Source organism: Bradyrhizobium sp. WSM1253 (assembly GCF_000244935.1).
Taxonomy (GTDB): domain Bacteria; phylum Pseudomonadota; class Alphaproteobacteria; order Rhizobiales; family Xanthobacteraceae; genus Bradyrhizobium; species Bradyrhizobium canariense.
This window is the reverse complement of record NZ_JH600073.1, coordinates 1,174,983-1,219,241: the sequence shown is the minus strand read 5'-3', so window position 1 is coordinate 1,219,241 and position 44,259 is coordinate 1,174,983. Positions and strand designations below refer to the sequence as shown.

Genomic DNA, 44,259 nt, shown 5'->3' with positions numbered 1-44,259 from the left:
GTCCAATCCCATCCCAAACCTCCGTCCAAGCCGGAGGCTTCTTTCGCACGTTCATTCGAATTCTGAAGCAAGGGTATCGGCTTCGCGCTTACTGTTGACCGTCGGTGATTTTGGCTTCGACGGGGCTGCCTCGGTTCACGCCTATGCGCAGGACCCGGCAGCCTCGTATGGCAAAACACTGGCCATTAACATTACGGATGGAAACACTACAATTTTTACGATTGGTCACCGAAATGCGGAAGGCCTCTATATCGATCGGTCTGGAACGATTTGGTCGACCGAGCATGGCCCGCAGGGCGGCGACGAACTCAATCAGTTGGTCCGGGGCGCAAATTATGGTTGGCCATTTGCGACCTATGGAACAGACTATGGTTCGTTCTCGTGGCCGCTGAATAAACCTGATGCGGAGCAGAAGGGCTATGAAGCTCCAGTGTTCGCTTGGGTCCCCTCGATCGCAGTTTCTAATTTGATCGGGGTGGAGCGCGGATTGTTTGCGCAGTGGCAAGGTGATCTCCTGATCGCCACACTCAAGGCGGCGTCGCTGTTTCGCGCGCGTGTGCGGGACGGTCAGGTCAAATACCTCGAGCCGATCGCGATCGGGAGTCGCATCCGCGACCTCATCGAGGGTAATGATGGCAGTCTCTTGCTATGGACGGATGAACAGAAATTGATCTCCCTTCGTCCCAAGGAAGGTGCCACGGGTGAAAACTCTTTTCGCGGAGAAGTGTAGCGGCTGCCATCAGCCGAACTTGATGAGTGGCAATCGGATCGGACCAGATTTGCTCGGCATTGTTGGTCGTCAAGTCGCGTCGGTCACGAGCTATCCGGATTACTCATCAAGCTTACGCGGTTTGGGGGGCACATGGACCGAAGAGCGCCTTAACGAGTTCCTCAAAGCACCAAGCGCCTTCTGTCCTGGAACGAGAATGGATTTCCCCGGTGATGTCAGCGCGACAGAACGCCGAGCCATCCTCAGTTATCTACGTACGCTTTGACGGAGCACGGCGTGCCGGCTTTGTAATTTTGCCATGCCTGTGAGCTGTGTCCGATATTCGCAGGCGCGCGAGCTCTTGGTCCTGTTCGAGGGCTTACTCAATGCGCCCCAACGTTTAGTCGTGAACGAGAAGATCTTTGGTCCAGAACAAATCCGCCTCTGTCATCGTGGACTCTAACGCAAGATGTGTGCGCGGGTGGATACAGAAAATCGGCAGCACATTGCGGCAAGATGGATTGTCTTGGTCGTGTGACGGCCTTCGATGGCCACAAGCCGGAGCTAATTGTGCCCGATTTCAAGCGCTCCGTGAGCGGCATGGCGACGCCCCCCGACGCATCGGCCCGCTTACGAGTTTCCGGATCGTGGAGCAGCAACATGCGCTTTGTCTGCGCGGCACGTAGACTTCCGTGTTGATGGCGTCGCATCGAATCCATAGGACGCAAGACGCGCGTTGATCTCGACCGTAGCGATTGGATCGATCCGATCACGACCACGCCGATGCGGCGGAGCGTGGCCTCAATCGCCTTTTGGCTATAAGTCTCAAGAAGCTTGTGGCGCAGTACGCGGTAGCGCTGAATCTCCCAGGAGAGTTCGGCGACTGAACCCCGCCGGCAGCGCGGGCGCGCCGTTTGGAAGGCCCCGTTCATAGCGGTGAGGCCTCCTCCCCGGTGCGTGAGGGCACGGCCGCGCTCAGGACGGCGGCACTGGACGGGCTGTGGACTGGGCTCGCCACCCACAAGTCCTGCGCCACCGGCAGCGGCGCGATCTGCATATTGGCCCACCAGGCCCGTTCGTTGCCATGCCGGTGCAGCTCCTGGTGATGGGCGCGACACAGGGGGACGGTGAACTCGTCACTGACCTTGCGGCCGAGCGCCCTAGGTTGGGCGAATTTCAGATGGTGGGCATCGCACGGGGCTCGCTGGCAGACGAGGCAGGGCTGCTTGCGGACGAACAGCAGGTGGGCCTTGCTGCGCTTGCGGGGAGGCTCTTTGGGATGAGCGAGCCCCGTTTCGGGCGCCGCTGGCAGGGCCGGCTGCGGCGCGGTCTCGGTGCCCGCAACTGCTGCCGGCAGCGGTTCTTCTGCCAGGCTTGGCTCGCGATCTAAGGCGTGCGCTTGTTCGACCCTGCTGGCTGCGGGAGGGATGGCGTCCTCGAGCTTGCTCTGATAGGCGGCCTCGACCAAGCGGGCGTCCGCCTCCAGCAGGCTGTTCTTGAGAGGAAGGCTGGCCTTGGCCCAGGCAAGCAGGTCGGTGCTGCCAGACAGCTCTGCGAGCTGGCGCAACAGCTGCTCGCGGAGCTCGGCGGACCTTGGCGGCCCCAGCACCGGCGCGCGGTTGAGCACGCCCTTGGCGGGCTTGGCGATCGCGCCAACGGCTGGTTGCGACGCCGCAGCGGGCGGGCCGGCTAACGCATCGGGGGCGTCCAGATCGTCTTCGCCGGCAATGCCGACCAGCGCGAACAACGCATAGCGCCGGGCATAGGTCAGGGCGGCGCCCATCCGGTGCGGGGCGGCGGTGTCGGCGACCGGGCACACCGGCCAGTCGGAGGCAATCCATTCGCCCGAGGCGTGGAGCAGGGTGGTCGTGAGCCTGATCAGTCCGGTGTCGACATCGATCGCGGTGGCCTGCACGGTCGCGATCTCGTGCTTGGTGAGGCACTTGCGCACGATCTGAAGCCCGCTGGCGAGGGAGGCATAGCGGAAGGTGCGGCTCTCCTCCCGCGGGAACGGTGATACGATCGTCGCGGTCAATACCTTTTCCGGATTTTCAAGTTCACTTTGCGCCCGCGCAAGCGCGCCGGCGATTTGGCTGATGGTCACGCTGCAGCGCTGCATTGGCTGTCTCCACTGCTCGAGGTTATCGGTCCTTCAGGAGGTCCAGCTGGATCGCCAGGATGAGGCCGGCGACGATCAACTGGTGCTCCAGGTCACGGATCAGGGCGACAAGGACGTGGTCCTGCGCGCAGCGCGCCTCAAAGCCACGCAGTTTGGCCGAGAGTTCAGCGAACAGCTCGAATGCCGATTCGTACGGCTCCGGGGGGTCAGAGAAGGGATCGAGATGGACAAAGTCAAAGGACGGCTGCATCGGCAGACCCTCTGAACCGGGAGCTCAGGCCCGGCAAGTTGCCCGCCCCGTGGCTGAGCTCGGCGGGAGGTTTAAGCGACGTCGACCACCTCGAAGCTGATTGCGCCGGCCTTGGAGCGCTTGGCGCGCAAGCCGTGGCCGCTCGCCTCCTTGGCGTCTTCCGGCACCAGCGCCTTTAGCTCTGTTTTTGCCCGCTCGTGCTCGAGCGCCGCGCCGCGAGTTTGGCGGTAGAGCGTGCCCAATTCCGCCCAGGCGTTTGAGCCGCTCATGTCGACCACCCGGATCGCCGCCAGCCGCGGCCGCGGCGGTTCGATGCCAAACAGCTGCGGCGCCTCACCGTTTTGCACACAGCGCCAGAACTTCTTCTCGGCGGTGAGCAGCAGATGTTGATAAAGCGGATCGGCATGGATCCTGATTTCCACCCATCGGCCACCACCGGTGATGATCGACAGCACCGCGGCGCGGGCGGCGACCACCCACATGTTGTGCTGCAGTTGGGCCATATGCTTGTCCGCGGCCGCGTCCTCGGAGAAATTCCAGGGCAGCGCGAATTTGCTTTCGAATACGTCTCCGGTTTGGTGCACCCGCCCATCGAGAGTCGCGGCCATCCACTTGTGCACGGGGTGGAAAACCCGGCGCTGAACGTGCGTGACTGCAAGGCCCGTTTGGCGTTCGTACCACGCCCGGTTGAGGTGCTGGGTCGCGGTGCCAAGCTGGACCACCAGGTTGCCAGAGAGGTCTTCTGGCTCGACTTCGCCGCGCTTTTCCTGCCAGAGCCGCAGCAGCGCCACCGCGTCGTCGCCCATGACGGTCGGGGCGTCACTGCCGCCGATGAAAGTGCGGCGGTCAAAATGAGAGATCTTTTGCTGTGAACTGATTGAGCGGTGCATGAATGCCATCCTGATGATTGTGCTAGCCTTCCTTGTGATTCTGACACATGTGACAAAAGCACAATACCATGGCTGTGACAAGTGCACAAGTTCGTATGGCTCGTGCAGCCTTAAATTGGACTGTCCGGGACCTCGCGGACGCAACCGGTCTCCACCGGAACACTATCAACAATATCGAGGTGGGCCGTTATGCGGGTGATCCGAAGACCCTTGACCTTATCCAGCGAGCGCTAAAAGCCGCTGGCGTCGAGTTCATCGACGAGAACGGTGGAGGTCCGGGCGTTCGACTCGGAAAAGCAGCCAGCGACAGATCCCGCAAATAGTCACATCTCGGGAGCAGTGTTTGCAGCTGCCGCGTGTATGAGGGTGGGATGGTAAATGCTATATGGTAAGAGGTGGCGAGGATGGGCGTGAATCTCAAAAACCCGAAGACACATCGGTCGACCGCAGATTCAGGCCGCGTACCGGTGAGTGATGGCGACGGCAGTTACGATCGCTGTTCGCGAGCGCCTTGAGCGGGTCCGCCGGGAACAGGGGCGCGCGTCTCGGACCATCGTCCACAGATTGGCCAGAACTACGCCAAACGCTCGAAGAAACCTTATCGATCGACCGATCGCGGACTGCCGCGATGATCACCAATTACCTCCGCACCGGTCGCCATCTTGCGCGACGAACCCGAAGCGAAAGGCTGCGCACTCGCGATCGAGGAACATTCTACACCTCGACGGCGAGTTTCGTGGAAGCCGCGCTCGTGATCGACGGAAACGGCGGATTCAATCGCAAGCCGGTGTTCGATGATCCAATTAATCCAATTAAGAAGGCGCGCGTTGCCGGGGGCACGTGACGTCGTAGCGTCCGCGTTGCGGCACGCTCAGATACATTCATCACCCGCGCCGCCAGACTAGAGTTCGAAACCCATTCGCGCATTCTCAGCTCAGCCACTCTCAGCGACAGCTCTCTCGTTAAATCCAATTTTAACGTATCGCACGATAGCCTGGCGCTGAGGCCGATTGCTTTGATTCGCATTGGCGCTCGTTTCCCCGCGGCGGAGTTTTTTTGGGAAGCAACTCGTCAGACCATCTGGTCGGACGCGCCTCAAACCTCGTGCGAGAAGCAGGGAAAATGCCGCCACATCCAAACATCAAAATTCAATTGCCTGCATATTTTTTCGGGACGACCTCGCAGGTCGTGGTAGCGCCCACAATTCGACCTGCGCGCGGCCGCCCTGATCAAGCATCGATGGTCTGATCTAAGCGAATTGCTCGGCCACTCCAGCAACTGTGGCGTTCGACAATCTGCAGCAGCGCATCTCAGTGACGGGTGAGAGCCCAAGCCTGCAATATCAGTCAGGAGATGGAACATGCCTATCTTGCTTCTGGACGGCGAAGATCCGGTCGATTTTGAGCGCATCGTTGAAGAGCTGACAAGTAAATACGTGCCGTGCGGGGTGGATCAAGAGGACTGTGTGCTGACAATGGCAAAGTGTCTCTGGCGCAAGCAGCGCTACCAGCGTTTTCTCTGCGTTCGCATAACGGGCGCGCGGTTCAATCCGCGGCACGAAGGGTATGACCGCTTTCATGCGCTGTCGGCCTTTCTCCAGCTGCTCGCCAAGATCACGACCGAGGATGAGCTAGAGCGGGCGCTTCACTTGATCGACGCTCCTAGCGCGCATCACCTCAGAGACCGCTGCCCGAGAGCGAAGTTCAAGACCGCCAAAGGCCGGAGCAAGGCAATTCGGGCTGAATTGCTGGCCATGCTTGCGACGGGAGCCCTGGGGCTAAGTGCACCTTGCGAGGAACTTCGGATCATGATGGCGGGTGCGGTTCTCACAGATGATGTCCTCGCTCGCGAGCTTGACCTCGAACGTGAATGTGATGCGATGTTCGATCGGGCGCTCGATCGATTGATTAAATTGAAGGCCGCCGAACGGAGCATCACTCTGGAAGAGCGGAGCCGCTTCCATCGGGCGAAGGCTCCACGAGCCCGTGCAAAGTAACTCAACATTTTGTGCTTTGGGGAGCAACGATGACACGACGGGCTCGCGAAACAAACTTTGAAATCTCTGGAGCGCCGCTGCGGCGCGATGAGTTCGACAGGAACCATCGCCAGATCAAGGCCGCCATCAGGCCGCGCGATCGCGTTGAAGACATGTACGCCGAAGATCTCACCGATGGCAGCCTGCAGATGCCAAGGTTGCGCCGAGCGGCGTCCCATTTCCTCGCGACGCGCCAGCGGGAGGTACTCTATGCGCAGCTTGTGCAGCACCAGCCCGCGATGTGCGACGCCGATCACGTGACCCTGGTGGAGCGCTGGTCACGTGGGGAGCCGGACGCCAAGGCCGAAGTTGCTGTCATCCTCCAGCAAGCCGGCCTGACCGAATTCGACATTGAATCTGAAGCGGTGCTCAATTCCTTGCCGACCTTGATCCAGCTCGAGCAATTGCAAGCACCGAAGGCCGCGCGCCGCGACAAGGCGCTGTTGGCCATCGCGTTACATCGCCGGATGCAGGCGCAGGATCAAGTGCTTCGGCTGGCACGGGACAATAATTGTAACACAGGAACCCTCGAAGGTTCGAGTTTGGAGCAGCCGCCAAGTGATGACCAGTGAACGTCAACGCGCCGCCAATCGCGCCAATGCGAAACTCAGCACCGGCCCGAGATCCCCGTCGGGAAAGGCGCGCGCGAGCCGGAATGCACGCCGCCATGGCCTCGCCGCGCAAGTGGCGCTCGATGCTGATCGGCTCGCGCGCGCCGAGCAACTCGCCCGGGCGATCATGGAGGCAACCTTCGGCCGGATCGATTTGCTGCAAGCGCGATCGATCGCGCAGGCCGAACTTGCGGTCAGGCGAGGGCGTGCGGTGGCCAATGCACTGCTGGCTCAACTGTGCGCAACCGCGTGCGGCTCTGATCCAGCTTCAGGCCCGGTGGCGTCAGGGCGAGGAGACGCCTGTGCCGGTCTTGTTCACGACCTCAAAATGGTCGAGCGCTATCTGCGGCGTGCGCAGGCACGGCGCGACAGGTTGCTGCGACGTCGTCTCTCCGACGCAAGCCGGTAGGGGGCTGTGCAATGCCGCCCCGCTGGACGCGGGCCAAGACCGCGCAAGTCGGCCGAGGCGGTTGGTCACGCGGAACAGGCCCAGTGATCGGCGTCCGGACCGGTTTTCATGCCGATCGGTTCGCGCCAATGCGCGCGTGCGCGCAATGCCACGGCCGCCGCGCCTTGTTCAGCCGCTGCACGAGGTCCTGCACCGCCGCGCGCTTGGTGGCGATGGCGCTGTCGGAGGCGACGATAAAGGTGATGGTCGGCGTCAGGCCCCCGGGTGTTTGTGCGCTCCGGCATCAGGAGGGGAGCTCGAAATGCGCAGAACGAACCCAATTAACGTGAAGGATTACAACGTAGTCTTGTTCGTTGCCAACGCCGAGATGTTAGAGCTGAGGCCGGTTTGGCGCAGCCACGGCGGCGACCGCTTCGAGCCGCGACCTTGGGGCTTCGATATTGAACAGGCAGGTTCGCCGGTCTGGACGGAAGGGCGTTCGCGAATGGCAAAATGCCAAGGCTGTGTCAACTGCGGACAGCGGATCTCACTGTCCATTCGTCGCGGTTGTGCAAGTGTGGCGGGAGCGAAGAAGTGTAGGCCATTGAAATGGTTGAAATAATGTCGGCCTGACGACAAACGTCGTGCCGAAGCTAATATCGCCCTCCGATACCTGCATTTGGCGCGGCGCATCGGGAGGAAGTTGTAATTGCATTCCAAAGTCGCTTATCAAATTAGCCGTACGTCAGGATTGCCGATGTTAGGCAGTTGGCAATTCAAACCAAGTGGTGCTTCCGATGCTACGCGATCCCAGAATGTCCGATGACCGTGTGGATCAATGGCTCGCATTTGCGCGCCAGTTTTTGCGGGCTCTCGCAGTTCGCAAGAGGAAGCAATTCGATCGGAGGGTGCCGATCGGAGACCTTCTCACCGAGCGCGACGATAACGCCGCAGCGTATGGGTTCGGCGAGGGCACCACGATGTACGACAACGCGCTCGTTCTGGGGTCTGTCAAGGTCGGACGAAATACCTGGATTGGACCAGGATGTATCCTGGATGGCTCGGGGGGAGATTTGCAGATAGGGGACTGGTGCTCCATCTCCGCTGGCGTCCAGATCTACACACATAACACCGTAAATCGTTCTATTTCGCTCGGCAGGGACCCGATCGATTACGCACCCACCTGGATCGGCAATGGAGTATATGTCGGCCCTAATTCCGTGATCCAAATGGGTGTAACGATCGGCGACCGCGCGATCATAGGTGCAAATTCACTGGTCAACAGGGATATTCCTACAGGTGCCAAGGCGTTTGGCTGTCCTGCGCGCCTTCAGCAGCCCTCAACGTCGAAATAAATGCAATCCGCGGCCGGCCCAAGTTTCCATTTTCGCCGCAACTCCGGTCGCCGCCGATTTAATGGCAAGTATCAACGAGCAAGCTGAGGAATAAATTACTGCATTAACAAATTTAAGTTGCTCTTTCGCTAGTTTGACGTACCATTTAATTGAGGGCTGGCTGTTGCAGGATGATCCCCATGACCCATCTTGATACCGACGGCGAAGATCGTCGTGAGTTCTTGAAGAGCTGCGGAAAATTTGCCGCCGTCACCCCTCCTGCCATGACGCTGTTGCTGTCCACCTCTCTTACTTCAGCCGCGATAGCCAGTTCAGGCGGTCATATTGTGCACGGCAACAATGGCTACGGCAACGGCGGCGGTGACGGCAGTCCGAACAATAAAGAGGATCGCGATCGCTAGATGTTGCTGTGGACAGCCGCGCCATAGCGGTGTCTACGGCGTCGCGACCGTCGCGGGGCTCAACCGGTGCGGCGGCGCTTGCGGCTGGATGAACGGTTGATCAACAAATCGTCCAGCTTCTTGCCGGCTCGGAGCTGCGCCTTCAACCAGCGGGGTTGCTTGCCACGACCGGACCAGGTCTCGGACGGGTTTTTCGGATTTTGATACTTCGGCAGCACTGGCGGGTAGGGGCGGCGCGCACGTTCGCCGTTGGGGGCCCCGGAAGTTCCCTCGATCCTGCGAAGCCGCTCTTCGAGCTTGGCTTTTTCCGCAATCATTCTCCGACTAAGAACAGTCGTCACTTCATCGTAAAGCCGCCACAGCTCGGCTGTGGCCGCGGATGCCCACTCGTCGTTCCCCATGGAAGCCGTCCCCACTACTTCCGATTTGAAATAGGAGGGGGGCTTATCAGGTCGAAGCCCCGTCGGGCAAGCCTGATCGGCCTGCCCACAGAACTCTAGTGTGCAGTGCGGTACTTCTTGGGGCTACCAGCCGGGCCTGTGCCTTCGACCGGCCGGTCGCCTCCCAGCCGGTCTCCGCCGGCGGACCCTTCGCATCGGGCCGAGCAAGCGCTGCTCGGCCATCGACACACGACTACGTAAATTCTGCAATTCAGTGAATTGAACGATCAGAGATTCATGCGTTTGCCGCAAAACAGCCGAAGAATACATGTGACCACCTACTCATTACCAGCGATGACCCGTGACCGCAGATTGAAGTTTGCCGGGTTAACGAAAATGTCGGCCGAACTTTGCTGACCAGGTTTTCATCGGTGCCCCTGCCGAAGCAGCCGTTATCGTTCGAGACGTCTGATTAATGGTTAGAAAATTTCCACTCCTCATATTGATGTTGGATGAATAGTCTTACTTTTTGAGCCTCCTCCGTGTTATGGGTCGAGGCTTTTCAGCCGCCTCGCTCCGGTCAAGTTTGTCGAATGTTAGATTTGAATCATGAATGTGACTATATATCGTTCGTAATAAGTGGTCGGTGATGAGCTTGATGGCGGTTAACCAATCCTGACAAGGCAGCCACATACTGGACCGCCAGATCTGCGGGAGAGTTTTGCAGATCATGGCCAGCCGAGAAGGCGCTGTTTTGTAGATGAATCGGCTGCTTCGGATTTTCCGTGGAGGACCGCAATCCTACGGTGCTGCATGCATTCTCAAAGCGAGTTACAGTGGTGTGGCCATCATGCGTTGCCGATACGCGCCGCGACGAATCGACAGTGCGGCGTTTTGGCAGAACGGATTGGTTGTGCTTCCCGCGCGTCTTGAGGTGAATGCAGGAATAAAAACTGCCGCGCGGGGTATCAGGGATAGGCAGGGGAAGCATGCGCCGCATCAGAGTCGTCATCGCGGATCGGCACCCGATCGTCTTGCAGGGAATCAGCAGCGTCCTTGCGGCGCAGCGTGATTTTGCGATCGTGGCCGCCTGCGGCGATACTGCAAGCTGCATTGGGGCCATCCGACTTCTGGTGCCCGATATTGCACTGGTCGATATTGCAATGCCCAGTATCAGTCGACCGGACATTCTGGCTATCGCAAACACCGCTGGCCAAGGTACCCGGGTCATTTTCTTCGCTGAAAAGGCCGGCGATCAAAGGTTGCAGACGCTGGCCGCGGGCCGCGCCTGCCTCGTCCTCACGAGGGATGCTGAGCCGGAGATGCTGGTCGCGACCCTGAGGAAGGTTGCGGAACGCCAGGGACCGGCATCGCGGTCGCCGTGCACAGGTGGCGAGGTCCGTGGGGAGTCTCACACCGGCGAGGAAAAGGCTCCGACGCAGCTGACCGACCGGGAGCGGCAGATCATGAGACTTGTATCGGAGGGGCTATCGAACAAGGAGATTGGGCGTTTCCTGAGCATTACCGATGGTACGATCAAAGTCCACCTTCACCACATCTTCCAGAAGCTCGATATCAGCAATCGAACAGTTCTCGCGGCATTTGCAATTTCGCAAAACGGGAAACATGCGGCCGCACGTGAACTCGCCTCTTCCGGCCTACTACAGCAGGATTCGGCGGTTCGAAACGACGAGGACGTTAAGCGAAGCAATGTCCTTCCGGAAGGTACGCGTTAGCTGGACACCGCATCATGCTGGGCGGTGAGCATCGGTTGCGGCGCGCAGATGCTCGGCCATGTTTCGGCAGGCTCCTTCGGCCTCAGCCAATGTTCGGAAGGGCGACCCGCTGATCTTGATCGCGCCATTGTTCTCGTAGAGTGGTCGCCAACTCGCCAGGTATCCGGAGCGTCCGTGAAAGCCTGGACCGGTAGGGCTCTCCAGGCTGATCACAAACGAGAAGCCATCGCCGCTCGCGCTCCAGATCTCCATGTTTTCGATGGGCCGGTGAAATTGCAGTGGCGTGGCAATCATCCGTCGTGCGGCGCCCTTAATCAAGCGAATCAGATATATGCATATTAAATATTAGTTTGACACTCCAGATTGGGGTTTCCCGGCGCCGGGGCGAGCAAGCCCGAGGCCATGGAAATGCTGGCAATCTGCTGGCGGCGCACGCTTCGTAATCTCCATCTTTCAAACAAAATTCTGGTTGAAAGTCTATTTAATATATAATAGGAATAAAGCAAATTTAAATCAAGGGGAGCGCATCGTGAGCCAAAGTGGCAATGAAGATGACGACCGGCGGGCGTTCCTAAAAACCTGCGGAAGATTCGCGGCCGTGACACCCCCCGTCATGACGCTGCTGCTGTCGACCTCGCTGACCTCGACGGCCATCGCGCGTTCAGGCGGACAGAACGGAGCAACGCATGGCGACGACAGGGGCCAGTCGTTCCTCGACAACGACCGCCCGTCCTCTGCAGCGTCGGGGTCCTCTGGCGGCGGGGCACCTGGAGGCGGTGGCGGACCTGGGGGGCGGCGTGGAGGGGCATCTGCTGCTGGAGGGCCATCCGGCAGTGGCGGCGGATCCGGCGGAGCGGCCGGTGGCAAAGGACCTTTCGCGACGGGAGGGAACTCCGGAGATCCGACCGCATATGGAGGGGTCGATTGTGCAGATGAAGAAGACGACGAGCGGAGGCACAAGCCCGAGTGCGAGCGAGCCGCCACTCGACTTTCGAGCGCAACCCGCTCCGAGCATTAACAACGGTTCGACCCGCTGTTGTTGCATGCTGAGCAGCCTGGCCCAATGGAGCGTGCCGCGCCTGGGCACATGAGTACTCTATTAACGCGCCGCCGCATCGTTATCGGCAACGCAGCATCCGAATGTTAGTCGCGTTTTTCTCTGATTGCATATTTTTTTGCCCACCATCGAAGCTGGCGGAATTCTCGCGGACATATTGCCAGGAGACCTCACATGAAAATCTGCGCTCGAGTGGACAACCCCGCTGCTGTTCTTCGCCAGCGTCTCGAAGCGCTTGCCTCCCAACTCGCGGAACTTGAGAGTCTCAGGGACCGAGTGGATCGAGAAGAGAACCATCAGCGCGAGCTGCGCCGGTCGGGCTATCTCGGACGGCGCGCGAGCTCAGAGCGCCACCCTGCAACGTCGCAGATTTAAAGCTTATGCCTGCTCCGCCTGGTCGCAACCCATCAAATTATTCAGCGAGAGTCCGAAAGCGAACGGATGGTTCGAATTTAATCGATCATATTTGGCTCGGCGGGGGGCGAGCGGTTCATCCGCAGCAGCATCCCGTCACGCCGAGAACAGGGGCGCTAGTTTTCTGGCGCAGTACGTGCGGGGAGCGGGGGGTCTTCAATCTACTAACTAGTTTCGCTTGAAAGGATGAAAGCTCGTGAATGATGCCAATGTGAAAGTCGAAACGCAGGCCGATCCGGTGAATGAGAACGCGAATGGTGCAAAACCAAGGTTCGATTTGCCGCTTTTGAATTTCCAGGAACTCCTCCGTGGCTTCGCCGAGCAGGGCGCCGCACAGACCAAGAAAAATATCGCGAGCATGAAAGCGACTTCCGAGGAGATCAGCGACATTCTCCGTGAAGCCTGCTCTATGAACGCCAGAGGGGCCGTTGATTACGGCGCCAAGGTCATCGAGATTTCCAAAGACAATACCAGCGCCACCCTGGAGTTTTTATCCCGGCTCGCTGAGACCAGGTCGCTGCTGGATATCGTGCATCTTTCGACCGCCCGAAGCCGCGAGGCTTTCGAAGTTGTCTCCGCACAGAATCGGGAGCTTTGGGAGCTCGCGCAGAAAGTTGCGATCGAGACGACCGAGCCCATCAAGACTAGCTTCAACAGAGTGCTGCACAAGACCGTCTGAACCGAGGCTACCGGCCGCGCGGATCGACTGGACAGGCGTTTCCGCGACGAGGGGACGCTCGGTCCAGTCGATGGCGGGCCAGCGTGCTCAGGGTCCGCAACAGATTGCAGGAAACGAAGATGGGTGTGGTAATGATCAAATGCCCGGAAACGGGCGACGCTATTTCGACGGGTATCGAGACTGATCGCGAAAGGTTTCGCTGCAGCGCGGTATTCTTCTCGCGCACCTATTGTCGGGTCTGCGCGGCTACACACGAGTGGTTCGCGCGAGAGGCCTGGGTCTACGAGCCTGCCCTGGATAGTCGGTCGCCGGGCGGCTGGCGGGCGTCTCGCGCCGGCGCGGCTTGAATAAGTCCTGCTCCGCCACGCGAAATTATCCGATCGATCCTGCGGCTCATCACCTTGTAGCACTCGCATGCCACGGCTTCGAGCCGCGGCCGGTCAATCTCGAGCTGACCGCGGCGGTTGGATTTCAACGCTCTTGACGCGCGCAACGCCCTCACAACATGCGTGACCGTGGTGCGTCGGACGCCCAGTAGCTCCGACATAGTCTCCTGGGTCAAGGGGAGGAGATTGCTGCCATTCGCCCGGTCGTGAATTTGAAGCAGCCAGCAGGCCATCCGGGCTTCGACGGAATGCAGTGCATTGCAAGCCGCGACGTGCTGAACCTGCGTCAGCAGCGATCTCGTGAAAATCTGCACCATGGATGCGATCGCGGCGCTGCGCCCCAGAGCTGACAAAAATTGCGCCGCCGGAATCTGCAGCACGGGCCCCGGTACGCGGACGACTACCGTCACGGATGAGTGGGATGTACCAAGCGCCAACGTTAGACCGATCGCACCTTCACGACCGATCACCGCTATGGCGGCAGTCTGCCCGTTCGGCAAGTCCACGATGTAGGAAATCGCGCCGCCACAGGGGAAGAGAAGGTGCTCGATTCGATCTCCCGATCGGACCAGTACGGCGTCGCGCTTGAGTACGACTTTCCGCAGGTGAGGCGCAAGCAAAGCGAAATCCGCCGCCGGCAACGCTGCTAACAATCGATTACCAACTCTTGTCGCGTGGTCCATCATGGGATTCGTCCCCCACGGAGGTCCGGCGCTAGGTCTCCTGCCGGCTGGTGCCGGCTGGTCTGCACTACTCAACAGCGCTCCAATCGGTCACCGGAGATATGGTTCCAATTGGGAGTCGTGCGTGTGCGACGGCACCGCCACGCACGATCCCGCTAGATCCTGCGATTGGCTCCAACTGGAGACCGGCAGGCTCGCGGGGATTGCAGTTGATGTCGGCCAAGCCTATCGCTCGTCCGCCTTCTCGGGAACCGGAAAGAGTGTCATCGAAGCGGACGCTCTATGCCTGTGCGACGGATGCCAATTTTCGGCCGAATATGCTCAGGCGGCGACCGCCTAATCATTGAACGTTCTTAACTCGTGGCTGACTCTTAATCAGCGGGTCCCAGGTTTGGGCCCCGCCCACCGCACCTCGCAAAGCCTTAGGCCGATCCACGGTTTGAGAAGACCGAACTAAAACGGTTTTTCAAACGGTGCTTTTTGGATCCCACCGGACGGTTGCTCCCGACAACGTGATCGGCGGTGCCGGTGACAAAGCGGCTCGCCGAGCGGCTTCCCCACTTAGTCACCATTTGCCGAACGAGTGTGCCGCAAGTTCGAACGACCCTGCTATTGAGCAGATCGGCCCTTGGTGCGGCTTCCTATTTTAGGCGAATTGCTTGTGACGTTCACGGAGGGAATCCATCCACAGGGTGAGATCCTGCACGTGCTTGAACATATCTTCGGGAGGCGGCGAAGCGGCATTTCGCCCGCGGGAAAGATCGTGAGCGTCCGTGATATCGCAACAAAGTTTGAATCCTGCCTCCCAAGCGGTGACGTCAGCGGCTTTCGGGTGCGGCGCTTCAGCGCCTGCTGGAGACGCGCGACGCGCTGGCGCGTCAATCTCGTCGCCAAGGCCTTGCGAGAAAGCAACCAGATCAACGACGAAATCAGCCGCGCTCTTGGTTGTGACTCCGCATCCTCGTTTTCGCAGGCTTTCACCCGTCACATAGCTGGGCGCCTGGCCCGTGTCGCAAAGGCTTTCACCTGTCAGACGTGGTCCAATGATTGCCTGTCGCGTATGCTTCTGACACAAATTTACAGGCCGAATCTACCGAATGCGCAACGTCTGGAACAGTCTGACGATCCGTCCCATCGGTATGAATTGCCGGCGGTTCGTCTCAAAGTATTTGATTAGCTCGTCGAGTTCGTCTTGCGTGGGCTGTCGGTTACGCTCTTTGCTCTTTCCAACCAAATTGAGGTGACTTAACGCGACGCGTGCGAGGCGGGCTTCCTCGGCTGAAACCTCGACACCGTGCACGGCGGCGGCGTTCGTTATGATTGTACGGAGAAGGACAAATCGATTGCCAGTGTCGCGGGGGCCAGCGCCCAGCTTGGCGCGCTTTCTTCCGAACTCGATCAGCGACTCTCTGTTCAGAGCGGGCAGCTTCACACTGCCGAGTTCGGTCTTGAGCTAGGCCATCACAGCAGCTTTTGATCGGCGAGGGGGCTTACCGACCTCGCGCATGTCTTGGTCGTGCAAGTCAATCAGATCGCCAAACGTGCGAACGTTCCGGACCACGCGTGGCTTCGACGATCCATTACGGTCAATGTTGCGCTCCATTTCGAGCGCCCATTCTTCCTTCGCCATCCTTGCGTCTTCGGAACGTCTCGGCCACATAACGGGTCTTGCGCCGGACTTGGACGCGCCGGTTTCCGGATGCAATTTGTGTAGGTCGCCACGCGTGTGCACTCCGGCTTTCGTGTGCACGACGTGTGCACCGGGAGATCCAGAAAAATCCATTAGGCGCAAGCCTGCAGGGCCCGCCCTTTCATGCCAATGAATCAGCCTTGACGTTCGGAAGCTTTTGACGCGAAGCAGGCCTGCGAACGATGCTACTTGCCTTCGTTCCAGATATCGGTGGCGAGCTTCCAATCATTTCCGACCTTTTCCCAAACCACGACATATTTTCCAGTCACTTCCTGTGGTGTCGGTCCCTTGGTCTTCAGCACGAAGGTGCCGATCTCGCGTGCCGCCATAGGGCCAAGCGGCTTAACGTCAACGGTGGTAAGTTTCGGATCGCCAACTTGCTCCGCCATGCCTTTCCACATTGTCTCGATGGCTGCTCGGCCCTGCACCATCGCAGAGCCGGGCGGGAATGCAGTCGCATCCGTGCTGTAGAGTGACCCAATTCCAGAGAAGTCGCCCTTGTTGAACATTTCAATCCATTTGGCGTTGATCACTTCAATTTCGGCCTTCTGAGCCGATGCTAGGCCGGTCAACGAAATCACGAATGCGATCACCAGTGCTATGCTGCGCATGATCATCTCCAATCCTGATGTAGATACGAATGCGAGCGGCAATTGTCCTGACGTCGAGTGGATGCGCTGAACGCCGCATCCCAGACCGCGTTTGGCGCAACAGCAACTCCGGAGGACTACCGTCAACAACATTGACAGGTAAGAACAAGGCCGCACCGGGTGCGATCGAGCGACGAGGTTGATTGCTCGTTATCGAAGGTTCACCGATAGAGTGACAGGCCGCAAGCCACCGGTCCAACAAAGAGCGTTCCCATGTTGCTGAACGTCGTACTTCGACTGAGAAGGGAGAAGTGCCACTCTTGATGTGCCTGATCGCATTCTGCCCTTGAGGCGCGGTCGATACTCCGACAAGGGATCGCTTTGTAGCGATGTCATGGAAGCCCGCGCCTCACCTCGTGGAGATTAGTAGCCGAGCATCAAGCGGCCACCCCGGCGCGTCTTGTGGCGGGCAGTCTTACAGGCGGACACCGGTTGTAGCAAACGCTTGGGCAACTGGTTTCTGCACCTGATCCAAGAGCGCCATTGCTGCAATTGCGATCACAACGGCAGCAGCGCAACCGAGCAGAAAAGCCTTCATGCGCGAACTCCATCATTTACAAGCCGTACTCATCTTACGATGCCGCTTCCTGTGAGTAACTGTGGCGAACGATCTCAAGCTCGCCCGCAGTTGCTGCCGGGTCTAGGGGCTCTTAAAAACCGGGTCGATCGAAAATGCATCGCTCATCAACCCCAGCGATTGAAGGTCGGCGCTTTGCAAGTCCACTTCCAATATGAGGAGGAGCAGCATGAGCACGACAACCGTAAAAGCGAGCAGAGGCGAGGCTTTTCGGGTAGCTGGCTCTGGAGCGATCAAGAACACGCGCATGGCGCGTAGCCATGAGATCATCCGCAGCAATGGCCTCGATTGCCCCAGCATGCCTTCTTCCTTGACATGACGAGCAAAAACCAAGGCTAGGACTCGCGCTGCCGCGATTCAAGGGAAGATTGCGGGCGGCGGGCGAACTGACGCAGTGCGCGTCGAGGAACGGATACCGATCCTTCCTCGTTGAAGCTTGCGCCCCAGAAGGAGGATCTGGCCGTGAAGGCACTGACATCCATACTATGCCTGGCAGCGGTCGTGGCCTTCGATAGTGCGCTCGCCCAAGCCCGTCAGACGGGGGCGCCTGCGCCACAGACGGTTCCCGAAGAGAGGGGCCAGCCGCAGCCACAGGGCTGGACCGGCCCGGTTAATACGGGTTCGGGCGGCGCGCCCGCCGAGAGTCCGCAGGGCCAGAGCCCGCCCGGGATGCAGGCGGCGCCCGAGGGCTCGTCCAAGAAAGTCGTGGCGCCGAAGAAGTAAGTGCGGTGCCGCGGACACTTATTTCGGGCATTCTTGACGGCATAGAGTGACCATGGCTGGCAGTGATTGATGCGATGGGCTTCGTGCGCCCGGGTTGCCGCAACCCTCCTGGAGATTGTTGCTGCGTCAGCGGCGCACGCGCAGCTTGCGGGTCACGGCGGCCCCGTCCGTGCGCTCGCCGTTTCGGCTGATGGCGACAGCCTGTTGTCGGGCAGCTTCGACACTTCCGTCATCCGCTGGTCGCTTAAGACCAACGCGGCGGGCGAGGTGCTAAGGTATCATGCGGACGCCGTTAACGCCGTTGCTTTCCTGCAGGACGGCCGCATGGTCACCGCGGGGTCCGACGCCCGGCTGGCGGTATGGACAGCCGGCCGCCAACAGCCTGATCAAGTCCTCGAGGGGCATACCGCTCCCGTCGTGGCAATCGCCGTGGCGTCGGACGGATCGAGCCTCGCCTCGGCCTCTTGGGACCATAGCGTGCGCCTTTGGTCGTTGGCTGATGGCGCCGCCCGGGTGTTCGAAGGTCACGCGCAGAATGTGAACGGTGTGGCCTTCGCTCCAGACGGCATGTCGCTCGTTAGCGTCGGCTATGATCGTGCGTTGCGCATCTGGCGCTTGCCCGAGGGCCGGCCTGAGACGGTGGAATTGCCAGCGCCATTGAACGCCGTCGCCATCGCGCCCGATGGCGAGATCGTCGCGGCAGGGGCTGACGGCAAGCTGCGCATGTTGACGAGGGACGGGGAGCTGGAGGGCCAGGTGGCCGCGGGCTTGGCACCGATCGTCGCTTTGGCGCTTTCCGATGATGGGATGCTGATCGCCGCCGCAGGCATCGACGGCACGGTTGCCATTGTGCAGCGCAAGCCGCGGAGAGTGTTGCGGACGCTCGTGGGCCCCGTTTTCCCGATCTGGTCGGTCGTGTTTCTGCATGATGCAGCAACGCTCGTGACCGGAGGTGCGGACGGAAAGATCCGGCGCTGGAACGTGTATACCGGTGAGCCCGTCGATTCGAACCTGTTCGGGACATCAGCGGATCCGCTGGCCGCTTATGCGGGCGATCATGGTGCCGATATTTTTCGCGCTTGCGTTGCCTGCCACACGCTGTCGGACAAGGAGCCGCAACGTGCAGGGCCAACGCTTGCCGGATTGTTCGGACGGAAAATCGCCTCGCTCTCGGGCTATCGGTTTTCCGAGGCGCTCAAGACGATGGATATCGTCTGGAGCCCCGAGACCGTCGCAAAGCTGTTTGAAGTCGGGCCCAACGCCTACACGCCGGGAACGAAGATGCCGGAGCAGCGCATCGGATCGGCCGAAGACCGCCGCGCGTTGACCGACTTCCTGGCCCGGGCGACCTCGCAATAGGCGAGGCCCTACCTGGACGAGGGACGTCGCGCCTACGTCTTGCTGTCCGGCCGGCGCAAATAATCCTCGGTGGTTCGGGGCGGCGCGCGTTCTGGCACGCCCTCAAACGGATTGAACCGCTGTTCGCTCATCACGATCACGCGGCAATCCGCGCACATCCTGATGGCGTCGAGGCGCTGGTCGCCCGCCGGATACATCCAATGATTGCCCTCGAGCTTGACCGCGATGCGATCAATCGTGCTCTTCACGCCGAATGCCGTGCCGCAGCGGATGCAAAGGGCAGGCTCTTCCTCTTTGATCACAATCGCGGGCGCGCGGCCTGCGCGGAAATCGATCTGCGGCTTCAGCGTTATGACCTTCTCGGGACAGGTGCTCTGGCAGAGACCGCATTGCACGCAGGCATCCTCGACGAATTTGAGCACTGGACGGTCGGGATCGTCGCGGAGCGCGCCCGTCGGGCAAACGGAAACGCAGGACAGGCACAGCGTGCATCCACCGGTATCAACACTCACCGCGCCAATCGGAGCGCCCTGAGGCAAGGCAATGACGTCGACCTGCTTCGGTGCGAGCCGATGCAGTTCGCTCAACGCGAAGCGAAGCAGGTCGCGCCGCTTGCCGACGGTCTTGAAGGTCGCAGGCGTGTTCACCGCGGCAAGTCGCTCGATGCCCCTCAGGTGCTCCAGCATTGACTCCGGATCGTCAGTTTCGATCACAGTGACCCGGCGCCCTTCAAATCCGAGGCCCGCAAGGATGGTCTCTGCCATGTTGGTCGTTTGGGTCAGTCCAGCCACGTCATGCCGCGGCTTGCCGCGGAGCAAAAGCCGGAACGCGGTCGCTCCGTAGGCAAATGCGCCGATGACAGCCTCAATCCCGATCTGCGTCACCTCGTTGACGGCCAGAGGGATGACGTGGGCAGGCAGGCCATCGCCGTGCCGCGCCAGCGCGTCGATCAACGGCGTGCCGTGTTGGCGGTCGTGTAGCAACAGGACGGGGTTCGATCCGCCCGCCTGATGATAAGCGAGCAGCATGGCGCGGATGGTCTGAAGCTGGGTGTCCGCGGGCGGCAACGCGTAGGACGCGGCGCCCGTCGGACAGGCGGCGGCACATTGGCCGCAGCCGGCGCAAATCTCGGCATCGATAGCAACATGATTGCCGGCTGGCGTGATCGCATTCGTGGGGCATAGATCAAGACAGCGATGACAGCCGGTCAGATTCGAGCGCGAATGGGCGCAAAGATCGGGCGTGAACTCGACATATTTAGGCTTATCGAAACGCCCGACAAGTTCACGCGCGCTCAGGACGGCGCGCAGCATGGCGCCCGGCTCCTTGGGATCGGCCCGCAGGTAACCGTCGCGCAGATCATGCGCCTGAAACAGCGGTCTCTCTCCCGATAGGTCAATGACGATGTCGCAACGCGAGGTGGCGCCGTTGCGTGGAGTTTCAAAGACGTAGTGGTCGCGCGAGGAGGGGCGCGGGGGAGCGTAGTCGTTGACGGTGAGCTCGAAAGCGCCAAAATGTCCTCTGGCGTTACGGATGGTTCCTTTAACGACCGGGAAGGGCGTTGCCACAGGCGAGATGATCGCGTCCGGCTCCCTCAGCATCACGGTCACATCGAGGTGATCCGAAAGGAGCAGCCCGGCTTCGATCGCCGCCTCGTCCCGGCCATAGATCAGGATGACGCCGTCGCTGGCAAGCGTGACAAGTGGATAATCGGGCGCCTGCACGGCGCTGGCTGCGAGCAGCGCTGCCATTTTGGGGCCCGCATGCGTGCCTTCGGTCGACCAGCCTGCCGTCTCGCGAATGTTCACGAAAGCAATCGGCGCGGAACGATCGCCGGCTTGCTCCGCAAACAAGGATTGCTGATACGTGCAGGCAACGGTCAGAGGGCCCTCTGCCTTTGCGCATGCGCCAAAGTGGTCGAGCTCGGCGCCGCACAGGTGACGAAAACTCCTGATGTCGCCATTGTCGCATCCGCGCTTGATCGCGGCCACGTCAAGCCGCATCGTGTCTTCACACGAACAAATCAGGATGGTCTTCGCTGGCTGCTCCAGGTTCATCCCTCCGAGAAGGCGACGAATGACGGGCTCGCTCCGATCCTTCGCTTCGTATAGATATTGTCAATTGGGGAAAAGGAGAAATTGGAGGAAGGCCTGCGGTCGATCCCAACCAGCCTCGCTTCCACGGCGGAATGGATCCAATTGCCGCCGCCCTTTGCCTTGGTCCGGTTGCGCGAGAGCGGAGACGCGTTCGCCCATGCATGCTGCATTGCACCCGAAAGCGGTGCCGGCACGCTGGTCTATGTAGGGCGGTTCGACGTCGCCGAGTTCGCGGTGGTGCTGGAGCCCACGGAGCCGCTGATCACCGCACGCCGCGCCTTTTACGCCGGCATGGTCGCCCTGACCGACGCCCTGCGCGCCTATGCGCCGCCGGCCAAGGAAGTTGCGATCGGTTGGCCCGATGCGGTGAGGATCGACGGTGGACTCGTCGGAGGGGGACGGCTTGGCTGGCCTGCATCCGCGGACGAGGATGAGCCGCCGGATTGGCTCGTATTTGGGGCCATGATTCGAACAGTCATGATCAACGATCATGATCCCGGTGTTCGCCCGCTTGCCTCCGCCCTCGACGAGGAAGGGTTCGGCGAGGCCGGCGCAGTACAGATGACAGAGAGCTTTGCGCGGCACCTGATGCGGGCGATCGACAGTTGGCAGGTCGATGGATTTGACAGCGTCGCGCGCGAATATCTCAGCCGTATCCCTCGCGAGCGGCAAACGCTCCGACGCATCGATGATCGCGGCGATCTGCTCACGCGCCACACGGGTCGTGATACGACCGAGCGGGCAGCTCTCGTCGACGCGCTGGCCTCGCCATCCTGGCTCGATCCGACGCTTGGAGGGCCGAGGCGGTGAAAAAGACTATCAAACTTCTACGCACGATCGCCCTGGATCCCTCCGACACCTTCGTGTTCGACGTGCCGGCAATGCCAGACGAATGGGCCGTCTCCGGCGCCTTCCGCTTCTGCGGTCAGGATCTGGCGGAGCTGAGCCGAAAGGCACGTGCCGCCTTCCGCAGCGGCTTTCTTGGCGTGCAATCCTGGGGATGGTCGACGCTCGCGCAGATCGTTCCGGCAACCGAGGACGATTGCCAGGTGCTGATCGAGCTCCTTGCCAGACAACTTGTCGATCGGTTCGGCGCACCGGACATGGCAATTGCGAGGGCCGCTGCGGAAGAGGAAGTCACCTTTGCACAGTCGCTCTGCTCGCACCCGGTCAGCTCGCTCATTGCGGTCCACCGCTCGGGCGGCGACGGCGACGTCCACGAGAGCTTCCGTAAGCTGCAACTGCGGGAAGGGCAGCGTCATGGCAAGGCATTCTCGTTCATGGAAATCGAGGATGATGTCAAAGCCGACAGCGATCTTAACTATTCTGATGGGGGCCAGGAGCGGCTCCTCCGATGAGTGATTTCTGGATCGCATGCGGCCATCATCTGCTCGATCGCGACGAGAGCGGCGGGCTTCGTGTCACCGACGAATTCTTGAAGGCTTATTTTGCCCGTCCCGAGCTGATGCCGCCGAAGGACGCGTGCCCGGTCGAACGAAGACTGCATCGTGAGATGCTTGCTGATCCGCGCCGGGCGGTCGCAGCCGACGAGGTCGCTGCGATCGCCGATGAGGACGCGCGGGAGAACTGGCGCTTCGTGGTGGAGTTTCGCGATCTTATGTTGCGGCACCCGACGCTCGAAGCTGCGTATCTCGCAGTTCTGAGTTCGTCGTCAAACGTCCTGCCGCCGCTGTTCATCAACCAGCTCGTGCATGTGATCTTGCGCAATGCGCTTGACGCCAACGACGATGTGTTCGTGCTGCGCGCCGCCGAGCTGTTCTTCCGGCCGCAGCGGATCCTTCCACATGAACAGGCCTTGCTGCTTGGCGACGAAGAGGTTGTCGGCGATCGCAGCCCGACGCCTATCTTGTCGCTGATCTCGATGCTGGGCACCAAGACTGACGCCCAGCTCGATGTGCTGAGCGAGGAAAATGCCGAGAGTTATTGGCAACGCAGCAACCAGTTCGATATGGCCCTCGATCTCACCGCGGGTGGGCGAGGCCCTCGCGCGCTGGCACAGGCGATGACGCGCTGGGTCTCCCATCTGCTCGGGATCGATGTTCGCATTGAACCGCTGACGGAACTACGCGAGGTAAAGCTGGCCTGGTATATCGGGTTGGACGCTGACGCCACCAAGATGGGCGATCGGCTTTGGCATGGCGAGGAGCTCGACGGGCTCAGCGCAGGGCGAGTTCTTTCGCTGTTTCGCCTCACCTTTGCGGATCCTCAACTCGCCCTAGAGACCTTGCGGGGCGAGCCGGTCTATCTGATCCTAGCGATGACAGCCGATCGGAAGCTCCGCATGAAACCGCAGAACCTGTTGAGGGGACTCCCGATCAGGCGCGTGGAGGCGATCTCATGAGTGTTGCCCTGCCGCTCCAGCGTATTCCCGTCGGTATCGTCGTCGAACTGCGCAAGGCGGATTCGCCGTGGGGCGATTTTATCTGGCGGAGCGCCGCCGTGTTGCCTGACATACCGGACACGGAGCCCTGGACAATCTTGCGCGAACAGGGCGGCACCACCTGGTTCTATGCCGGCAGCGCAACGGTTGATCTGTACGTGTCGGAAACTGCGCGTTACCGCGACAATATTGCCTCCGGCACGCCGAGCCTCTGGGTGGTCTTGAGCCCATCCGAGGGAGCTTGGCCTTATGCGATCGCCGCCACGACCGCTGATCCCGCCGAAGGAGAGGGGTTTACCGGGGCCGCTGACAATCTGGTTGAAGCCGTACCGATGCCCGAGGTAGTGCGCGAGCTGATTGAAAGCTTCATTGCCGAACACCACGTCGAGCGAGAGTTCGTCAAACGCGAGCGCCGGCGCGCCGACCCCGAGGCTTTGGCGCGTCGGCAGCATGAAGGCGGGCAAGAATGACCGAGGAAGAGTTTCTCGCGCGTTGGTCGCGTCGCAAGCGCGCGTCGAATTCGAATGCTCCGCCAGCGGAAACAGCCGGGCCGGCCGGTGCAGCCGCGGTGCCATCCGCCGCGGCCGAGCCCGAACCGGACGTGGATCTTGGCAGCTTGCCGTCGATCGACGCGATCGCGGCGGGAACCGACATCACCGCCTTCCTGCGCAAAGGTATTCCGCCCGAATTGATGCAAGCGGCCCTTCGCCGCGCCTGGACGGCCGATCCGGCGATCCGCGATTTCGTGGGGCTCGCCGAGAACGCCTGGGACTTCAACGATCCGAATGCCATGCCCGGCTTCGGACCACTCGATTGCTCGCAGGCGGAGCTGGCAGCCTGGGTCGACCGGATCGTCGGGGGTCTGCGTGACGCCGCAGAGACTCAGCCTGACACGCCGACGCAATTGCAGGAGTCCTCGGCCGTTCCGAATGGCGATATTGTGCACTCCGTTGGGCTTACCGAGAGGCCTGATGAAACCGGTCCCACAGAGATCGCGACTCCCGTTGCATCGCAATCGGCCATGGAGCCCGATACTGTTCCGCGCCGCGTACATGGTAGTGCCCTGCCTCAATAGTGTTGCTACCAAAGGCGCTATAGCCTCAACCTATTGAGCGGCGATTGACCGTCTGCGGAACTAGGTCTAGGTTTGCTAGCGCTTTGTTGCGCAAGTAAAATTGGTCGCTCGAGGGTCTCAGGCAACGGAGGTCCATGTGCGTGACGCCGGGCTCTATCGCGCCATTGACGCCGCAGGCGGCGTGGCCCAGCTTGCGCGCAAAATCCACATCAGCCAGCCCTCGATTTCGAACTGGAGCAAGGTACCCGCTCAGCGGGTGATTGCGGTCGAAGCTGCAACAGGTGTTCCTCGGGCCGAGCTGCGGCCTGATCTCTATCCCGATCACCATCACGAACACACGGCATCGCAAGACAGCATCGATCCGATCGATGTCGCGCGAGCGCAGGAATATGTCCTTCTCGCCGCCTTGCTCGCAGCTGCGCCGTCCAAGCGCTTGCTCGATCGGCTTACGGGTTTGAGCGGAGACGGCACGCCACTCGGTCAGGCTCACGCCGGCTTGGCGGAAGCCGCTTCGCACACGACCGCAGCTCAGGTCGAACGTGAATATTTCGACCTTTTTGTCGGTCTCGGCCGCGGTGAGTTGCTGCCCTACGCCTCCTACTATTTGACCGGCTTCCTCAACGAGCGGCCGTTGTCACGTTTGCGGACGGATCTCGCGGAGCTCGGCATCGCGCGCGCCGAGGGCAATTCCGAGCCTGAGGATCATGCCGCCATCCTCTGCGCGATCATGGCCGGAATGGCTGATGGCCGCTGGGAAGCGCCGTTCGTTGCGCAGCGTGCGCTGTTCGAGAAACACGTTTCGTCCTGGATGGAACGTCTGTTTGGCGACATGGAGCAGGCGGCGAGCGCAAGGTTCTACCGCGCGGTCGGCACGTTCGGCCGCCTGTTTATCGAGATCGAGAGGCAAGGATTTTCGTTCGCGAAGTGGCCATGCGAGGCTGGTCCGGGAGAGGTGCGATGAGCGATGAAAAGAAAGCGATCGTCGGACGGCGCGACTTCCTCCGCAGGGTTGGCATCGGCACGGTAGGCGCTGGGGCCATGCTGACGACGCCACTCGTCGGTTCCGCGCAGGCCGACAGCGAGAATGACGATGAGAAGCGCAAGTCGCGCTACAAGGAATCCGATCACGTGAAGGCCTATTACCGCGTCAACCGCTATCCCGCCTGAGGGAGGCCGCCCGTGCTTATCAAGCGAACACAAGAGCATTCCGGATCCGACCGCCGCGGCTCGGTCGCGGACACCATGGCAAGGCAGACCGGCGGTCTCGATCGCCGCGCCTTCCTGCGCCGGTCCGGTCTTGCGGGTGGCGCGCTCGCGGCACTCGGGACCATGCCGATTTCCGGCGTGCGCAAGGCGGAAGCGGCCGTGGCGGGTCCGCTGACCGCCGGGACCACCGTCAAGAAAAGCATCTGTACGCATTGTTCGGTCGGATGCACCGTGACCGCGGAGGTGTTGAACGGGGTCTGGATCGGCCAGGAGCCGAGCTGGGATTCCCCCATCAATCGAGGATCTCATTGCGCGAAGGGAGCTTCCGTACGCGAGTTGGTGCACAGCGAGCGGCGTTTGCGCTATCCGATGAAGCTCTTAAACGGGCAATGGACGCGCGTCTCCTGGGAGACTGCGATCAACGAGATCGGCGACAAGATCATCGAAGTTCGCGAAAAATCGGGTCCCGATTCCGTTTATTGGCTCGGCTCGGCCAAGATGACCAATGAAGGCGCTTATCTGTTCCGCAAGCTCGGGGCGTTCTGGGGCACCAACAACACCGACCATCAGGCACGCATCTGCCATTCGACCACTGTCACCGGCGTCGCCAATACTTGGGGCTATGGCGCGATGACCAATAGCTACAACGATATCCGCAACGCCAAGACCCAGATGATCATGGGCGGCAATCCGGCCGAAGCGCATCCGGTTTCGTTGCAGCATCTGCTCGAGGGCAAGGAACTGCAAAAGGCCAACTTCATCGTCATCGACCCGCGCATGACACGCACCGCTGCGCACGCCACGGAATATGTGCGGATGCGTCCGGGCACCGACATTCCGGTGCTCTACGGCATCATGTGGCACATCCTTCAGAACGGTTGGGAGGACAAGGAATTCATCAGGCAGCGCGTCTACGGCTTCGACGATCTCCGCAAGGAAGTGGAGAAATGGAATCCGAATGAGGTGGAGCGCGTCACCGGCATTCCAGGCGAACAGCTCAAGCGGGTCGCCAAGCTGTTCGCCACCGAGAAGCCGTCGACCTTGATCTGGGCCATGGGCCAGACCCAGAAGACCGTCGGCACCGCCAATGTGAGGGCGAGCTGCATCCTGCTGCTCTTGACCGGCAATGTGGGCGGACCGGGCATGGGTGCCAACATCTTCCGCGGCCACGACAACGTGCAGGGGGCGACCGATGTTGGGCTCGATATTGTGACGTTGCCGTTCTACTACGGTCTCGCCGAGGGCGCGTGGAAGCACTGGTCGCGGGTCTGGGACGTTGACTACGAATTCCTGAAGTCGCGCTTCGATTCCAAGCAGATCATGGAGACTCCCGGCATTCCTCTGACCCGCTGGTTCGAGGCAGTAACGCTGCCGAAAGATCAGGTCGCTCAGAAGGACAACGTACGGGCAGTGTTCGTTCAGGGGCACGCCAGCAACAGCATCACGCGCATTCCGGAGTCTCTCAACGGCCTGAAGGCGCTAGACCTGCTTGTCATTGCCGACCCGCATCCCACGACGTGGGCGTCATTGGCGGTCGAGGCCGGCCGCAAGGATGGCGTCTACATTCTTCCCGTGGCCACGCAATTCGAGTGCAAGGGATCGCGCGTCGCCTCGAACCGCTCGCTGCAATGGGGCGAGCAGATCGTCAAACCGATCTTCGAATCCAAGGATGATCTCGAGGTCATTTATCTTGTGGCCAAGAAGCTCGGATTCGCAGACCAGATGTTCAAGAAAATCAAGGTCGAGAACAATCTGCCTGAAGCAGAGGATGTGCTGCGCGAAATGAATCGCGGCAGCTGGTCGACCGGCTATTGCGGGCAATCGCCTGAGCGGCTCAAGGCGCACATGAAGCACCAGGCGAAGTTCGACATGCTGACGATGCGTGCCCCAAAGGACGATCCCGAGGTCGGCGGTGACTACTACGGCCTGCCGTGGCCGTGCTGGGGCTCACCGGACGTCCGGCATCCGGGCACGCCGCTGCTCTACAACACCAATCTCGCGGTGATGGATGGCGGCGGCACGTTCCGGCCGCGCTTCGGTATCGAACGCGAGGAGAAGCTGCCAGACGGGTCCACGCGCAAGGTCAGCCTGCTGGCCGACAAATCGTACTCTAAGGATTCCGAGATCCAGGACGGCTATCCCGAATTCACGCTGGCGAGCCTGAAGAAGCTTGGCTGGGACACGGATCTCACCGAAGCGGAGATGGCCACGATCATGAAGATCAATCCGACCAATCCGGATTCGGTGTCCTGGTCGCTCGATCTCTCAGGGGGCATCCAGCGGGTCGCGCTCAAACACGGCTGCGTGCCGTACGGCAACGGCAAGGCACGCATGAACGCCTTCGGCCTGCCCGATCCGATTCCGGTCCATCGCGAGCCGATCTACACGCCACGTGTCGATCTTGTCGAGAAATATCCGACGCTGCCCAATGCCAAGCAGTTTCGCATGCCCAACATCGGCTTCTCGGTGCAGAAGGCTGCTGTGGAGAAGGGGATTGCCAAGCAGTTCCCGCTCATCCTCTCGTCGGGCCGTCTGGTCGAGTATGAGGGGGGTGGGGAGGAGACGCGTACCAATCCGTGGCTTGCCGAACTACAGCAGGAGATGTTCATCGAAATCAACCCGGCCGATGCTGCTGATCGCGGCGTCAAGGATGGCGGCTGGGTCTGGGTCACCGGCGCAGAGAACAATTCCAGAGCGAGGATGAAAGCGCTCGTCACCGAGCGTGTCGGCAAGGGCGTCGCCTGGATGCCCTTCCATTTCGGCGGCTGGCTGGCAGGGAAGGATCTTCGCAGCGCCTATCCGAAGGGGACAGATCCGATCGTTCTCGGCGAAAGCGCGAACACCATCACGACCTACGGATATGATCCCGCGACGGGCATGCAGGAACCGAAGGTCACTCTTTGCCAAATCGCGGCGGCATAAGGAGCAACGACGATGGCCCGTATGAAATTCCTCTGCGACGCCGACCGTTGCATCGAGTGCAATGCCTGCGTCACCGCCTGCAAGAACGAGCATGAGGTGCCCTGGGGTATCAACCGGCGCCGCGTGGTCACCATAAATGATGGCAAGCCAGGCGAGCGTTCGATCTCGATGGCCTGTATGCACTGCACCGACGCGCCCTGCGCAGCCGTGTGCCCCGTGAACTGTTTCTACACCACCGCCGATGGCGTGGTGCTGCACTCCAAGGACCTCTGCATCGGCTGCGGCTATTGCTTCTACGCCTGTCCGTTCGGCGCGCCGCAATATCCCAAGGTCGGGAATTTCGGCTCACGCGGCAAGATGGACAAATGCACCTACTGCGCCGGCGGCCCCGAGGCCGATGGCAGCAAGGAGGAATACGAGAAGTACGGCGCGAACCGGCTGGCGGAGGGCAAGTTGCCGCTGTGTGCCGAAATGTGCTCGACGAAGTCATTGCTCGCCGGCGACGGGGAGATCATCGCCCAGATCTACAAGGAACGCGTGATGAAGCGCGGCTACGGCTCCGGCGCGTGGGGCTGGAAGACCGCGTATCGCGAGACGATCGAGTCCTGACGCGGACGACAGTCAAGGACGCGATACCGGGAGGCGCAGATGGCGTCATTTGGAAAACTCGTTCGCCTGGCATTTGGCGCATGCGCGCTGCTTCTGGTGATCATGGCGGCTCCAGCGAGCACCCAGCAGGTCAATCCGACCGCAAGCTCCGTCAAGGAGCAGCAGTTGCTGCAGGAGCTGAACCGAATCCAGGGCCGTGTCAGCATTCCGGATCAGAGATCGGGCGTGCTTGAGCAGCCACAGGGACGCGAATGGCGGGAGTTTCGCAATGTCACGCTGCGCTGGATCGGGGGCGTCGCGATTATCGGCATGCTGGCTTTGCTCGTGATCTTCTATCTCACCCGCGGCATGGTGCGGCTTGAAAGCGGGCGATCGGGCCGCACCATTGTGCGCTTCACGCTGTTTGAGCGCTTCGTGCATTGGATGACAGCGACCTGCTTCATCATCCTCGCCATCTCGGGTCTGAACATCACCTTCGGGCGGCCGTTGTTATTGCCGTTGATCGGTTTTGAAGCGTTCTCCGAATGGTCACAATGGGCGAAGTATGCCCACAACTATCTGAGTTTCCCGTTCACCGTCGGCGTCGTCCTGATCTTCCTGATGTGGATCGCGGGAAATCTCCCGAACAAGGTGGACGTCGCCTGGATCAAGCGGGGAGGGGGCATTGTCGGCCATGATCATCCACCGGCCTATCGCTTCAACGCCGGCCAGAAGATGATTTACTGGATCGTCGTAATCGGGGGCGGCCTCGTTGCAGCGACGGGATACGAGCTGATGTTCCCGTTCTACGTCAGCGGCATTGAAGGCATGCAGATGGCCCAGATCATCCACTCCGTGGTTGCCGTGCTATTCGTGGCCGCAATGATAGCGCATATCTACATCGGCACGATCGGGATGGAGGGGGCTTTCGAGGCCATGGGTTCGGGTGAGGTCGACCTCAACTGGGCACGCGAACATCATAGCCTCTGGCTCGACGAACAGAGTGGGCGAACCGGGCCGAACGATCAAAAGCCGCAACCAGTGACCGCTGCGGCGGAATGAGGGGGAGCGGCTGAAGAGGGCCGGTCAGGTGTGCTCTATTGCGTGCGCCCTCTGGCAAACAGAACGGACCGGTCCTCGATCTCCTGCTCGGCCAGCGTGCTCGCCTGGGCTGTCTGCAGCTCTTGAATGTTTGGCATGCCGCTCTGTGCAGAGTGAAGAAGTGCATGCGGTCTGAGCACGCTGGTCGCCGCACCGATGACGAGTAGGGCCGTGACGAGCGAAAGCATAAGGCGTTTCATTCGACATCTCCGTCCGGTGTTGTATCCGCCAAGACGGCGTAGGCTCTAATTGGTCCCGGTGATGTGAGCCGCCTCACATCCTTCGAGCCTTTTTTCCGGTTCCGACGGCTGAACGAAGGTCGGGCAGTCCATCGATGGTTTGCGCCGCCAAACAAGAAGTATGGACCGCGCACGTGTTCCGGAGCTTAGAAGGGCCGAAGGTCCAACAATGGAAGACAGCTGCGAGTTGCCGACCTATATCGCCATCTCATCTTGCCCTGTCACGACACCTGGAAGGTCGCGATCATGTCGGACGGGCAGCAAGATGCGAGGAGGTGATCGGAGCGATCGTGGGCCGGCTGCGCACCGAGTACGACTTGAAAAAGCTGAACCAGCGGCTTCACGCGTACTCAGGTCGTCCAGGACCTCGCCAAACTTCCGTATCACGGTTGCGTCTCCGAAGTGGCCCATCGCCGCATCCCCGCTGCGGCTGAAGGCGACCGCGCTGAGAGCTTTCGATGAAGCTCGGATCTGCAGCTTGACCGAGGCCGCCTTTTCGACGGGCGGTTTCGAAGTGCCTACTTGGTCAATTCGGGGGGACGGTCGCGCGGACGACGAACGGGCCGCGCGAGTAGCCGGCGGAAACCGAGGCTCGCAATCCTCGACCTGCGCCTCGAGGAGCCCGTTTGCGACAATGAGCGCCTTGACCGCCTCCCGGGTGTCTCGACCGCAGGCAGCGATGGCCTGGTCAGCGGCAGCCTCCAATTCGAACGGTGCCGATCGGGATGGCTCCCGATCCCGATTCACTAACCCAAGTCTACCTAAGTATGGTCACTTCATACCTGCGCGCGATGGCGCCGACCAAGCGCTAATGTTACCGATACATCCAGACTGAAAAGCAACGGAACCGGCCCTGCGAGCCGACAGTTGCGGGACGAGACCGGCGGCGTAGCGCCCGCCGGCCCTTCTCCCGATCTAGCGGTGCTTCGCCGCTCAACTGACGCTTACGGCCGTAGTTAGTGCAGAGAGTCCGCCATGAGAAACATCGCCGACCTCCTGATGCGGTTCAGACGGGGAAGCCAACGCGTGTCCAATACTCAGGTTGCAGCTATGGCTGAAAACCAAGATCGATCCAGCATGGCTGATTTTGTCCGGATCCTGCAGGCCTACGATCAAGCCCAGTAGGGCAGGGGTTTGGTGCGAGCGCGTCAGTCCGTGATGCGGACGTCCGAGCAAACCAAAGCCAAGACCTCACACCACACCGCGTCCAGCTGTTTATGCCTAGCATGTCCGTTCAGGGTCAAACGGCGACAAGAGCAGAGGACTCTGATTTGCAGCTTCGGGCAAACTGCGGAAGTCACTCGGCTCCAGCCTTGGTTCAGTTCGGCGCTGATGTCAGTCAGCCCCAACGGTTCGGGCGCCGCATACAATGAAACGAGCGCGGGGATTCTGCTAGGCCCGGGCCGGGCCCAGCAACCGCCTGCTGAGACATCCAATGACTTCGCACCCTTGCATGGCCCCCGCGCCGCGCTGCCAGCAACATGAACCGCCTGCATGTCCTGTCCCTGCAGGGCACCCGCCGCATTGACAACGACATCAACGTCGGCAAGAGCGTCCTTCCATTTCGAAGCGTCGGTGGTCCGACCATATCGAGGGTGATGTGGTGCGTATCAGGTGCCGCCGGGTGGCGCGACACCAATACGCATTCGGGCCCTTCGGCGGACAGTCTGGCCTGGATTGCCGATCGAATAAGCCCCGTGCCACCAACGAGACGGATGCGCATTGACTGGTCCTTCGATCGGCGGCGGCGGCTTTCGCAAACTGTTGATCGAACAATTAAAGGTGCGGACGGCTAAAGCACGGCTGATGCAATCGTTCCTTGCGGCGGAACAGGTGAGTTGGCCGCAAGCAGCGCCTTATCGTTTGCAAGATCGCTTTTCGAGCGCACGACGATCGCCATCGACGTTGCGGCGTCACCGATATCGACGGCAGGTCATTCAAGGGCCAGATCCGGCATTACGGCTTCCACTTCAGACCGCTTAGCCGAAGATCTCTTGAATCGGTGACATGTCGGCTTTCGGCGGCAAACCACAAGTAAGTTCAGCCTAGCATCTACCGCTGCTTTTGACTCCAAGCAGATGAAGTCTTGGGATGGGTATACGACTGCCGAACCCGTCGAACTCGGCCAGGGACTTGCGGGAGCACAACCACATCTTGGTGAGCTCTTAGCCAGTGTTTCTGACCGCCTCTGCCAGCATGGAGTAGAGCTGCTGCTTGCTGAATTCCTTGGGCGGCTGCCTCTGCACTGTGTTCCGCGACACCTTCCGTGCGACTGGACGGGCGCAGGCCGCCGACGAGGTCGGCCTCAGCTTCGGGCGCGGCCTTATCTTGGGCCTTGCTGTGGGCGGCTTGTGGCCGCGCTTCAAGCCCAGACGGGTCAGCATGCCGCAGACCGCGTTACGACTGCACCCGAGACGACGCGCAATCTGCGCCGCGCTCTGTCCTGCGGACCAGAGCCTGTTGAGGAGCGCTATGTCTTTCGCATCCCAGCCCATGAGAGATATTATAGCGCCGACTGCCGAACACGCCAGTCTAGTCTTCGTCCGGCTCGCGCACGACCGGCGGGTCGTCAGCGTCATCTTCCTCTTCGTCGTCCTCGTCGTCTTCATCGGGATCTCTTGGCGGCATCGCGGTGCCCATAAGCACAAGCGGTGTCCAGTAGATCGCGGTGGTGGAAAATGCTTCGAAGGTATGTTGCTTCATGTGGCTGCTACTCCTCGAAAACACGCGTAGTCCCATATTCATGGCGGACGGCACGCGCGTCCAGGGCGCGATCGGTGCAAACGAGATGGGAACATCAAGTCGACGACATGAGCAAAGGAGAGCAACCGCCACGCAAATGGTGGCGTTTTCAGCTACTTTATGCCCGAAAACTCATTCGGCTCTATGTTCACCAAAACCTCGCCGGTGGTGATTTCGGGGACTCCAAGATCGAGGTCATGTAGACTTGCTTGAACAAACGCGAGTATCTTGGCGTTCGCTGCATTGGCGCTTTCGCGATCGTCAAATATCATCACGGCGATACCAACGCCGTCGCCCGCATCCAGAACTTGGTAAGACCTGAATCCGTGCGATTGCCTTAGGATCTGGCCGACGCCGCTCTTGGCGCGGCGAGCGGCGTCCGCTACCGAACGAATCTTGGTGTACTTGCGAATGACCATGTACATGAGGCCACCACGCGCCACACGCCTCGACGCATCAAAGCATATCGGTCCCGGTCGGACTAGGGCCAACTTCCGAGGCCGGGCCACAGTGTCCGGCTAGGCGAACCGGGCAACGCGCCTTTTCCAATGAGTCCTCCTCGCCCTGCGCATGGGGCGAGGTGCTGAGGCTCAGGAGCCCTCGAACTTGAACGATACGTTGAGCTTGGCGCGATAGGCCTCGACCTTTCCCTTGTCATCGAGCTGCATATCCAGCTTGACGACCTCTGCAATGCGAAGATCTCGGAGAGATTTTGCAGCTTGCTCGACCGCATTCGCGGCGGCCTTCTCCCACGAGTCGTTGCTGGTACCGACCAGTTCAATGACCTTGTAGACGCTATCAGGCATGTCGTCCTCCTGTCCGGGATGACGAAGGAAATCTAGCATCAGGATCTCGACCCCGATACGGGGATGCCGTCCGGAGCCGGAAAGGGACAAAAATTGCATTTGGCGGGGACAGCTTTGGCCGGAGCCAACCTGCTGGGCCAGCGCCATCATGTCCGCTCCTAGCGAGCAGACGGAAAAACGTCCGATTGCCTGTCACTTTCCTGTTTGACCCGGTGCCGACCATTTCAGTCTCGGGTCACTCGATCGCGGCTGCTGAGACTAACCAAAAATACGGACCGGCTTAGCCGTCCAAGCCCCTCGCTCCGGCGCTTGCCACGAGGCAAGGATTCGCATCCGTGCAGGCTTGCCCTTGTCCACCTGCTCTAGCGACGGTCTGTAGATAGCTATCGCTCAGATCTCATGACTTGCCGCGGAAGCACGAGCAGCGCCAATCTGGCCGCAGCCGTGCCGGGCGCCAGTCCTACGGACACCGCACCCAACAGGCCCTCGCCGGCGGCGTTCATGTCTACTTTCGCCTGGTCGCACTGGCGCAGGATGAGCTGGGCGTGTCGGTAGAGCACCTTGCCAGCTTCCGTCGGTGTTACCCCGCGTTTGGTTCGAAGCAGCAAATTGCTGCTTGACCTCGCCCTCGAGCGTCGCCAATTGCTGGCTGAGCGCAGGCTGCGCCACGTGCAGGATGTCGGCGGCTTGTGTGAGACTGCCGATATCGACGATTTTCACGAAATATTGCAAGCGCCTCAGGTTCACGGATTACTCCCACCGGGCCGTTGCCATCTTCTGGTTGCTCGGCCGGGCCTCGGCGCCAGCAAGAACTCTGCCACGTTAGCCGAAATCGCCATCATCTATAAGAAATTCATATCGAGGAAGACCGAACTCGTCTTGGCCTTACCCCGCGCCGAAAGATAGCGTCGCGACCCGACAGTATGATCGAGGTTCATGGTGAACTCATCCCGCATCGCAGAGCGCGTCCGGCGAATTAAACCTTCACCCAGCACGGCGGCCGCCGACCGCGCCAACGAATTGCGCCGGCAAGGCAGACAGATCGTCAGTCTGGTGGTCGGCGAGCCCGATTTCGACACGCCTGCGCACATCCGCCAGGCAGCGGCGAACGCGATGGAAAAGGGTGCGACGCGATACACCCTGATGGCTGGCACCGTGGATCTCAGGCGCGCGATTGCGGCCAAGCTCGAGCGCGAGAACGGGTTGACCTATGCGCTCGACGAGATCATAGCAACGAACGGCGCAAAGAGCGCGATCTACAGCGCTTTCGCGGCCACGCTGGAGCCCGGCGATGAGGTGATCATTCCGGCCCCCTATTGGGTTTCCTATCCCGATATGGCGATTGCCTGCGACGGCATTCCGGTCTTTGTTCCGTGCGACGATACGCAGAATTTCAAATTGACCGCGGCGCAACTGGAGAGCGCGATCACGGCGCGCGCGCTGGCTCGTGATCAATTCACCGAGCAATCCGACCGGCGCAAGCTATACGGCCGACGAATATCGCGCGCTTGCCGGCGTGCTTGCGAGGCATCCGCATGTCATGGTGATGGCCGACGACATCTATGAGCACATTCGCTACGGCGGTGTCAGCGCGGCCGCATATTCTCAAGGTCGCACCCGAACTGCGCACTCGCACGCTGGCCGTCAACGGTGTCTCCAAGACCTATGCCATGACGGGCTGGCGGATCGGCTGGATCGCAAGTCCGAGCGATCTGGTTCAGGCGATCAACACGTTTCTGTCCCAATCGTCCGGAAACTGCTGTTCGATCAGCCAGGCCGCCGCCGCCGCGGCCCTCGACGGCGACCAGAGCTTCGTCGAGCAAAGTGTCGCGATCTACCGGCAACGACGCGACGCGATCTTGCCGCTCGTCAACGCGATCCCCGGCCTAAGTTGCATGGCGCCGAGTGGTGCGTTCTACCTCTATGTCAATTGCGGTGGCTTGATCGGCAAGACCACGCCCGACGGCAAACGGCTCGACGCCGACGGCGACGTGGTTCTGTATTTCTCGACAGCGCCGGCGTCGCGTTGGTTGCCGGAACGGCCTATGGACTTTCGCCCTACTTCAGGCGTTCGATCGCCACCGATATTGAAACATTGACCGACGGCGTCGCGCGCATCGCGCCGGCCGTGTTCGATTTGCGCTAATACTCCACACAGGATTCGAAGCCATGCAGGCGTCCGGTCTCACGAAGAATGCTTCCGCACCGCAGATATCGGCCGACATCATTACTGCGCTTCGCGGCATCCCCGTGGCGCTCTTGAGCGACAATATGCAGCGGAACAGCGGCTCCGTCGGGCTCGCGCCCTACCACAAGCCCGCCCCGCTCGCCGGAACGGCGGTCACAGTGCTCACTCGAGGGGGAGACAACCTCGCAATCCTGCGCGCCTTCGAATTTTGCCGGCCGGGCGATGTCATGGTGATCGACGCGGGTGGCGACATCACGAATGCAGTGATCGGCGGTATTCTATCCTTTTACGGGGCAACGATAGGTCTTGCTGGGATGGTGATCGATTGAGCTATCCGCGACGTGGCGGAAATCCGGGAGCGGACGTTTCCGATCTATGCACGCGGCGTCAATCACCGCGGCCCCTACAAAGATGGTCCTGGCGCGATCAATGTGCCGGTCACGGTCGGTGGGATGGTCGTGCGGCCAGGTGATCTGCTCGTTGGCGATCAGGATGGCCTGCTCGCATTCGCGCCCGATGCGGCTCGCTCGTTGATCGCGAATGCCGAGACTCAGCGTGCCCGTGAAGAAGCCACGATGCAGGCCATGCGTGACGGCCGGTGGGATCGTTCGTTCATCGACGCATTGGAAGCGCGGTGCGCGAACTGAAGCGCCAAAGCGGAGGAAGCAGGGACCTACCGGGACGGCTTGCTGAGCAAGGAAGCCCCGGATCGAGCATGCCATGGTGAATGATCGCGTTCTCCGAATATCCCCACGTGTAAAGTACCGGGCCGGCGATTGTCGATCTGACGGCAAGCAGCCGTCCGTTGATGCCGACCGGCATGATCGCGTCGACGAACAGGACATCAAATCCCGCCGCCCGATCCATCAATCCAAGCGCTTCGGGGCCATGATTGGATCTGGTTGGCCCTCGGTTGCTGTAGTTCGCTCAAACTGGCCCATGATGGACTGGAGCGAGAGAGGATGATCGTACCGGTAGTCATCCGCGCAGAGGATTGAATTGCTGGTCGGCATCGTGAGGTCCTCCCCAGGCGCCGCGGGAGAGGTTTGTGCCCGTTAGGATCGCGGCGGCGCCGGCCGGCGTGTCGCGCCCTTGGGTTCCCGAGATGACCAGAGCGGCGTGTCCCGTTGCGCAATGCAGCTTACATGGGGACGTCAATTGCCGCGCATCTGTGTCGACGAGTCTGGATTTGTACGGGGTTCGCCAGCATGGGCGGGCCGGTGCTCACGAAGCTGGGGCATGAAAGCAACAGTCCACAACACGTTGCACTAGCGCCCCAGTGTTAATTTGCGCGATCGGGACGATTCAGGCCTGCTCTCTGCAACGAACCTAGTAGCTGTGGGGGATGACAATGACTGTCACGCGTGCGATTGGCGCTGCTGCCTTGTTTCTGATGACGCTGAGCTCTGAAGCCTATGCTGCGCGCCAGCACAGACCGGGAGAGCGGATTTCTTGCTCAGAGGTCAAATACTACGTTGCTAAGTATTCGGCGGCCCTGGCTGAGATGTATGCCCGTAACCACGGGGCGACCGGCGCCCAGATCGAGCGGGCGCGGCGTTGCTTGGCCTCGAATGAGGCTGCCGAAACAGGGCAACGCCGGTCCTATAGCGAATGAGCATGACGCAGCCTTCGTGATAAAGCGCGCTGGCCGGGGATGTCCTCCAAGGTCAGGGCTGCGGTCGCAGCTGACGATCGAAGTTAGCTGATTGCCTTGCACGGGCAGATAGGCGTTCCGACTAGTGGCGACGCGAGCGCGCGATTGCACTCTCGCACGCGAGGCCGCTCCGCAGTCATGTCCTCCTTCACCGCTCATCGCATGCTAGTTCCCAATCATCGGTGTCGGGGCATATCCTCTTATCGCTCCGATTCGGTGCCAAAGGCCGTCGCAGCAATTGCACGCTCGACCTCGGAAGCCAACACGCTCAGATGATCGGCAAGCCTCGCGAACAACTCTCGCTTTTGCAGGTCGGTGGCCAGATCGCTGATCGATTTGCAGTCGGCTGCGTCTTTGAGGAGGTTCTCGAGCTGCTCCTGCATGTCTCTCATCGTCTGTGTGCCCCAGAGGCACCCTCTGCTTCATTCAGTTGAATTGATTGAGGCGTACTTGAGCTCCCGTCGATCCATCTCCGAACGTAGCGGTTCAGCATAGATGCGCAGATTGTCACCAACAACGCGGGAGCATCCGCCATTCGCGCGATCAGCCAACACTTGTCGCCGCACGCTTTCCCAAAGAGACAATAAGGTCTGATCTTTCGTTTGAAAAGTTCATCCACAGACCCCCAGTACATGGCGCGCCGATAGTACCGCGTACCTCATGAGCGGGATTGTTCGGTCGCGGACATTGCCGTGGAGAAGCCAGGCGCCCGTTGCACATTGGCCACATCGTCCATGTCCGGGATAACGGGCTATCACGCCGAAAGGCGCGATGGTTTGCGGCATCCCCCGTTTCAGTTACGGCGTCGGCAGAACCAAAGCGCGAGATCGGGCTGCATTCATAGAGAAGATCCCCTCGATTTCGAGACGCATGGTATCGTGGCATTCGCACGCCACCGCTGCGAGCCGCGATGGGTCAATCTCGATTTCTCCTCGCCGTTCAGATCTGATCGCTCCGGAAGCGCGCAGGTTGCGCATCAGGAGCGTCACTGTCGTTCGTCGCACACCCAGTATTTGCGAAAGCGCCTCTTGGGTGAGTGCGAGGACGTCGTGGTCGGCGCGGTCGCGAAGATGGAGCAGCCAGCGTGCCATGCGGGCTTGGGCCGGATGCAGAGCATTGCAGGCGCCGCCGATTTGTAGCTGTATCAGCATCGCTTTGAAATGAATCTGGACTGCGTGGCGGATCGCGGGGCTTCGGCTAAAAGCGGCGTGGAATCGCGATGCGGGGATCCGCGAGGCGATGCCCGCGGCACGAACGACGGCGGTAACGGCCGAAGGGGACGGCCCCAGCACGGAAAGAGTGCCTACTGCTCCCTCGCGCCCTATTGCGGCGCTGGCGACCGTCTGTCCGTTGGCCATGTCGATCATCACAGAAATGGCGCCACTATGAGGAAAGAGGACGTGCTCGGTCTGGTCACCCGCCTGCGAGACGACCGCATCCCGATCGAGCACTACCATCTCTAGCTCGGGCGCCAGCAGATCGAGGTCCGCCGCGGGTAGTGTTGCCAGAAGTCGGTTACCAATTTCGCCGGGAAGCGTCACTGCAGTTTACCTCGAACGATCCGCCGCATCGCATTTTGAGCGTCATAGGGCGGCCAACTCGAACTTTGTTTGAATCCGCCTACGCCTCGCGCCCCGAAGTTCAATTCAGCTGCGGAAGCTCTCAATCTCAAAAGAAAAAACTCCAACCACGCGCGCCTCGGAGGCGAATTGTTGTGTCTCAGGATGATTGAGGAGTTAGGTCCCAGCGCCCCGCTGTACAATTGCGAAATGCGCATGGGTAATACCATAGGGAGTTCCGCTTTCCGGGACGCGGCAAACGCCGCGGCGATCTCGGAAGTGTGGGGCTCGGCTTGACCTAGAAGCTCGACAGCTACGTGATGAAACCCGGTCATTTCCGCCAGGACAAACGAGACAGTCTGCTTAGGAAGGCCCGGCAGAACGAAATCACGTCTCAGATAACCGAGTGGCTGACCTTGCCAAGACGGCAGCCACCATAGGGCGCCTCCGTTGGCGGCATGAGTGGCGGCTCAAACGAGCATCCACATCGTAAACGCGGCGCAGAGGCAGATCGTGCCCACGACAGTCATTCCGGCAAAGAAGCGCTCGGTTCGATCCATGTCGATCATCTTCCAGGTCGATCCACGCCCATAAACGCTTAATGCTGCACGCTGGCTCCTGCTTGCGCGCGTCGTAATCTGTCAGAGCTTACGTCCCATTAGACGGTGTGAGCGTACTGCGAACTGGCATTCCAGCAAATTCGATCTGAGGGACTTCGAAACCAACTGAACCAGCTGTTGTTAACCGCGATCTGCAAGCCCGCACCGAGCAAGCTCTTGACCCTGAGTACGGCACCGCTCGTTGCGTGTGTCGGGCTCTTAGTGTCCACGTTGCTGTAACTGACAGCCCTCGGAGGCTCGCGCAATAGCGGTCGTGTTGATCAATTGGCATCGGTCGTCGAGCAGGTTCGTAGTCCAATGCGGCGTGACAAAGTAAGGACCAAACGTCGGAGCGATGAAAAACCATAATCGAAGAAGGATCGCTCAAAAGTTCAATGCTGCTGGTGCGAACCTTATTGCATGCCTGCGCAGAGCGCAGGCGGACGACGCTCTGGCGCTGACATTCGACATTGCACTCAGCTAGCGGCAAAAGTCAGACTATTGCGCTGTCATAAAACCAGTCAAACACCGGGCTTGTCATTTCAATCTGCGCGACTTTAACTCTGACACTCAGAAATAACAGGTTTGTGAAAAACAAGCCGAAGGGGGTCCGCAGTGGAGAAGGTGCGACGCTTACGCGCGATGGGTTCGCTGTGTCGTCAACAAGCCGCGTACAATGGCATGAATAAATGGAAGCTCCTCGCGGAAGCAGAATACTGGGAACACTTGGCTGAGCTTGAGCTGTCGTCCCATTTCCAAGAATGCAACGCCGCTTGTGCAAATGAAAGAACAGAGCCTCAAGCATGCACAGAGGCGAATGACTACTCGCGCCGGGAGGCGATTGCCCCCGAAGCAACGGCGACCACGAATGACGCGCAGTGTGCGCTTATGCTCCTATGAGCAAGATCCTCGACGCGGCAATCGAAATGTGGGTTGGTCCAGCGCGCCAGTGTCGGCGACCTTACTCTTCTGGCCTATATGTCGCGATTTTGCGCGCGCCTTCCCAAAGCTCGACGTCTTGGCGGTTAACGAGCTGCTTGGCTCGTTCGCTCGCTGTTGGTTCGTCGGCGCAATCAAGTTCAAGGCGAAGCTGTATGTGGCCGTCCGATCCAAGAATGTAGGCTCGATACTCCGGCATGAGTTTGCTCCAAAACATTAGTTCCGAAGCTGAAACCGGAGAAAGTTACAATAACATCAAGAAGCTGTCCATTTAATTAGGACGATACTCCCATCCGTTCCCGACGGATCACTGCTCTGGACATACTCAAGACCGCCACCGCCGCTGAGGAGGTACCCGCTCGGATTCACGCAACCCGGAACATTAGCTGCATTCGTTATACGTCGTGAGCGACTGATTTAATCTGTTTAACTTATTTAAATTCTGATAAGTGGCCGAAATAATATGGCGCCGCGCCGGTCCTGCGGTAGATTTGCGGGCGTAACGCCGCCCGCCATGACCTTGCTTCTATCGACCTCACTCACTTCTAAAGCCATCGCTGCGTCTGGGCAAAAGGTGTGAACGGAGGTGGGGCAGAGCACCATCACCATGAGCACCACCACGAACCCCATCATCATGACCGGGACGACGATTAGTTGATGAGGGAAGAGGCCCGCCTCAGGCACTCCGGGCCTCTGCCTTGTAAGCACATGGCCTACTCACCGTGTCGTGAGTTGGGTCGCTGTCGGCGCTCTACACATCTCGGTCGGGTTAATCGAGACGGTCTCTCGCCCATGGGCGCGACCTGCGCCGATAGTGCCACAACCAGCATCAACGTCGCTAGGGGCACCATTCCGGCGCATCGTGCTCGCGCGTCGAGAGCGTCGTCGATCGTGGCGACGTGCAGCGTGTTCAGACTGCGGCCATCGGGCAGCGGGACGGGATCAGCAAACACCCCGCTGTCAGTCTCGATTGCTCATCATGCTTGGCGCTACTGCAGTTTCTGGTTGTTGGCTACTTCTCGCGCCAAACTAAGCTCAAGCTCAGTGAGCTTTTCGATCAGGTGCTCCACGATCTCCGCGCAGTCCGAATGCGTCAGCGAATGCACTCCGCGCGATGTCAGTTGGTTCTGGAGGATAGTCGCCATCATGGCTTGAACGCTCATGGACCGGCCTCGTCTGAAAAATCGGATTGTCACAAAATCAATCTGAAGTAGACGTTGAATATGGACGACATGCAACGGCAAGAAGTTTGGTTCAACCCTTCGTGCAAGTACGGGCGGTGCTCGCGCTATGTTGCGTTGCGAAGCACGAGCCGTTGCAACGCCAAAGCGGCGCTTCGCTCCGAATTCCGGACTTACGAAACAATTCGTTAGCTTTTATTTGGCTAGCTAGGTGCGTGCCGATTTACCGCCGATTGCGGCACATGGAATGGGAATACCGGCCCCGGCTGTTCCTCCCAACCTGCGGCCGGGGCCGTTTGAACTTGCACTGCATCGTTCAACCCGGTCCACGACGATGTTTAGAGGCATTGCCATCACGCTTTTTGGGCTGACCATTCTTTCGCAGCTCGATCAGACGCTCTTTTATGGTCGAAATACTGACGCCGCGCTCAGGCTTGTGCGGGACATTAGTCGTGGTTTCGGCCTGTAGGTCAGCTGTGGTGCGCTCCTTCGGGCGGGGCATGCGCGAGCTTCCTCGACGGCTACTTCTTCAACAATACCCCTATCGTTCGCGCCATTCGCCTCACTGATCCTGCGTGACGGCCCAGCTCGGCTGCAATCTTCGATACGCCAGCGCCCGTCCGTGCCAGCTTCGACAATTGCTGGACCTCGCGGTCGGTCCATTGTTTTGGCTTCGGTGTTTTCATGGTGCGGTGTGCGGATTCCGGGGATTGCGGCCAGGGATTCCGATTGAACGCGACCATGCATTCCGATCGAAGGCGGCCACCTGTTCCGACGAAGGCGGCCGGAGTGTCGTTGCCGGCATGAGGAGTTGGGTCAGGTTTTCTTGGCTGCGTCAAGATTGGCGCGCTGCGCAGTGATCTTTCGCATGCTGTCTCCCTTGAGTGTGAGGCGGTGAGCATTGTGGACGAGCCGATCCAGGACGGCGTCGGCGATGGTCGGGTCGGCGATGACCTCATGCCAATTTTCGATCGGCACCTGGCTGGTGATGATGGTCGATCCGCGCTGGTGTCGATCGTCGACGACTTCGAGGAGATCGCGACGCTGCTCGCCGGTAAGCGGTGCGAGGCCCCAATCATCGAGGATGAGCAAATCGACCCTCGATAGTGTCTTGAGGAGCCGCGCATAGCGTCCGTCCCCGCGGGCGAGCGCAAGAGCTTCGAACAGCCTTGGCAGGCGATGATATAAGACGGATCGATTATCGCGGCATGCCTTGTGGCCGAGTGCGCAGGCGATCCAGCTCTTGCCGACGCCGGTCGGCCCGGTGATGAGCAAATTTTGCTTGCGGCTGATCCAATCGCCATCGACGAGCTTGGCAAAGAAGGCGCGGTCGATGCCGCGCGGAGCGCGCAGATCGACATCTTCGACGATTGCGGCCTGCCGTAGCGAGGCGAACTTCAGGCGCACGATGAGCCTTTTGTTCTCTCGCTCGGTTGCTTCGCGATCGATCATCAGGCCGAGGCGCTGCTCGAAGGTCAGCGCGGTAACGTCCGGTTGGCGTTGCTGATCGTCGAAGGCCTTGGCCATGCCGGCGAGCCCGAGAGCAGCGAGACGTTCGTGGGTGTGGTTGCTGAGCATAAGGTCTCCTTGTTGGTGGTCAGTGGTAGTAGCCGCGGCCACGGATGTTGCCGTGCTGGATGGGATCGGCCTCGGGGGCGGTGTCGGGAAGGAAGGCTTTGTCCAGGCCGGTCTTGAGGATCGAGGCGATCGACCGATAGCTCGCTGAGCCGATGCCGATCCCACGGCGGCACGCGGCTTCCAGACGTTGCGTCCCATAGGTCTTTTCCAACCGCAGGATGCCGAGACAGGATCGGAAGCCCTGCTCGGGATGGGGCTTTGTCCGCATGATCGCCTGGCACAGCGCGATCGTG

48 protein-coding genes and 5 pseudogenes are annotated in these 44,259 nt (G+C 60.4%); 29 read left to right on the top strand and 24 right to left on the bottom strand.

Features of this window, described 5'->3' with window-relative positions:
- Positions 1 to 730, top strand: a 730-nt coding sequence (locus BRA1253DRAFT_RS07770; RefSeq protein WP_210161954.1) for a PQQ-dependent sugar dehydrogenase, incomplete at its 5' end; no start/stop codon positions are given.
- 22 nt (positions 731 to 752) lie between these two features.
- Positions 753 to 995, top strand: a complete 243-nt coding sequence (locus BRA1253DRAFT_RS46150; RefSeq protein ID WP_371261367.1) for a cytochrome c family protein — start codon at positions 753 to 755, stop codon at positions 993 to 995.
- Between the two features lie 642 nt (positions 996 to 1,637).
- Here BRA1253DRAFT_RS46150 and BRA1253DRAFT_RS07765 read toward each other — a convergent pair.
- From BRA1253DRAFT_RS07765 to BRA1253DRAFT_RS07755, 3 genes are all read right to left on the bottom strand, one after another.
- Positions 1,638 to 2,828 (bottom strand): ERF family protein, encoded by a 1,191-nt coding sequence (locus BRA1253DRAFT_RS07765; RefSeq protein WP_007592816.1) that lies wholly within the window; start codon positions 2,826 to 2,828, stop codon positions 1,638 to 1,640.
- Positions 2,829 to 2,850: 22 nt separating this feature from the next.
- Positions 2,851 to 3,078 (bottom strand): hypothetical protein, encoded by a 228-nt coding sequence (locus tag BRA1253DRAFT_RS07760; RefSeq protein WP_007592814.1) that lies wholly within the window; start codon positions 3,076 to 3,078, stop codon positions 2,851 to 2,853.
- Positions 3,079 to 3,149: 71 nt separating this feature from the next.
- Positions 3,150 to 3,968 (bottom strand): YqaJ viral recombinase family protein, encoded by an 819-nt coding sequence (locus BRA1253DRAFT_RS07755; protein WP_007592812.1) that lies wholly within the window; start codon positions 3,966 to 3,968, stop codon positions 3,150 to 3,152.
- A gap of 68 nt (positions 3,969 to 4,036) precedes the next feature.
- Here BRA1253DRAFT_RS07755 and BRA1253DRAFT_RS41215 point away from each other — a divergent pair, with 68 nt between their 5' ends.
- From BRA1253DRAFT_RS41215 to BRA1253DRAFT_RS40430, 5 genes are all read left to right on the top strand, one after another.
- Positions 4,037 to 4,291 (top strand): helix-turn-helix transcriptional regulator, encoded by a 255-nt coding sequence (locus tag BRA1253DRAFT_RS41215; protein ID WP_007592810.1) that lies wholly within the window; start codon positions 4,037 to 4,039, stop codon positions 4,289 to 4,291.
- Between the two features lie 305 nt (positions 4,292 to 4,596).
- Positions 4,597 to 4,812 carry a hypothetical protein gene (locus tag BRA1253DRAFT_RS07750; protein ID WP_007592808.1) on the top strand — a complete coding sequence of 72 codons (216 nt, stop codon included), beginning with the start codon at positions 4,597 to 4,599 and terminating at the stop codon, positions 4,810 to 4,812.
- Positions 4,813 to 5,328: 516 nt separating this feature from the next.
- The gene (locus BRA1253DRAFT_RS07745; protein ID WP_007592806.1) at positions 5,329 to 5,964 is read left to right on the top strand and encodes a hypothetical protein; all 636 of its coding nucleotides are present in this window, start codon (positions 5,329 to 5,331) and stop codon (positions 5,962 to 5,964) included.
- A gap of 29 nt (positions 5,965 to 5,993) precedes the next feature.
- Positions 5,994 to 6,575, top strand: a complete 582-nt coding sequence (locus BRA1253DRAFT_RS07740; RefSeq protein ID WP_007592804.1) for a hypothetical protein — start codon at positions 5,994 to 5,996, stop codon at positions 6,573 to 6,575.
- Positions 6,565 to 7,023, top strand: a complete 459-nt coding sequence (locus BRA1253DRAFT_RS40430; RefSeq protein WP_051058404.1) for a hypothetical protein — start codon at positions 6,565 to 6,567, stop codon at positions 7,021 to 7,023. The genes BRA1253DRAFT_RS07740 and BRA1253DRAFT_RS40430 overlap by 11 nt, the downstream gene beginning before the upstream one ends.
- A gap of 109 nt (positions 7,024 to 7,132) precedes the next feature.
- Here the strand turns inward: BRA1253DRAFT_RS40430 and BRA1253DRAFT_RS45090 are convergent.
- A pseudogene (locus BRA1253DRAFT_RS45090) lies at positions 7,133 to 7,282 on the bottom strand (aliphatic sulfonates ABC transporter substrate-binding protein); the annotation flags it as partial.
- A gap of 535 nt (positions 7,283 to 7,817) precedes the next feature.
- On the opposite strand from BRA1253DRAFT_RS45090, the gene BRA1253DRAFT_RS07730 reads away from it, so the two are divergent.
- Both BRA1253DRAFT_RS07730 and BRA1253DRAFT_RS07725 read left to right on the top strand, forming a co-directional pair.
- Positions 7,818 to 8,357, top strand: a complete 540-nt coding sequence (locus BRA1253DRAFT_RS07730; RefSeq protein WP_245285876.1) for a DapH/DapD/GlmU-related protein — start codon at positions 7,818 to 7,820, stop codon at positions 8,355 to 8,357.
- Between the two features lie 170 nt (positions 8,358 to 8,527).
- Positions 8,528 to 8,758: a hypothetical protein gene (locus BRA1253DRAFT_RS07725; protein ID WP_051058403.1), complete on the top strand. Its 231-nt coding sequence runs from the start codon at positions 8,528 to 8,530 to the stop codon at positions 8,756 to 8,758.
- A gap of 59 nt (positions 8,759 to 8,817) precedes the next feature.
- Here BRA1253DRAFT_RS07725 and BRA1253DRAFT_RS07720 read toward each other — a convergent pair whose 3' ends face one another.
- Positions 8,818 to 9,159, bottom strand: coding sequence for an H-NS family nucleoid-associated regulatory protein (locus BRA1253DRAFT_RS07720; protein WP_007592797.1), 342 nt, complete (start codon positions 9,157 to 9,159; stop codon positions 8,818 to 8,820).
- 968 nt (positions 9,160 to 10,127) lie between these two features.
- On the opposite strand from BRA1253DRAFT_RS07720, the gene BRA1253DRAFT_RS07715 reads away from it, so the two are divergent.
- Positions 10,128 to 10,874 carry a response regulator transcription factor gene (locus BRA1253DRAFT_RS07715; RefSeq protein WP_007592795.1) on the top strand — a complete coding sequence of 249 codons (747 nt, stop codon included), beginning with the start codon at positions 10,128 to 10,130 and terminating at the stop codon, positions 10,872 to 10,874.
- Between the two features lie 12 nt (positions 10,875 to 10,886).
- On the opposite strand, the gene BRA1253DRAFT_RS07710 is transcribed toward BRA1253DRAFT_RS07715, so the two are convergent.
- Complete coding sequence (locus tag BRA1253DRAFT_RS07710; protein WP_035992975.1) at positions 10,887 to 11,168, bottom strand: hypothetical protein; 282 nt, start codon at positions 11,166 to 11,168, stop codon at positions 10,887 to 10,889.
- Positions 11,169 to 11,400: 232 nt separating this feature from the next.
- Here BRA1253DRAFT_RS07710 and BRA1253DRAFT_RS46145 point away from each other — a divergent pair.
- Both BRA1253DRAFT_RS46145 and BRA1253DRAFT_RS07700 read left to right on the top strand, forming a co-directional pair.
- Positions 11,401 to 11,679 (top strand): annotated as a pseudogene (locus BRA1253DRAFT_RS46145) (hypothetical protein); the annotation flags it as partial.
- A gap of 862 nt (positions 11,680 to 12,541) precedes the next feature.
- Positions 12,542 to 13,024 carry a phasin family protein gene (locus BRA1253DRAFT_RS07700; protein WP_007592790.1) on the top strand — a complete coding sequence of 161 codons (483 nt, stop codon included), beginning with the start codon at positions 12,542 to 12,544 and terminating at the stop codon, positions 13,022 to 13,024.
- Between the two features lie 280 nt (positions 13,025 to 13,304).
- On the opposite strand, the gene BRA1253DRAFT_RS07695 is transcribed toward BRA1253DRAFT_RS07700, so the two are convergent.
- Entirely contained in the window at positions 13,305 to 14,096 is a 792-nt protein-coding gene (locus BRA1253DRAFT_RS07695) for a Crp/Fnr family transcriptional regulator (RefSeq protein WP_035992968.1), read from the bottom strand.
- Between the two features lie 625 nt (positions 14,097 to 14,721).
- On the opposite strand from BRA1253DRAFT_RS07695, the gene BRA1253DRAFT_RS44355 reads away from it, so the two are divergent.
- On the top strand, positions 14,722 to 15,270 hold the full coding sequence (locus BRA1253DRAFT_RS44355) for a hypothetical protein (RefSeq protein ID WP_198288336.1): 549 nt from the start codon (positions 14,722 to 14,724) through the stop codon (positions 15,268 to 15,270).
- 276 nt (positions 15,271 to 15,546) lie between these two features.
- Here the strand turns inward: BRA1253DRAFT_RS44355 and BRA1253DRAFT_RS45080 are convergent, their stop codons facing one another.
- The 4 genes from BRA1253DRAFT_RS45080 to BRA1253DRAFT_RS07680 all read right to left on the bottom strand — a co-directional run bounded on the left by BRA1253DRAFT_RS45080 (position 15,547) and on the right by BRA1253DRAFT_RS07680 (position 17,343).
- A complete protein-coding gene (locus BRA1253DRAFT_RS45080; protein ID WP_245285875.1) occupies positions 15,547 to 15,723 on the bottom strand; it encodes a hypothetical protein in 177 nt (58 codons plus the stop codon).
- A gap of 245 nt (positions 15,724 to 15,968) precedes the next feature.
- The gene (locus BRA1253DRAFT_RS07685; protein ID WP_007592779.1) at positions 15,969 to 16,394 is read right to left on the bottom strand and encodes a DUF4440 domain-containing protein; all 426 of its coding nucleotides are present in this window, start codon (positions 16,392 to 16,394) and stop codon (positions 15,969 to 15,971) included.
- Between the two features lie 454 nt (positions 16,395 to 16,848).
- Positions 16,849 to 16,971: a hypothetical protein gene (locus BRA1253DRAFT_RS45845; protein ID WP_007592777.1), complete on the bottom strand. Its 123-nt coding sequence runs from the start codon at positions 16,969 to 16,971 to the stop codon at positions 16,849 to 16,851.
- Positions 16,972 to 17,073: 102 nt separating this feature from the next.
- A complete protein-coding gene (locus BRA1253DRAFT_RS07680) occupies positions 17,074 to 17,343 on the bottom strand; it encodes a hypothetical protein (protein WP_245285874.1) in 270 nt (89 codons plus the stop codon).
- 168 nt (positions 17,344 to 17,511) lie between these two features.
- Between BRA1253DRAFT_RS07680 and BRA1253DRAFT_RS07675 the strand changes: the two genes are divergently transcribed.
- Entirely contained in the window at positions 17,512 to 17,733 is a 222-nt protein-coding gene (locus BRA1253DRAFT_RS07675) for a hypothetical protein (RefSeq protein WP_157158557.1), read from the top strand.
- Between the two features lie 69 nt (positions 17,734 to 17,802).
- On the top strand, positions 17,803 to 19,092 hold the full coding sequence (locus tag BRA1253DRAFT_RS07670; protein ID WP_007592772.1) for a c-type cytochrome: 1,290 nt from the start codon (positions 17,803 to 17,805) through the stop codon (positions 19,090 to 19,092).
- A gap of 32 nt (positions 19,093 to 19,124) precedes the next feature.
- Here BRA1253DRAFT_RS07670 and BRA1253DRAFT_RS07665 read toward each other — a convergent pair whose 3' ends face one another.
- Positions 19,125 to 21,095, bottom strand: coding sequence for a 4Fe-4S binding protein (locus BRA1253DRAFT_RS07665; RefSeq protein ID WP_035994983.1), 1,971 nt, complete (start codon positions 21,093 to 21,095; stop codon positions 19,125 to 19,127).
- Positions 21,096 to 21,290: 195 nt separating this feature from the next.
- Between BRA1253DRAFT_RS07665 and BRA1253DRAFT_RS07660 the strand changes: the two genes are divergently transcribed.
- From BRA1253DRAFT_RS07660 to BRA1253DRAFT_RS07615, 10 genes are all read left to right on the top strand, one after another.
- Positions 21,291 to 21,998 carry a biotin/lipoate--protein ligase family protein gene (locus BRA1253DRAFT_RS07660; protein ID WP_088941301.1) on the top strand — a complete coding sequence of 236 codons (708 nt, stop codon included), beginning with the start codon at positions 21,291 to 21,293 and terminating at the stop codon, positions 21,996 to 21,998.
- An 8-nt stretch (positions 21,999 to 22,006) separates the two neighbouring features.
- The gene (locus tag BRA1253DRAFT_RS07655) at positions 22,007 to 22,546 is read left to right on the top strand and encodes a DUF6505 family protein (protein WP_035994978.1); all 540 of its coding nucleotides are present in this window, start codon (positions 22,007 to 22,009) and stop codon (positions 22,544 to 22,546) included.
- Positions 22,543 to 23,550, top strand: a complete 1,008-nt coding sequence (locus tag BRA1253DRAFT_RS07650) for a DUF6352 family protein (RefSeq protein WP_007592763.1) — start codon at positions 22,543 to 22,545, stop codon at positions 23,548 to 23,550. The genes BRA1253DRAFT_RS07655 and BRA1253DRAFT_RS07650 overlap by 4 nt, the downstream gene beginning before the upstream one ends.
- Entirely contained in the window at positions 23,547 to 24,059 is a 513-nt protein-coding gene (locus tag BRA1253DRAFT_RS07645) for a DUF3305 domain-containing protein (RefSeq protein ID WP_007592762.1), read from the top strand. The genes BRA1253DRAFT_RS07650 and BRA1253DRAFT_RS07645 overlap by 4 nt, the downstream gene beginning before the upstream one ends.
- Complete coding sequence (locus BRA1253DRAFT_RS07640) at positions 24,056 to 24,664, top strand: DUF3306 domain-containing protein (RefSeq protein ID WP_007592761.1); 609 nt, start codon at positions 24,056 to 24,058, stop codon at positions 24,662 to 24,664. Before BRA1253DRAFT_RS07645 ends, BRA1253DRAFT_RS07640 begins: the two co-directional genes overlap by 4 nt.
- A 136-nt stretch (positions 24,665 to 24,800) precedes the next feature.
- Entirely contained in the window at positions 24,801 to 25,625 is an 825-nt protein-coding gene (locus BRA1253DRAFT_RS07635) for a molecular chaperone TorD family protein (RefSeq protein WP_007592760.1), read from the top strand.
- Complete coding sequence (locus BRA1253DRAFT_RS07630; RefSeq protein ID WP_007592759.1) at positions 25,622 to 25,831, top strand: twin-arginine translocation signal domain-containing protein; 210 nt, start codon at positions 25,622 to 25,624, stop codon at positions 25,829 to 25,831. The genes BRA1253DRAFT_RS07635 and BRA1253DRAFT_RS07630 overlap by 4 nt, the downstream gene beginning before the upstream one ends.
- A 12-nt stretch (positions 25,832 to 25,843) precedes the next feature.
- Positions 25,844 to 28,792, top strand: a complete 2,949-nt coding sequence (locus BRA1253DRAFT_RS07625; protein WP_007592758.1) for a formate dehydrogenase subunit alpha — start codon at positions 25,844 to 25,846, stop codon at positions 28,790 to 28,792.
- A gap of 12 nt (positions 28,793 to 28,804) precedes the next feature.
- Positions 28,805 to 29,401: a formate dehydrogenase FDH3 subunit beta gene (gene fdh3B, locus BRA1253DRAFT_RS07620; protein WP_007592757.1), complete on the top strand. Its 597-nt coding sequence runs from the start codon at positions 28,805 to 28,807 to the stop codon at positions 29,399 to 29,401.
- A gap of 39 nt (positions 29,402 to 29,440) precedes the next feature.
- Entirely contained in the window at positions 29,441 to 30,442 is a 1,002-nt protein-coding gene (locus BRA1253DRAFT_RS07615) for a formate dehydrogenase subunit gamma (protein WP_007592756.1), read from the top strand.
- A gap of 35 nt (positions 30,443 to 30,477) precedes the next feature.
- Here BRA1253DRAFT_RS07615 and BRA1253DRAFT_RS07610 read toward each other — a convergent pair whose 3' ends face one another.
- Positions 30,478 to 30,681 carry a hypothetical protein gene (locus BRA1253DRAFT_RS07610; protein ID WP_007592755.1) on the bottom strand — a complete coding sequence of 68 codons (204 nt, stop codon included), beginning with the start codon at positions 30,679 to 30,681 and terminating at the stop codon, positions 30,478 to 30,480.
- A gap of 1,014 nt (positions 30,682 to 31,695) precedes the next feature.
- Here BRA1253DRAFT_RS07610 and BRA1253DRAFT_RS44350 point away from each other — a divergent pair.
- The gene (locus BRA1253DRAFT_RS44350) at positions 31,696 to 31,845 is read left to right on the top strand and encodes a hypothetical protein (protein ID WP_198288232.1); all 150 of its coding nucleotides are present in this window, start codon (positions 31,696 to 31,698) and stop codon (positions 31,843 to 31,845) included.
- Positions 31,846 to 32,885: 1,040 nt separating this feature from the next.
- Here BRA1253DRAFT_RS44350 and BRA1253DRAFT_RS07600 read toward each other — a convergent pair.
- From BRA1253DRAFT_RS07600 to BRA1253DRAFT_RS07585, 5 genes are all read right to left on the bottom strand, one after another.
- Positions 32,886 to 33,215: a GcrA family cell cycle regulator gene (locus BRA1253DRAFT_RS07600; RefSeq protein WP_007592751.1), complete on the bottom strand. Its 330-nt coding sequence runs from the start codon at positions 33,213 to 33,215 to the stop codon at positions 32,886 to 32,888.
- Positions 33,216 to 33,252: 37 nt separating this feature from the next.
- Complete coding sequence (locus tag BRA1253DRAFT_RS44345; RefSeq protein ID WP_007592749.1) at positions 33,253 to 33,423, bottom strand: hypothetical protein; 171 nt, start codon at positions 33,421 to 33,423, stop codon at positions 33,253 to 33,255.
- A gap of 152 nt (positions 33,424 to 33,575) precedes the next feature.
- Positions 33,576 to 33,887 carry a hypothetical protein gene (locus tag BRA1253DRAFT_RS07595; protein WP_035992959.1) on the bottom strand — a complete coding sequence of 104 codons (312 nt, stop codon included), beginning with the start codon at positions 33,885 to 33,887 and terminating at the stop codon, positions 33,576 to 33,578.
- A 165-nt stretch (positions 33,888 to 34,052) separates the two neighbouring features.
- Positions 34,053 to 34,418 carry a dodecin family protein gene (locus tag BRA1253DRAFT_RS45985; RefSeq protein ID WP_007592738.1) on the bottom strand — a complete coding sequence of 122 codons (366 nt, stop codon included), beginning with the start codon at positions 34,416 to 34,418 and terminating at the stop codon, positions 34,053 to 34,055.
- A gap of 240 nt (positions 34,419 to 34,658) precedes the next feature.
- Positions 34,659 to 34,988, bottom strand: coding sequence for a LysR family transcriptional regulator (locus tag BRA1253DRAFT_RS07585; RefSeq protein WP_245286073.1), 330 nt, complete (start codon positions 34,986 to 34,988; stop codon positions 34,659 to 34,661).
- A 216-nt stretch (positions 34,989 to 35,204) separates the two neighbouring features.
- Between BRA1253DRAFT_RS07585 and BRA1253DRAFT_RS07580 the strand changes: the two are divergent.
- From BRA1253DRAFT_RS07580 to BRA1253DRAFT_RS07570, 3 genes and pseudogenes are all read left to right on the top strand, one after another.
- A pseudogene (locus tag BRA1253DRAFT_RS07580) lies at positions 35,205 to 36,414 on the top strand (aspartate transaminase).
- 23 nt (positions 36,415 to 36,437) lie between these two features.
- Positions 36,438 to 37,103: pseudogene (locus BRA1253DRAFT_RS07575) on the top strand (RraA family protein).
- 704 nt (positions 37,104 to 37,807) lie between these two features.
- The gene (locus tag BRA1253DRAFT_RS07570; RefSeq protein ID WP_007592736.1) at positions 37,808 to 38,071 is read left to right on the top strand and encodes a hypothetical protein; all 264 of its coding nucleotides are present in this window, start codon (positions 37,808 to 37,810) and stop codon (positions 38,069 to 38,071) included.
- Positions 38,072 to 38,310: 239 nt separating this feature from the next.
- On the opposite strand, the gene BRA1253DRAFT_RS07565 is transcribed toward BRA1253DRAFT_RS07570, so the two are convergent.
- The 6 genes and pseudogenes from BRA1253DRAFT_RS07565 to BRA1253DRAFT_RS41190 all read right to left on the bottom strand — a co-directional run.
- A complete protein-coding gene (locus tag BRA1253DRAFT_RS07565) occupies positions 38,311 to 38,493 on the bottom strand; it encodes a hypothetical protein (RefSeq protein ID WP_007592735.1) in 183 nt (60 codons plus the stop codon).
- A gap of 414 nt (positions 38,494 to 38,907) precedes the next feature.
- Positions 38,908 to 39,651, bottom strand: coding sequence for a Crp/Fnr family transcriptional regulator (locus tag BRA1253DRAFT_RS07560; protein WP_007592733.1), 744 nt, complete (start codon positions 39,649 to 39,651; stop codon positions 38,908 to 38,910).
- Positions 39,652 to 42,196: 2,545 nt separating this feature from the next.
- Positions 42,197 to 42,370 carry a hypothetical protein gene (locus tag BRA1253DRAFT_RS44340; protein WP_007592727.1) on the bottom strand — a complete coding sequence of 58 codons (174 nt, stop codon included), beginning with the start codon at positions 42,368 to 42,370 and terminating at the stop codon, positions 42,197 to 42,199.
- A 334-nt stretch (positions 42,371 to 42,704) separates the two neighbouring features.
- On the bottom strand, positions 42,705 to 42,890 hold the full coding sequence (locus BRA1253DRAFT_RS43435) for a hypothetical protein (protein ID WP_007592726.1): 186 nt from the start codon (positions 42,888 to 42,890) through the stop codon (positions 42,705 to 42,707).
- Positions 42,891 to 43,204: 314 nt separating this feature from the next.
- Positions 43,205 to 43,966: an IS21-like element helper ATPase IstB gene (gene istB / locus BRA1253DRAFT_RS07545; RefSeq protein WP_007592724.1), complete on the bottom strand. Its 762-nt coding sequence runs from the start codon at positions 43,964 to 43,966 to the stop codon at positions 43,205 to 43,207.
- Between the two features lie 19 nt (positions 43,967 to 43,985).
- A pseudogene (locus BRA1253DRAFT_RS41190) lies at positions 43,986 to 44,259 on the bottom strand (IS21 family transposase); the annotation flags it as partial.

Coding starts and splice junctions, on each gene's coding strand:
- BRA1253DRAFT_RS46150 (WP_371261367.1), top strand. CDS start 753: ATGAGTGGCAATCGGATCGGACCAGATTTGCTCGGCATTGTTGGTCGT.
- BRA1253DRAFT_RS07765 (WP_007592816.1), bottom strand. CDS start 2,828: ATGCAGCGCTGCAGCGTGACCATCAGCCAAATCGCCGGCGCGCTTGCG.
- BRA1253DRAFT_RS07760 (WP_007592814.1), bottom strand. CDS start 3,078: ATGCAGCCGTCCTTTGACTTTGTCCATCTCGATCCCTTCTCTGACCCC.
- BRA1253DRAFT_RS07755 (WP_007592812.1), bottom strand. CDS start 3,968: ATGCACCGCTCAATCAGTTCACAGCAAAAGATCTCTCATTTTGACCGC.
- BRA1253DRAFT_RS41215 (WP_007592810.1), top strand. CDS start 4,037: ATGGCTGTGACAAGTGCACAAGTTCGTATGGCTCGTGCAGCCTTAAAT.
- BRA1253DRAFT_RS07750 (WP_007592808.1), top strand. CDS start 4,597: ATGATCACCAATTACCTCCGCACCGGTCGCCATCTTGCGCGACGAACC.
- BRA1253DRAFT_RS07745 (WP_007592806.1), top strand. CDS start 5,329: ATGCCTATCTTGCTTCTGGACGGCGAAGATCCGGTCGATTTTGAGCGC.
- BRA1253DRAFT_RS07740 (WP_007592804.1), top strand. CDS start 5,994: ATGACACGACGGGCTCGCGAAACAAACTTTGAAATCTCTGGAGCGCCG.
- BRA1253DRAFT_RS40430 (WP_051058404.1), top strand. CDS start 6,565: ATGACCAGTGAACGTCAACGCGCCGCCAATCGCGCCAATGCGAAACTC.
- BRA1253DRAFT_RS07730 (WP_245285876.1), top strand. CDS start 7,818: ATGTCCGATGACCGTGTGGATCAATGGCTCGCATTTGCGCGCCAGTTT.
- BRA1253DRAFT_RS07725 (WP_051058403.1), top strand. CDS start 8,528: ATGATCCCCATGACCCATCTTGATACCGACGGCGAAGATCGTCGTGAG.
- BRA1253DRAFT_RS07720 (WP_007592797.1), bottom strand. CDS start 9,159: ATGGGGAACGACGAGTGGGCATCCGCGGCCACAGCCGAGCTGTGGCGG.
- BRA1253DRAFT_RS07715 (WP_007592795.1), top strand. CDS start 10,128: ATGCGCCGCATCAGAGTCGTCATCGCGGATCGGCACCCGATCGTCTTG.
- BRA1253DRAFT_RS07710 (WP_035992975.1), bottom strand. CDS start 11,168: ATGATTGCCACGCCACTGCAATTTCACCGGCCCATCGAAAACATGGAG.
- BRA1253DRAFT_RS07695 (WP_035992968.1), bottom strand. CDS start 14,096: ATGATGGACCACGCGACAAGAGTTGGTAATCGATTGTTAGCAGCGTTG.
- BRA1253DRAFT_RS45080 (WP_245285875.1), bottom strand. CDS start 15,723: ATGGCGAAGGAAGAATGGGCGCTCGAAATGGAGCGCAACATTGACCGT.
- BRA1253DRAFT_RS07685 (WP_007592779.1), bottom strand. CDS start 16,394: ATGCGCAGCATAGCACTGGTGATCGCATTCGTGATTTCGTTGACCGGC.
- BRA1253DRAFT_RS45845 (WP_007592777.1), bottom strand. CDS start 16,971: ATGAAGGCTTTTCTGCTCGGTTGCGCTGCTGCCGTTGTGATCGCAATT.
- BRA1253DRAFT_RS07670 (WP_007592772.1), top strand. CDS start 17,803: ATGCGATGGGCTTCGTGCGCCCGGGTTGCCGCAACCCTCCTGGAGATT.
- BRA1253DRAFT_RS07665 (WP_035994983.1), bottom strand. CDS start 21,095: ATGCGGCTTGACGTGGCCGCGATCAAGCGCGGATGCGACAATGGCGAC.
- BRA1253DRAFT_RS07650 (WP_007592763.1), top strand. CDS start 22,543: ATGAGTGATTTCTGGATCGCATGCGGCCATCATCTGCTCGATCGCGAC.
- BRA1253DRAFT_RS07645 (WP_007592762.1), top strand. CDS start 23,547: ATGAGTGTTGCCCTGCCGCTCCAGCGTATTCCCGTCGGTATCGTCGTC.
- BRA1253DRAFT_RS07640 (WP_007592761.1), top strand. CDS start 24,056: ATGACCGAGGAAGAGTTTCTCGCGCGTTGGTCGCGTCGCAAGCGCGCG.
- BRA1253DRAFT_RS07630 (WP_007592759.1), top strand. CDS start 25,622: ATGAGCGATGAAAAGAAAGCGATCGTCGGACGGCGCGACTTCCTCCGC.
- fdh3B (WP_007592757.1), top strand. CDS start 28,805: ATGGCCCGTATGAAATTCCTCTGCGACGCCGACCGTTGCATCGAGTGC.
- BRA1253DRAFT_RS07615 (WP_007592756.1), top strand. CDS start 29,441: ATGGCGTCATTTGGAAAACTCGTTCGCCTGGCATTTGGCGCATGCGCG.
- BRA1253DRAFT_RS07610 (WP_007592755.1), bottom strand. CDS start 30,681: ATGAAACGCCTTATGCTTTCGCTCGTCACGGCCCTACTCGTCATCGGT.
- BRA1253DRAFT_RS44350 (WP_198288232.1), top strand. CDS start 31,696: ATGAGAAACATCGCCGACCTCCTGATGCGGTTCAGACGGGGAAGCCAA.
- BRA1253DRAFT_RS07600 (WP_007592751.1), bottom strand. CDS start 33,215: ATGGGCTGGGATGCGAAAGACATAGCGCTCCTCAACAGGCTCTGGTCC.
- BRA1253DRAFT_RS44345 (WP_007592749.1), bottom strand. CDS start 33,423: ATGAAGCAACATACCTTCGAAGCATTTTCCACCACCGCGATCTACTGG.
- BRA1253DRAFT_RS07595 (WP_035992959.1), bottom strand. CDS start 33,887: ATGTACATGGTCATTCGCAAGTACACCAAGATTCGTTCGGTAGCGGAC.
- BRA1253DRAFT_RS45985 (WP_007592738.1), bottom strand. CDS start 34,418: ATGATGGCGCTGGCCCAGCAGGTTGGCTCCGGCCAAAGCTGTCCCCGC.
- BRA1253DRAFT_RS07570 (WP_007592736.1), top strand. CDS start 37,808: ATGACTGTCACGCGTGCGATTGGCGCTGCTGCCTTGTTTCTGATGACG.
- BRA1253DRAFT_RS07565 (WP_007592735.1), bottom strand. CDS start 38,493: ATGCAGGAGCAGCTCGAGAACCTCCTCAAAGACGCAGCCGACTGCAAA.
- BRA1253DRAFT_RS44340 (WP_007592727.1), bottom strand. CDS start 42,370: ATGAGCGTTCAAGCCATGATGGCGACTATCCTCCAGAACCAACTGACA.
- BRA1253DRAFT_RS43435 (WP_007592726.1), bottom strand. CDS start 42,890: ATGCCCCGCCCGAAGGAGCGCACCACAGCTGACCTACAGGCCGAAACC.
- istB (WP_007592724.1), bottom strand. CDS start 43,966: ATGCTCAGCAACCACACCCACGAACGTCTCGCTGCTCTCGGGCTCGCC.